Origin of the sequence: Kineococcus gypseus (assembly GCF_050871305.1) — a bacterium.
Lineage (GTDB): Bacteria > Actinomycetota > Actinomycetes > Actinomycetales > Kineococcaceae > Kineococcus > Kineococcus gypseus.
Window position 1 is genome coordinate 1 of the sequence record NZ_JBJLRD010000018.1, and the last position, 57671, is coordinate 57671.

The 57671-nt window shown below is 76.4% G+C and carries 44 protein-coding genes, 2 tRNA genes, 2 pseudogenes and 1 riboswitch (1 of these 49 running past the window's edge); of the genes and pseudogenes, 27 read left to right on the forward strand and 21 right to left on the reverse strand.

Annotation, left to right across the window (positions count from 1 at the left end; genetic code table 11):
* Positions 1-170, forward strand: a pseudogene (locus ACRYMN_RS08855) (glutamate 5-kinase); the annotation flags it as partial.
* 105 nt (positions 171-275) lie between these two features.
* On the opposite strand, the gene ACRYMN_RS08860 reads toward ACRYMN_RS08855, so the two are convergent.
* The gene (locus ACRYMN_RS08860; RefSeq protein ID WP_432494092.1) at positions 276-1661 is read right to left on the reverse strand and encodes an APC family permease; all 1386 of its coding nucleotides are present in this window, start codon (positions 1659-1661) and stop codon (positions 276-278) included.
* Positions 1658-2587: a proline iminopeptidase-family hydrolase gene (locus ACRYMN_RS08865; protein ID WP_432494094.1), complete on the reverse strand. Its 930-nt coding sequence runs from the start codon at positions 2585-2587 to the stop codon at positions 1658-1660. Before ACRYMN_RS08865 ends, ACRYMN_RS08860 begins: the two co-directional genes overlap by 4 nt.
* Positions 2588-2671: 84 nt before the next feature.
* Between ACRYMN_RS08865 and ACRYMN_RS08870 the strand changes: the two genes are divergently transcribed.
* Positions 2672-3445 carry a FadR/GntR family transcriptional regulator gene (locus tag ACRYMN_RS08870; RefSeq protein ID WP_432494096.1) on the forward strand — a complete coding sequence of 258 codons (774 nt, stop codon included), beginning with the start codon at positions 2672-2674 and terminating at the stop codon, positions 3443-3445.
* A gap of 95 nt (positions 3446-3540) precedes the next feature.
* On the opposite strand, the gene ACRYMN_RS08875 is transcribed toward ACRYMN_RS08870, so the two are convergent.
* The 5 genes from ACRYMN_RS08875 to ACRYMN_RS08895 all read right to left on the reverse strand — a co-directional run bounded on the left by ACRYMN_RS08875 (position 3541) and on the right by ACRYMN_RS08895 (position 9885).
* Positions 3541-4392, reverse strand: coding sequence for a S1 family peptidase (locus tag ACRYMN_RS08875; RefSeq protein ID WP_432494098.1), 852 nt, complete (start codon positions 4390-4392; stop codon positions 3541-3543).
* A 98-nt stretch (positions 4393-4490) separates the two neighbouring features.
* Entirely contained in the window at positions 4491-4940 is a 450-nt protein-coding gene (locus ACRYMN_RS08880) for a globin (protein ID WP_432494100.1), read from the reverse strand.
* On the reverse strand, positions 4937-6496 hold the full coding sequence (locus ACRYMN_RS08885; RefSeq protein WP_432494102.1) for an SDR family oxidoreductase: 1560 nt from the start codon (positions 6494-6496) through the stop codon (positions 4937-4939). The genes ACRYMN_RS08880 and ACRYMN_RS08885 overlap by 4 nt, the downstream gene beginning before the upstream one ends.
* Before the next feature lie 64 nt (positions 6497-6560).
* Complete coding sequence (locus tag ACRYMN_RS08890; RefSeq protein WP_432494104.1) at positions 6561-7652, reverse strand: mechanosensitive ion channel family protein; 1092 nt, start codon at positions 7650-7652, stop codon at positions 6561-6563.
* A 40-nt stretch (positions 7653-7692) separates the two neighbouring features.
* On the reverse strand, positions 7693-9885 hold the full coding sequence (locus ACRYMN_RS08895; protein WP_432494106.1) for a prolyl oligopeptidase family serine peptidase: 2193 nt from the start codon (positions 9883-9885) through the stop codon (positions 7693-7695).
* 106 nt (positions 9886-9991) lie between these two features.
* Here ACRYMN_RS08895 and malQ point away from each other — a divergent pair, with 106 nt between their 5' ends.
* Together malQ and ACRYMN_RS08905 are read left to right on the forward strand one after the other, a co-directional pair.
* On the forward strand, positions 9992-12166 hold the full coding sequence (gene malQ, locus ACRYMN_RS08900) for a 4-alpha-glucanotransferase (protein WP_432494108.1): 2175 nt from the start codon (positions 9992-9994) through the stop codon (positions 12164-12166).
* An 84-nt stretch (positions 12167-12250) separates the two neighbouring features.
* Positions 12251-15253 carry an AfsR/SARP family transcriptional regulator gene (locus ACRYMN_RS08905; protein WP_432494110.1) on the forward strand — a complete coding sequence of 1001 codons (3003 nt, stop codon included), beginning with the start codon at positions 12251-12253 and terminating at the stop codon, positions 15251-15253.
* On the opposite strand, the gene ACRYMN_RS08910 is transcribed toward ACRYMN_RS08905, so the two are convergent.
* Positions 15204-15731 carry a GNAT family N-acetyltransferase gene (locus tag ACRYMN_RS08910; RefSeq protein WP_432494112.1) on the reverse strand — a complete coding sequence of 176 codons (528 nt, stop codon included), beginning with the start codon at positions 15729-15731 and terminating at the stop codon, positions 15204-15206. The two genes, ACRYMN_RS08905 and ACRYMN_RS08910, sit on opposite strands and share 50 nt — an antisense overlap.
* A 134-nt stretch (positions 15732-15865) precedes the next feature.
* On the opposite strand from ACRYMN_RS08910, the gene ACRYMN_RS08915 reads away from it, so the two are divergent.
* Positions 15866-16234 carry a WhiB family transcriptional regulator gene (locus tag ACRYMN_RS08915; protein WP_432494114.1) on the forward strand — a complete coding sequence of 123 codons (369 nt, stop codon included), beginning with the start codon at positions 15866-15868 and terminating at the stop codon, positions 16232-16234.
* An 81-nt stretch (positions 16235-16315) separates the two neighbouring features.
* Here the strand turns inward: ACRYMN_RS08915 and pepN are convergent, their stop codons facing one another.
* Positions 16316-18871 carry an aminopeptidase N gene (gene pepN / locus ACRYMN_RS08920; RefSeq protein ID WP_432494116.1) on the reverse strand — a complete coding sequence of 852 codons (2556 nt, stop codon included), beginning with the start codon at positions 18869-18871 and terminating at the stop codon, positions 16316-16318.
* Between the two features lie 154 nt (positions 18872-19025).
* Here pepN and ACRYMN_RS08925 point away from each other — a divergent pair, with 154 nt between their 5' ends.
* From ACRYMN_RS08925 to ACRYMN_RS08935, 3 genes are all read left to right on the forward strand, one after another.
* Complete coding sequence (locus tag ACRYMN_RS08925) at positions 19026-19643, forward strand: mycothiol-dependent nitroreductase Rv2466c family protein (protein WP_432494118.1); 618 nt, start codon at positions 19026-19028, stop codon at positions 19641-19643.
* Between the two features lie 69 nt (positions 19644-19712).
* Positions 19713-20186 (forward strand): ribose-5-phosphate isomerase, encoded by a 474-nt coding sequence (locus tag ACRYMN_RS08930; protein ID WP_432494120.1) that lies wholly within the window; start codon positions 19713-19715, stop codon positions 20184-20186.
* Between the two features lie 12 nt (positions 20187-20198).
* On the forward strand, positions 20199-20996 hold the full coding sequence (locus ACRYMN_RS08935; protein ID WP_432494122.1) for an Fpg/Nei family DNA glycosylase: 798 nt from the start codon (positions 20199-20201) through the stop codon (positions 20994-20996).
* Positions 20997-21008: 12 nt separating this feature from the next.
* On the opposite strand, the gene ACRYMN_RS08940 is transcribed toward ACRYMN_RS08935, so the two are convergent.
* The gene (locus ACRYMN_RS08940) at positions 21009-22202 is read right to left on the reverse strand and encodes a glycerate kinase (protein ID WP_432494124.1); all 1194 of its coding nucleotides are present in this window, start codon (positions 22200-22202) and stop codon (positions 21009-21011) included.
* Positions 22203-22246: 44 nt separating this feature from the next.
* Here ACRYMN_RS08940 and ACRYMN_RS08945 point away from each other — a divergent pair, with 44 nt between their 5' ends.
* Positions 22247-22735: a hypothetical protein gene (locus ACRYMN_RS08945; RefSeq protein WP_432494126.1), complete on the forward strand. Its 489-nt coding sequence runs from the start codon at positions 22247-22249 to the stop codon at positions 22733-22735.
* Here the strand turns inward: ACRYMN_RS08945 and ACRYMN_RS08950 are convergent.
* Positions 22703-22773: transfer RNA gene (locus ACRYMN_RS08950), tRNA-Gly, on the reverse strand. The genes ACRYMN_RS08945 and ACRYMN_RS08950 overlap by 33 nt on opposite strands.
* Positions 22774-22881: 108 nt before the next feature.
* Between ACRYMN_RS08950 and ACRYMN_RS08955 the strand changes: the two genes are divergently transcribed.
* The 5 genes from ACRYMN_RS08955 (at position 22882) to clpX (ending at position 27665) form a co-directional block, all read left to right on the forward strand.
* Positions 22882-22955, forward strand: a tRNA-Pro gene (locus ACRYMN_RS08955).
* A gap of 166 nt (positions 22956-23121) precedes the next feature.
* Positions 23122-24621 (forward strand): trigger factor, encoded by a 1500-nt coding sequence (gene tig / locus ACRYMN_RS08960; RefSeq protein WP_432494128.1) that lies wholly within the window; start codon positions 23122-23124, stop codon positions 24619-24621.
* 277 nt (positions 24622-24898) lie between these two features.
* Entirely contained in the window at positions 24899-25474 is a 576-nt protein-coding gene (locus ACRYMN_RS08965) for an ATP-dependent Clp protease proteolytic subunit (protein ID WP_432494213.1), read from the forward strand.
* 64 nt (positions 25475-25538) lie between these two features.
* On the forward strand, positions 25539-26201 hold the full coding sequence (locus ACRYMN_RS08970; protein ID WP_432494130.1) for an ATP-dependent Clp protease proteolytic subunit: 663 nt from the start codon (positions 25539-25541) through the stop codon (positions 26199-26201).
* A 174-nt stretch (positions 26202-26375) separates the two neighbouring features.
* Positions 26376-27665, forward strand: a complete 1290-nt coding sequence (gene clpX, locus ACRYMN_RS08975) for an ATP-dependent Clp protease ATP-binding subunit ClpX (RefSeq protein WP_432494132.1) — start codon at positions 26376-26378, stop codon at positions 27663-27665.
* An 84-nt stretch (positions 27666-27749) separates the two neighbouring features.
* On the opposite strand, the gene ACRYMN_RS08980 is transcribed toward clpX, so the two are convergent.
* The 4 genes from ACRYMN_RS08980 to ACRYMN_RS08995 all read right to left on the reverse strand — a co-directional run bounded on the left by ACRYMN_RS08980 (position 27750) and on the right by ACRYMN_RS08995 (position 32150).
* Positions 27750-28586 carry a YceI family protein gene (locus ACRYMN_RS08980; protein ID WP_432494134.1) on the reverse strand — a complete coding sequence of 279 codons (837 nt, stop codon included), beginning with the start codon at positions 28584-28586 and terminating at the stop codon, positions 27750-27752.
* The gene (locus tag ACRYMN_RS08985; RefSeq protein ID WP_432494135.1) at positions 28583-31126 is read right to left on the reverse strand and encodes an MFS transporter; all 2544 of its coding nucleotides are present in this window, start codon (positions 31124-31126) and stop codon (positions 28583-28585) included. Before ACRYMN_RS08985 ends, ACRYMN_RS08980 begins: the two co-directional genes overlap by 4 nt.
* Entirely contained in the window at positions 31123-31602 is a 480-nt protein-coding gene (locus ACRYMN_RS08990) for a MarR family winged helix-turn-helix transcriptional regulator (protein WP_432494137.1), read from the reverse strand. Before ACRYMN_RS08990 ends, ACRYMN_RS08985 begins: the two co-directional genes overlap by 4 nt.
* A gap of 119 nt (positions 31603-31721) precedes the next feature.
* Positions 31722-32150 carry a MarR family winged helix-turn-helix transcriptional regulator gene (locus tag ACRYMN_RS08995; protein ID WP_432494139.1) on the reverse strand — a complete coding sequence of 143 codons (429 nt, stop codon included), beginning with the start codon at positions 32148-32150 and terminating at the stop codon, positions 31722-31724.
* 195 nt (positions 32151-32345) lie between these two features.
* Between ACRYMN_RS08995 and ACRYMN_RS09000 the strand changes: the two genes are divergently transcribed.
* Both ACRYMN_RS09000 and ACRYMN_RS09005 read left to right on the forward strand, forming a co-directional pair.
* Positions 32346-32945 (forward strand): PadR family transcriptional regulator, encoded by a 600-nt coding sequence (locus tag ACRYMN_RS09000; protein ID WP_432494141.1) that lies wholly within the window; start codon positions 32346-32348, stop codon positions 32943-32945.
* Positions 32945-34024 carry an inositol-3-phosphate synthase gene (locus ACRYMN_RS09005; protein WP_432494143.1) on the forward strand — a complete coding sequence of 360 codons (1080 nt, stop codon included), beginning with the start codon at positions 32945-32947 and terminating at the stop codon, positions 34022-34024. The genes ACRYMN_RS09000 and ACRYMN_RS09005 overlap by 1 nt, the downstream gene beginning before the upstream one ends.
* A 218-nt stretch (positions 34025-34242) precedes the next feature.
* Here ACRYMN_RS09005 and valS read toward each other — a convergent pair whose 3' ends face one another.
* Complete coding sequence (valS, locus tag ACRYMN_RS09010; protein ID WP_432494145.1) at positions 34243-36894, reverse strand: valine--tRNA ligase; 2652 nt, start codon at positions 36892-36894, stop codon at positions 34243-34245.
* Positions 36895-36956: 62 nt separating this feature from the next.
* On the opposite strand from valS, the gene ACRYMN_RS09015 reads away from it, so the two are divergent.
* Positions 36957-38468 carry a GGDEF domain-containing protein gene (locus ACRYMN_RS09015; RefSeq protein WP_432494147.1) on the forward strand — a complete coding sequence of 504 codons (1512 nt, stop codon included), beginning with the start codon at positions 36957-36959 and terminating at the stop codon, positions 38466-38468.
* Here the strand turns inward: ACRYMN_RS09015 and ACRYMN_RS09020 are convergent.
* Positions 38440-40506, reverse strand: coding sequence for a 3-hydroxyacyl-CoA dehydrogenase NAD-binding domain-containing protein (locus ACRYMN_RS09020; protein ID WP_432494149.1), 2067 nt, complete (start codon positions 40504-40506; stop codon positions 38440-38442). The genes ACRYMN_RS09015 and ACRYMN_RS09020 overlap by 29 nt on opposite strands.
* On the reverse strand, positions 40506-41786 hold the full coding sequence (locus ACRYMN_RS09025) for a thiolase family protein (RefSeq protein WP_432494151.1): 1281 nt from the start codon (positions 41784-41786) through the stop codon (positions 40506-40508). The genes ACRYMN_RS09020 and ACRYMN_RS09025 overlap by 1 nt, the downstream gene beginning before the upstream one ends.
* 419 nt (positions 41787-42205) lie before the next feature.
* Between ACRYMN_RS09025 and ileS the strand changes: the two genes are divergently transcribed.
* The 3 genes and pseudogenes from ileS to ACRYMN_RS09040 all read left to right on the forward strand — a co-directional run.
* Positions 42206-45460: an isoleucine--tRNA ligase gene (ileS, locus tag ACRYMN_RS09030; protein ID WP_432494153.1), complete on the forward strand. Its 3255-nt coding sequence runs from the start codon at positions 42206-42208 to the stop codon at positions 45458-45460.
* A 116-nt stretch (positions 45461-45576) separates the two neighbouring features.
* The gene (locus tag ACRYMN_RS09035; RefSeq protein ID WP_432494215.1) at positions 45577-46998 is read left to right on the forward strand and encodes a bifunctional folylpolyglutamate synthase/dihydrofolate synthase; all 1422 of its coding nucleotides are present in this window, start codon (positions 45577-45579) and stop codon (positions 46996-46998) included.
* Between the two features lie 14 nt (positions 46999-47012).
* Positions 47013-47270, forward strand: a pseudogene (locus ACRYMN_RS09040) (DUF4233 domain-containing protein); the annotation flags it as partial.
* Between the two features lie 153 nt (positions 47271-47423).
* Here the strand turns inward: ACRYMN_RS09040 and ACRYMN_RS09045 are convergent.
* Both ACRYMN_RS09045 and ACRYMN_RS09050 read right to left on the reverse strand, forming a co-directional pair.
* Positions 47424-48875, reverse strand: coding sequence for a sugar porter family MFS transporter (locus ACRYMN_RS09045; RefSeq protein ID WP_432494155.1), 1452 nt, complete (start codon positions 48873-48875; stop codon positions 47424-47426).
* Between the two features lie 179 nt (positions 48876-49054).
* The gene (locus tag ACRYMN_RS09050; protein ID WP_432494157.1) at positions 49055-49309 is read right to left on the reverse strand and encodes a hypothetical protein; all 255 of its coding nucleotides are present in this window, start codon (positions 49307-49309) and stop codon (positions 49055-49057) included.
* A gap of 132 nt (positions 49310-49441) precedes the next feature.
* Between ACRYMN_RS09050 and ndk the strand changes: the two genes are divergently transcribed.
* The 3 genes from ndk to ACRYMN_RS09065 all read left to right on the forward strand — a co-directional run bounded on the left by ndk (position 49442) and on the right by ACRYMN_RS09065 (position 51338).
* Positions 49442-49876, forward strand: a complete 435-nt coding sequence (ndk, locus tag ACRYMN_RS09055) for a nucleoside-diphosphate kinase (protein WP_432494159.1) — start codon at positions 49442-49444, stop codon at positions 49874-49876.
* A gap of 105 nt (positions 49877-49981) precedes the next feature.
* Complete coding sequence (locus ACRYMN_RS09060) at positions 49982-50398, forward strand: VOC family protein (RefSeq protein WP_432494161.1); 417 nt, start codon at positions 49982-49984, stop codon at positions 50396-50398.
* Positions 50399-50570: 172 nt separating this feature from the next.
* Complete coding sequence (locus ACRYMN_RS09065; protein WP_432494163.1) at positions 50571-51338, forward strand: SDR family NAD(P)-dependent oxidoreductase; 768 nt, start codon at positions 50571-50573, stop codon at positions 51336-51338.
* Between the two features lie 59 nt (positions 51339-51397).
* On the opposite strand, the gene acs is transcribed toward ACRYMN_RS09065, so the two are convergent.
* Entirely contained in the window at positions 51398-53386 is a 1989-nt protein-coding gene (gene acs / locus ACRYMN_RS09070; RefSeq protein WP_432494165.1) for an acetate--CoA ligase, read from the reverse strand.
* Positions 53387-53508: 122 nt separating this feature from the next.
* Between acs and ACRYMN_RS09075 the strand changes: the two genes are divergently transcribed.
* From ACRYMN_RS09075 to ACRYMN_RS09090, 4 genes are all read left to right on the forward strand, one after another.
* Entirely contained in the window at positions 53509-54726 is a 1218-nt protein-coding gene (locus ACRYMN_RS09075) for an LLM class flavin-dependent oxidoreductase (protein WP_432494167.1), read from the forward strand.
* 9 nt (positions 54727-54735) lie between these two features.
* Positions 54736-56148, forward strand: coding sequence for an NtaA/DmoA family FMN-dependent monooxygenase (locus ACRYMN_RS09080; RefSeq protein WP_432494169.1), 1413 nt, complete (start codon positions 54736-54738; stop codon positions 56146-56148).
* A complete protein-coding gene (locus tag ACRYMN_RS09085) occupies positions 56145-56966 on the forward strand; it encodes a DUF1684 domain-containing protein (protein WP_432494171.1) in 822 nt (273 codons plus the stop codon). Before ACRYMN_RS09080 ends, ACRYMN_RS09085 begins: the two co-directional genes overlap by 4 nt.
* 51 nt (positions 56967-57017) lie before the next feature.
* Positions 57018-57104, forward strand: a riboswitch (SAM riboswitch).
* Between the two features lie 9 nt (positions 57105-57113).
* Positions 57114-57671, forward strand: the 5' portion of a protein-coding gene (locus ACRYMN_RS09090) for a methyltransferase domain-containing protein (protein ID WP_432494173.1). It continues 351 nt past the right edge of the window; 558 of the gene's 909 nt are visible here — the first part of the coding sequence; its start codon is at positions 57114-57116; the stop codon falls past the right edge of the window.

Consider the following 57671-nt stretch of genomic DNA (forward strand, 5'->3'; position numbering starts at 1 on the left):
GCACCGCCGGCGGGGAGGTCGTCCTGGTCTCCTCCGGCGCCATCGCCGCGGGCCTGGCGCCGCGGGGCATGCCCCGGCGCCCGCGCGACCTGGCCAGCCAGCAGGCCGCCGCCAGCGTGGGCCAGGGCCTGCTGCTGGCCGAGTACGCGCGCGGCGTCGCGCGCGGGGGCCGGGGGGGGGGGGGGTGGGGGGGGGGGGGGGGCGCGCCGGGGGGGGGGGGCCGCCGCGGGGCCGCCCCCCCCCCCCCGCCCCGCGCACCCGCCCCGGGCGCCCGCTCAGGAGCGGACCGCCTCCACGGGCTCGTCCGCCGGCAGGCTCGGGGCCCCGCGGCCCGCGCGCACGTTCAGCGCGAGGACCACCGCCCCGACGGCGAGCCAGGCGATGCCGCCGACCTTGGCGGCCGCGTCGGCGTTGACGAGCACGTACCCGATGACGAGGAACCCCAGCACCGGGACGACCAGGTGCAGGAGGTAGTTGCGCGAACGTCCCCGCACCAGGTGGTGGACGACCACCGAGACGTGCAGCAGGCAGAAGCCGGACAGGGCGCCGAAGTTCACCAGCGACGAGATCAGCCCGATCTGCCCGACGAAGAACAGCACGAGGACCAGGGTCAGCCCGGTGACGACGAGGATCGCCGCCACGGGCACCTGCCGGGCGCCGATCCGCGACAGGAACGCGGGCAGCTGGCGGTCGCGGCTCATGGAGAACAGCAGGCGCGAGGTGGCGGCCTGTGCGGCCATGGCGTTGGCGATGCCCACGGCCACGACGTTGACGACGAGGAAGGCGGTCTTCCAGCCGGGGCTCGACGCCGCCTCGACGAGGTCGAAGAACGCGTTGCCGGCGGTGTCGCCGAAGGACTCCCGCCCCGCCGCGAGCAGGCTGGCCAGCCAGGTCTGGACGACGAAGAGGAACGCGACGACGAACAGGGCGATGAGCATTGCCCGCCCGGCCGGGTTCCTGCGCCCGGTGGTCTCCTCCGCCAGGGTCGAGATGCCGTCGAAGCCGAGGAAGCTGAGCACCGCGATGGACAGCGCCGAGGCGATGAGCGGGCCGCTGACCTCCGAGGAGTTCCAGAACGGCGTCGCGCCCCACTCGGCGCCGGGGATCGTGCCGCCGTTCAGCGCGGTCGCGGCGATGACCACGAAGGCGACGACGAAGACGATCTCGACGGCCAGGAACACCCGGTTGGCCAGCTTGAGGGAGCTGATGCCGAGCAGGTTCACGACGGTGTTGAGCGCCACGAACACCAGCGCCCACACCCACCGCGGGCTGCCGGGGAAGATGCCGACCATCGACTCGGCGGCGAAGACGTAGAGCAGCGTCGGGATGAGCAGGTAGTCCAGCAGGATCGTCCAGCCGGCGAAGAAGCCCAGCACGGGGTGGACCCCGCGGCCGACGTAGGAGAACACCGAGCCCGCCAGGGGGAACGCCTTGGCCATCTGCCCGTAGGCGAGCGCGGTGAACACCATCGCCACCAGGCCGATGAGGTAGACCAGGGGCACCATCCCGCCGGCGCTGTCGTAGACGGTCCCGAAGATCGCCCACGGGGCGATGGGGACCATGAAGACCAGGCCGTAGACGAGCAGGTCGGCGGTGGAGACGGAGCGCTTGAGCTCCTGCTGGTAGCCGAAGGACTCCAGGGTGCGCTGCTGGTCGCTCATCGCGGTCCTCCGGGGGTGTCGTCGTGGCGGGCGAGGAAAGCCGCGACGACCGCGCGGAACTCCTCGGGCCGCTCGAGGTGGCTGCAGTGGCTGGCGTCGGGGACGACGTGGCTGGTGACGTCGGGGATCCGCTCGACGAACGGGGCCCAGGTGGCGGGGGTGGCCTCGTCGAACTCCCCGGCGACGACGAGGGTGGGCACCGCGACCGCGGGCAGGCGGTCGACGATGCTCCAGTCGCGCAGGGAGCCCACGACGTGGAACTCGTTGGGCCCGTTCATGGTGTGGTAGACGGTCGGGTCCGCCTCCAGCTGGGCCTCGGTCGCGGCGAAGTCGGGGTGGACCGGGGTCGTCCGGCAGACGTGGCGGGCGTAGAAGACCCGGGTCGCGGCCAGGTACTCGGGGTCGGTCGTCGTGCCGGCGGCCTCGTGGCGCTCCAGCGCCTCGCGGACGTCGGCGGGCAGTTCGGCCCGCAGCTGCGCGGCGCCCTCCACCCACAGCGCCATCGACGCCGGGGAGTTGCAGATGGCCAGCGAGACCAGGGACGCCGGACCGCGCACGGCGATCTCGGCGCCCAGCATCCCGCCCCAGGACTGGCCCAGGACGTGGCAGCGCTCGATCCCCAGGCCGGCGAGGACGGCGTGGAACTCGTCGACGAACAGCTGCGGGGTCCAGAAACCGGCCGGCGCGTCGGGCAGGTGGGTGCTGCGCCCGCACCCGAGCTGGTCGTAGTGGACGACGGTGCGCCCGGTCTCCTCGGCCAGGGCGGCGAGGTTGGCGACGTAGTCGTGGGCCATGCCCGGTCCGCCGTGCAGGACGACGAGCGGCAGGGCGCCGGGGCGGGGGTCGGTGGGGGTGGTGACCCGCACCCAGGTCTCGTGGCCCAGGAAGGGCAGGGTTCGGGACTCGACGGTGGTCGCGACGGGCATGGCGAGAGCATGCTCAGGCGAAAGGTCCTGCACAAGACCATTGCACCGGAGTTAACCTCTGGGAAACGACGGGAGGGTGGCGGGATGACGCGGACGCAGGTCGCGAGGGCACGGGCTGCAACGCCCGCCGGTCCCGACAGCCCCCGCGTGGCCGCGGTGCTCGAACGCCTCGTGACGGCCATCGCCACCGGGCAGTACCTGCCCGGCTCCCGGCTGCCCCCCGAGCGCGACCTCGCCGCCGCCCTCGGCGCGGGGCGCACGACGGTCCGCGCGGCGCTGGAGCACCTGGCCCGGCGCGGGCTCATCGAGACCCGCCGCGGCCGCACCGGGGGTTCCTTCGTGCTCCAGCAGTGGCCGGAGTCCTCCACCGCGATCGTCGGGCGCACCCTGTCGGCGAGCTACGCGCAGCTGCGCGACCTGTGCGAGGCCGTCGCTCGCCTGCACGGGGCCGTCTGCCGGGCCGCGGCCGAGCGCCGTTCCCCCGCCGACCTGGCGCGCATCCGGGACGCGCTCGACGCCTACGCCGGGGCGGACTCCGGCCTGGCCTCCCAGCAGGCCGACAGCGCCCTGCACCTGGCGATCGTCGACGCCGCGCACAACGACACCCTCCGGCGGGTGCTGGCCGACCTCGAGGGCCGGCTCAGCATCGGCGCCCCCGCGCACCTGTGGGGGGCGCCGGAGGGCATGCGGGCCATGGAGGTCCGGGCGCTGCGCGAGCACCGCGAACTCGTCGGCGCGATCGCCGGGCGCCGGGAGGACGACGCCGAGCGGATCGCCCGGGCCCACGCCGCCATCGACCTGGAACTGCTGACCGCGGCCCTGGCCCGCACCGGCTCCCCGCCCGCCACCGCGCGCTGACCGCGCACCCGGCCGCGGCCGCGACCCCCGCCCGGCGCACCGCAGCCCCGGTCCCGACCCGGGACCGGGGCTGCGGTGCGCCGGGCGGGCGCCGGTCAGGCGGGCAGGCCGGACGTGGCCAGCCAGGAGCGCACCACCGGGACGTCCACGCGCTGGTACCCGCCGAGGTAGCGGCAGTTGTCGGTGTAGCCGTAGCTGGTGACGGCCACGAGCGCCCCGCCGAGGAAGACGGGCCCGCCGGAGTCGCCGAAGCAGGTTCCGCCGCCGCCGCGGGTGTCGTTCGGGTTGCCGTTGAGCTGCAGGATCTGCGGGGTCAGCTTCTGGCCGGGCGAGGTGGTGTAGCGGCGCAGCAGCGGGTAGCTCATCGGCTGGGGCTTCTGCGGCCCGCTCTCCGGCTTGCGCACCTCGGTGCCGTAGCCGACGACCTCGAAGAGCGTCTTGGCCAGCACCGGCTGCGCGTAGCGGTCCAGGGTGCCGGTGGCGGCCAGGGGCGCCGGGGCGATCCCGGTGACCGGCCGGTCCAGCACGACGACGCCGACGTCGTTCCAGTTGTCGGTGTCGGTGAAGTCCGAGTACGCCGGGTGCGTGGCCGCGGTGCCGGACAGGTACCCGGCCGCCTCCAGCTCCGCGCGCGTGTAGCCCGCCGCGGGGTCGGCGGCGACCGGCAGCGGGCTCGGCGGGGCCTCGGCGATCGAGGTCTCGAAGGTCACCGCGGTGCGCCCGACGGTGCCCGCCGTGCAGTGCGCCGCGGTGAGCAGGACGGTCGGCGAGACCAGCGTGGCCGAGCAGCGGTAGCGGCCGGTGCCGTCGTGGAACACGATCAGGGCGACGTTCGGGTGGCGCTGCCCGTCGGGCCGGCCGCCGGTGACGGCGCCGGCGGGCGCCGCGGTGACCAGGGCGGTGAGCGCGGCGAGCACGGCCGCGACGAGGGTGGAGCGGACTCTCACGTGAACCTCCGGAGGAGCGGACCCGGGTGGTCCGGTCCCCGGACCCTAGGCGGCCCGCGCCGCCCGCGCGGGCGGTTCCGGCCGGTCCGCCGGCGTCCTCAGTCCTCGAAGGTGTTGAGCATGCTGTGCGCGGCCCGCTCGAGGTAGTCCCACAGCAGGCCGTGCTGCGCCGGCGGCAGGCCCAGGGAGTCCACCGCCTCGCGCATGTGGGTCAGCCAGCGGTCGCGGGCGTCGGGGTTGACCTTGAAGGGGGCGTGGCGCATGCGCAGGCGCGGGTGCCCGCGCTGCTCGGAGTAGGTGGTGGGCCCGCCCCAGTACTGCTCCAGGAACGTGCGCAGGCGCACCTTCGCGGCGTCGAGGTCCGCCTCGGGGTACATCGGGCGCAGGACCTCGTCGCGGGCGACGCCGTCGTAGAAGGCGTCCGTCAGCCGCACGAACGTCCCGTGGCCGCCGACCTCGTCGTAGAAGGAGCGGGTGCCGCCGCCGGGACCGGCGGGCGTGCGCCCGAGGAGGTTCTGGGGGCGGGCGAGGGGCTGCTCGGGGCTCACGCCACCAGTGTCGCCCCCGCGCCGGCGCGGCGCGCCGCCGCCTCCGCGGCCCGGCGCACGTTGCGCTGCATGCCGCCGAAGACGACGTCGTGGAAGGGGCTGACCGCCGCCCAGTACGCCTGCCCGGCCAGGCCCTTGGGGTGGAACAGGGCCCGCTGGCGGAAGAGGGTGCGCCCCACCGGGTCGGTCTCCACGCGCAGGTCCAGCCACGCCAGGCCCGGCAGGCGCATCTCCGCGCGCAGGCGCAGCAGGTGGTCCTCCTCGCGCTCCTCCACGCGCCACCAGTCCACCGCGTCGCCGACCACCAGGCGGTTCGGGTCGCGCCGGCCGCGGCGCAGGCCCGGGCCGCCGGAGAAGCGGTCCATGACCCCGCGCACCGCCCACGCCATCGGCCAGGAGTACCAGCCGCTCTCGCCGCCGATGCCCTCCAGCACCCGCCACAGCACGTGCGGGGGGGCGTCGACGACGGTGGTGCGCTCGTCGACGTAGAGGTTGCCTCCGGCCCAGCCCGGGTCGGAGGGCAGGGGGTCGCTGGGCGCGCCGGGGGGCGCCGCCGAGCTCCAGCGGGTGGCGACGTTGGCCTCCTGCACGCGCTGCAGCGCCAGCTGCACCGCCTCGCGGAAGCCCAGCAGCCCCTCGGGCGGGTCGGGCACGTACCGGGCGATGTCGTGCTCCTTGCACACCACCTCGTGCACCATGCTCTCCACCAGCGGCCGGGCGATCTGCTTGGGCACGGGGGTGACCACGCTGACCCAGTGGCTCGACAGGCTCGGCGACATCACCTTCACCGGCAGCACGTGCCGCTTGGGCAGGCCCGCGATCTCCGCGTAGCCGCGCATCATGTCCAGGTACGTCAGCACGTCCGGCCCGCCGATGTCGAAGGCGCGGTTGACCTCCGGGGGCATCTGCGCGGAGCCGACCAGGTAGCGCAGCACGTCGCGCACCGCGATGGGCTGGATGCGGTTGTGCACCCACGCCGGGCACACCATCGCCGGCAGCCGCTCGGTGAGGTAGCGCATCATCTCGAAGCTGGCCGAGCCGGAGCCGAGGATGACGGCCGCGCGCAGCACCGTCGCCGGCACCGGGGCGTCCAGCAGGATCTCGCCGACCTCCCGGCGCGACTCCATGTGCCGCGAGAGGTCCTCGTCGTCCGGGTGCAGCCCGCCGAGGTAGACGATGCGGCCCACGCGCTGCGCCGCGGCGGCGCGCGCGAAGGTGCGCGCGGTGCGCCGGTCGGCGGCCGGGAAGGACGCCCCGTCGCTCATCGCGTGCACGAGGTAGTAGGCGACGTCCACGCCGCGCAGCGCCTCGCCGGTGCTGACCGCGTCGGAGGCGTCGGCGCCGACGACCTCCACCCGCGAGGCCCAGGGGCGGTCGCGCAGCACCTCCGGGCGACGGGCCACCGCGCGCACCCGGTACCCGGCCTCCAGCAGCTCGGGCACGAGCCGACCGCCGATGTAGCCGGTCGCGCCGGTCACCAGCGCCAGGCGCCCGGCGCCGTCGCCGACCTCGTGGGCGGACTCCAGCGGGGCGCCCTCGGGCGTGTCGTCGTACACGCCGCCAGTGTCGGCCCGACGTGCGCGCGCCGCGAGCCGGTGCGTCCCCGCGGCGCGGGGGACGTCAGGTGCCGCGCCGCACCGCCCCCGGGTCCGCCTCGGCCGCGGTCTCGGCCACCACGTCCGCCTCGCTGGGCGGCGGCGGGTGCGAGCCGGCCGCCGCGGCCGGGTCCACGCCGCCGCGGCCGGCGGCGGGGGCCTGCCGCGGGGCGGGGCGCTCCTCCTCCCCGCGCAGCCACACCGTGCGCTGCGGGAAGGGGAACTCGATGCCCTCCGCGTCGAAGGCCGCCTTGATGCGCAGGCGCAGCTCGCGCTGGACCGCCCACTGCTGCATCGGGGCGGTCTTGACGACCAGGCGCAGCACGAGGCCGTCGACGGCCATCTGCTCCACGCCCCACACCTCTGGGCGCTCCAGCACGAGCTCCTTCCAGTCCTCCTCCTGCGCGAGGTCGTCGCCGAGGCGCTGCAGCACCTCCTGCACGTGCGCGACGTCGGAGCCGTAGGCGACGCTCACGTCGAGCACGGCGCGCGCCCAGCCCTGGCTCTTGTTGCCCACCCGCAGGATCTCGCCGTTGCGTACGTACCAGACGGTGCCCTCCACGTCGCGCAGCCGCGTCACGCGCAGGCCCACGGCCTCCACGGTGCCCGAGGCGTCGCCGAGGTCGACGACGTCGCCGACGCCGTACTGGTCCTCGGCGAGCATGAAGAACCCGGACAGGAAGTCCTTCACCAGCGCCTGCGCGCCGAAGCCGATGGCCACGCCCGCGATGCCGGCCGAGGCCAGGAACGGGGCGATCGAGACGCCCAGGGTGTCCAGCACCGACATCACCGCGGCCACGCCCAGCACCAGCGTCGTGGCGCTCTTCAGGACCGAGGCGATGGTCCCGGCGCGCTGCTCGCGCCGCTCGTTGAGCAGCGGGGAGGACTCCAGCAGGGCGCTGCGTCGCCCGCGCCCGCCCAGCCGGCTGGCCCCGCTGGCGATGCCCGCCGCGACGCGGCCGATCAGCCGCAGCAGCAGGTGGCGCACCACGAAGCACACGAGCAGCACCAGGGCGATGTGCAGGGGCTTGTCGAGCAGGAAGTCCACGACGGTGCCGGCGGTCTCGCTCGCGTCGGCGGCGTCGGCCCGCAGGACGGCGGACAGGGCGTCGGTCACGGGGTCGTGCGCTCCTTCGGTGGTGCCGGTCCGGGGTGGGTCAGGTGAGGTCGAGGCCGGTGGCGGCCGCGGCGAAGGCGAGGGTGTCGCGCACCAGCCCGGCGCTGCGGGTGACCGAGCGCGCGCCGTGCCCGACGTCGCCCTCGCGGCGCAGCAGCACCGGCCGGCCCGAGGAGGTGGCGTGCTGCAGCGCCGCGCACAGCTTGCGCGCGTGCAGCGGGTCCACCCGCGAGTCGCCGTCGAAGACGGTGAACAGCACCGCCGGGTACGCGGTGCCCTCCACGACCCGGTGGTACGGCGAGTACGACAGCAGCCAGCCGAACTCCTCGGCGTCGGCGGCCGTGCCGTACTCGTCGTTCCACGTGGCGCCCAGGCCGTGCTGCTCGTAGCGCACCATGTCCAGCAGCGGCGCGGAGCAGACCACGCCCGCGAACAGCTGCGGCTGCTGGGTCAGCGCCGCGCCCACGAGCAGGCCGCCGTTGGAGCCGCCGTGCACGCACAGCTGCTCGTGGGTGGTCCAGCCCTGCGCGACGAGGTGCCGGGCGGCGGCGTGGAAGTCGTCGAAGACGTTCTGCTTGCGCTCGCGCATCCCGGCGCGGTGCCAGTCCTCGCCCTCCTCGCCGCCGCCGCGCAGGTTCGCCACGGCGTAGGCGCCGCCGGCCTCCACCCACGCCAGCGCGTCGGGCGCGTAGTGCGGGGACAGGCTGATGCCGAAGCCGCCGTAGCCGTAGAGGATCGCCGGGACCGCGGCGCGCGGGCGCCCGTGCTCGTCGAGGGCGTCGGTGCGCACCGTCAGCTGCAGGCGCACGGTGGTGCCGTCGTCGCTGCGGTACTCCAGCAGCCGGCTGGTCACCGGCGGGACCTCCACGCGACCGGGCGGGGCGGCGTCCAGGTGCAGGGAGCCGTCGCGCGCGTCCCAGCGGTGCACGTGCGTGGGCGTGGTGGTGTCGCTGTAGCCGAACCACACCTCGTGCCCGCCCTCGGGGCGGGTGAGCAGGCCGCCGACGGACCCGGTACCGGGCAGCTCCACCGTGCCGGCCGCGCCCTCGCGCCGGCGCCCGCCGGCCAGCTCGTGCACGCTCAGCGAGGAGACCGCGTGGCGCGTCCAGCCGACCACGAGCAGCGGCTCGTCCAGCTCCTCGCCGTCCAGGACGGCCACGTCCTCCAGCAGCGCGTCCGGCGCCTGCGGCACCAGCTCGCGCCAGTTCTCCACGCCGGGCTCGGCGGGGTCGGCCACCGCCAGGCGGCCGCGGGGGGCGTCGAGGTCGGTGAGCAGGTACAGCCGCCCGTCGCGGCCCACCCACGCGCTGGTGCGCGCGTCGCGGCCCACGACCACCTCGCGCAGCCGCGGCGCGGCCGGGTCGCAGGCGGACAGGTCCGCGATCCACACGTCGTCGCGCGGGGCGGTGCCGTCGGAGGCGCTGACGACCAGCCAGCGCCCGTCCCGCGACGTCCACGCGCCGTAGTAGTTCGTCATCGAGCGCCCGGCGCCGAACACCTCCACGTCGGTGGCCGGGTCGGTGCCCACCCGGTGCAGGTACACGCGCCGGTGGTACTGCCGCTCGGCCTCCGGCAGCTCCTCCGGGGGCAGGCGGCGCACGTAGTAGAAGGCGCGCGGCTCGTCCCCGCGCGCCGGCAGCCACGCCACGGGGGAGTAGCGCGCCCGGTCCACGGGGCCGTCGACGACCTCGCCGGTGGCCACGTCCAGCACCCGCAGCACGCTCTCCTCGCTGCCGCCCTCGGAGACCTGGTAGGCCAGCAGGTCGCCCTCCACGCTGGGGCGCCAGGAGTCCAGCGTCGTGGCGCCCGTGGGGTCCAGCGCCACCGGGTCCACCAGCACCCGCTCCTGCGCGCCGGGCGCGTCGGTCACCCGCAGCACGGCGTGCTCGGCGCCGGGGTCGCGCCGGCTGCGGAAGACGCGCTCGCCGCGGTGCACCGGGGCGCCCACCGCGCCGGTGGACAGCAGCTCGCGCACCCGCCGCTCCAGCCGCTCGCGCCCGGGCAGGGCGGCCGCGGCCCGCTCCCACGCCGCGTCCTGCCACGCCGACCACGCCACCGTGCGCGGGTCGGCGGCGTCCTCCAGCCAGCGGTACGGGTCCGGCACGGGCACGCCGTGCAGCTCCTCGACCAGGTCCAGGCGCGGGGCGGGCGGCTCGCCCGCGGGGCTGCCCGCGGTGCTGCCCGGCCCGGTCGTCGGCGCGCTGCTGGGCCCGGTGCTCGGCGGGGTGCTCATGGGCGTCCACCCTAGGAGCCGCGCGCCCGGCGGCGGGCGCGGCGGGTCCCCGGGCGCGGCGCCGCGTGGACGGGCCGCTCACGGCACCCCGTGGCAGAGTCGGCCCGTGCCCTCTCGAGAGCCGCTCAGCGCGCCCCGCACCGCCACCGAGGACCGACCGGGTCCGCAGCTGCTGGAGCTGGCCGCCGCGTGCGGCGTGGCCACCCGCTTCACCGACTGGCAGGGGGAGGAGACAGCGGTCAGCCGCTCGACCATCGAGGCGGTGCTGACCGCGATGGGCCTGGACGTCTCCGGTCCCGAGGCGGTCGACGACTCCCTGCAGGAGGTGCGCCTGCGCCCGTGGCGGCGCACGCTGCCGCCGGTCGTCGTCGCCCGCGAGGGCCGCGCCCACCAGGTGCCCGTGCACGTGCCGCACGGCGACCCGGTCGAGCTGCTCGTGGAGCTGGAGGGTGGCGGCTGGGCCGGGCTGCGGCAGGTGGACCGCTGGGTCGACCCCGTGCGCGTGGACGGGCGCCTGACCGGCCGCGCCACCTTCGAGCTGCCCGACGACCTGCCGCTGGGCTGGCACGTGCTGCGCGCGCGCACCCCCTCCGGCGACGCCGACTGCCCCGTCGTCGTCACCCCCGACGTGCTGGACCTGCCCGAGGCGCTGCAGCGCGGGCGCAGCTGGGGCTACCAGGTGCAGCTGTACTCGGTGCGCTCGTCGCGCTCGTGGGGCGTGGGCGACCTGGCCGACCTGGCCGAGGTCGCCTCCTGGGCCGCGGGGCAGGGCGCCGGCTGGGTGCTGGTCAACCCGCTGGCCGCCGCCTCGCCGGTGGCGCCGATGGAGCCGTCGCCGTACCTGCCCACCACCCGCCGCTTCGTCAACCCGCTGTACCTGCGGGTGGAGGACGTGCGCGAGGTGGCCTACCTGCCCCCCGCCGAGCGCGCCGCCGTCGAGGCCCTGGCCGCGGGCTGCCGCCCGGCCAACACCGACCCCGGCGAGATCGACCGCGACGCGGCCTGGGCCGCCAAGCGCGAGGCGCTCGAGGTCGTCTTCCGCCACGGGCGCACCCCCGCCCGCGAGGCCGCCTTCCGCCGCTACGTCGCCGAGGAGGACCCGGGCCTGAGCGCCTTCGCCACCTGGTGCGCCCTGGCCGAGCGGTACGGCACCACCGCGGCGGACTGGCCCGAGGAGGTCTCCACCCCCGAGCGCGCGGCCGCCTCCGGCGCCCTGGACGCCCTCGCCGGGCGCGTGGAGTTCCACCGCTGGCTGCAGTGGCAGTGCGACGAGCAGCTGCGCACCGCGCAGGACCTGGCCACCGCCCCGGGCACCGGGCCCGGCATCGTCCACGACCTCGCCGTCGGCGTGCACCCCGACGGCGCCGACGTGTGGTCCCTGGGCGACGCGCTGGCGCACGGCGTCACCGTCGGCGCCCCGCCGGACGCCTTCAACCAGCAGGGCCAGGACTGGAGCCAGCCGCCGTGGCGCCCGGACCGCCTCGCCGAGCAGGCGTACGCGCCGTTCCGCGACATGGTGCGCACCATCCTGCGCCACGCGGGCGGCGTGCGCGTGGACCACGTCCTGGGCCTGTTCCGGCTGTGGTGCATCCCGGCCGGCGCGCCCGCCTCCGAGGGCACCTACGTGCGCCTGGACCACGAGGCGCTCATCGGCATCCTCGCCCTGGAGGCCCAGCGCGCCGGCGCCGTCGTCGTCGGCGAGGACCTCGGCACCGTCGAGCCGTGGGTGCGCGAGTACCTCGCCGAGCGCGGCGTGCTCGGCAGCGCCGTGCTGTGGTTCGAGTACGACGGCGCCAGCCCGCGCCCGCCGGAGGACTACCGCGAGCTGGCGATGGCGACCGTGACGGTGCACGACCTGCCGCCCACCGCCGGCTACCTGGCCCAGGAGCACGTCGCGCTGCGCGACAGGCTGGGCCTGCTGACGCGCCCGGTGGAGGAGGAGCGCCGCCGCGACCGCGCCGAGCAGGACCGCATCCTGGGCCTGGTGCGCGAGCGCGGCCTGCTCGCCGCCGGCGCCGGCGAGCAGGACACCGTCGAGGCCCTGCACCGCTACCTGGCGCTGGCGCCCTCGCTGATGCTCGGCGTCTCCCTCGTCGACGCCGTCGGCGACCGCCGCACCCAGAACCAGCCCGGCACCTCGCTGGAGCACCCGAACTGGAAGATGCCGCTGACCGGCCCGGACGGGCGCGTGGTGCTGCTGGACGACCTGCCCGCCGACGCGCGGGCCCGCTCCCTGGCGCGCGCGGTGCAGGAGGCGGTGCACGGCGGCGCGAGCGCCTGAGCCGGACGATCCGGACCCGGCGCCCGCGGCGGGGTTCTCCCGACCCGGCCCCGCGCGCGGCACCCCCCGCCTACCCTGGGCGGCGTGTCGTCGGCGCTCGCTGTCCGCGTGCTCGGCCCCGTGGAGGCGGTCACCGCCGACGGGCCCGTGCCGCTGAGCTCGTCCCTGCGCACCCTGCTGGCCGCCCTGGTCGTCGACGCCGGCCGCGTCGTGTCCGCCGACGCCCTGGCCGGGCGGCTGTGGGGCCAGGACGGCCCGGACGTCGGCTCCTCCACGGTGCACAGCAGCGTCTCGCGGCTGCGCCGGCGCCTGGAACCGCGCAGCTCCGGGCCGGACTGGGCGGTGCTGCGCACGCGCGCCCCCGGCTACCGGCTGGTGCTGGAGCCCGGCGCCCTGGACGCCGCGGAGTTCCGCAGGCTGCTGGCCGCCGCCCGCACCGCCGGCGACCCGGCCGCCGCCCGCACCGCCGTCGGCGACGCGCTGGCGCTGTGGCGCGGCGACGCCTACGCCGACGTCGAGGGCGCCTTCGCCCGCGAGGAGGCCGCGCTGCTGCACGGGCAGCGCCTGGAGGCCGAGGAGCTGGCCGCCGAGCTCGACCTGGCCCTGGGCCGGCACCGCGCGCTGCTGGAGCGGCTGCCGGCGCTGGTGGCCGCCGAGCCGTTCCGCGAGGGGCTGCGCGCCGCGCTCGTGCTGGCGCTGTACCGCACCGACCGGCAGGCGGACGCGCTGCGCTGCTACGAGGAGGGGCGCACCCTGCTCGCCGAGGCCCTCGGCGTGGACCCCGGCCCGCGGCTGCGGCGCCTGCACGAGCTGGTGCTGCGCCAGGACCCCGAGCTCGACGGGCCCACCGCGCCGGTCGCCGTCCCCGCGCCGCCGGTCGCCGCCGCCGCGCCGCCGGTCACCGCCGCCGCGCCGCGGGGTCCGCGCGTGCGCCGCCCGCCGCTGCCGGTGCCGGCCACGCCCCTGCTGGGCCGCGGTGACGACCTGGCGCGGGTGCGCCGCCTCCTCGACGACGGCGCGCGGCTGGTCACGCTGACCGGCACCGGCGGGGTGGGCAAGACCCGCCTGGCGCTGGCCGCGGCCGGCGCGGCCGCCGACCGCTTCCCCGACGGCACGGTCCTGGTGCCCCTGTCCACCCTCGACGACGCCGGCGCGGTGCTGCCGGCCGTGGCGCGGGCCCTGGGCGTCGGCGCCGCCGACGGCCCGGCGGTGCGCGAGGCCGTGGCCGCCCACCTGCGCCCGCTGCGGCTGCTGCTCGTGCTGGACAACCTCGAGCACCTCCTCGACGCCGCCGTGGACGTCGCCGAGCTGGTGCGCGCCTGCCCGCACCTGGTCGTGCTCGTCACCAGCCGCGCCCCGCTGCGCGTGGCCGGCGAGGTCGAGCACCGCGTGGAGCCGCTGGCGCTGCCCGGCGACGGCGCCGGGCCCGAGGAGGTCCTCTCCTGCCCGGCCGTCACGCTCTTCTGCGACCGCGCCCGCGCCGTCGTGCCCGGCTTCCGCGTCGAGGGCGCCGACGTGCGCGTCGTCGCCGACGTGTGCACCGCCCTGGCCGGGATCCCGCTGGCCCTGGAGCTGGCCGCGGCGCGGGTGCGGGTGCTGGGCCCGCGCGACCTGCTGGCCCGCCTGGACGAGGCCCTCTCCGGCGGCCGGCGGGACCTGCCGGCGCGCCAGCGCACGATGCAGGCCACGCTGGAGTGGAGCTACGGGCTGCTCGACGCCGGGGCGCAGCGCCTGTTCCGGCACCTGGGCGTCTTCTGCGGCGGCTGGACGCTGCCGGTGCTGGAGGCCGTGGAGGGCCCGGGCGTGCTGGGACCGCTGGAGTCGCTCGTCGAGCAGTCCCTCGTGCGCGTCGAGCACGGCGAGGACGGCGCGCGCTTCTCGATGCTGGAGCCGACGCGCCAGCACGCGCAGCGCCTGCTCGGCGACGAGGAGCGCGCCGCGGTGGCCGCCGCCCACGCCGCCGCGCACCTGGCGCTGGCCGAGGAGGCGCAGGCCGGCTACCAGCGCGACGCGCAGGTCGGCTGGCTGCGCCGCGTCGAGCGCGAGCACGCCAACCTGCTGGCCGCCGTGGACGCCAGCTGCGCCGCCGGGGACGGCGCGACCGCCGGGCGCCTGGTGTGGGCGATGTGGCTGTTCTGGTGGATGCGCGGGCACGTGGCCGTGGGCCGGCGCGCCTGCTCGGCCGTCGCGCAGCTGCCCGGCGTGCCGGCGCCGGTGCGCCTGCGGGTGGACCTCGCGCTCGGCGCGATGCTCTTCGCCCTGGGCGAGGTCGCGCTCGCCGACGAGGTGTGGGGCCGGGCGCACGCGGCCGCCCTGGCCGGCGGCGACGCGGCGGGCCTGGCGCACAGCACCGCCTGCCGGGGGCTGACGGCCCTGGCCCTGGGCGACGCCCCCGCCGCCGTGGAGCACCTGCGCGCCGCGCTGCCGCTGGCGCGGGCGCTGCCGGCAGACTCCGACGGGCCGTGGCTGGAGGCGCTGGAGCAGGTCTGGCTCGGCACGGCGCTGACCGCCGCGGGCGCCGCGACCGGCGCGCGCGAGCACTTCGAGACCGGCCTGGCGCTGGCCCGCGCCCGCGGCGACCGGCTGACGACGTTCGTGGCGCTGTACAACCTCGCGCAGGCCGAGGCCCCCCGCGACCCGCGCGCGGCCCGCGCGCTGCTGCAGGAGGGCATCGTGCTCTCCGGCCAGCTGGGCGACCTGGCCAACCTCTCGCACTTCCTCGACGCCCTCGTGGTGCTCCTCACCGCTGCGGGCGCGCCCGGCGCGGGGGGGCGCGGTGGCGGGGAGGGCGGCGGGCTGGGCGGTGGGCCGGGCGCGGCCGACCCCGTGGTGCCCGCGGTGCTGCTGGGGGCCGCGCGCGGCGCCCGCGACACCGTCGGCGCGGACGTCTACGGCTTCTACCTGCGCGACGACGCCCAGCTGGCGGCGGCGCGCGAGCGGCTGGTGAGCGCCCTGGGCGCGCAGCGCCTGGCCGAGGCGGAGGCGAGCGGGCGCGCGCTGCCCCTGCAGGAGGTGGTGCGCCTGGCGGCCGGCGCGCTCACGGCAGCGGGGGCGGTGGGGGCAGCGCCAGCCACTGCTGCCAGGTGAGGTCGCGCCCCACGAAGCGCGGCCGGGCGAACGGCCAGTCCCGGTGCACCCAGCGCGGCACCTCGACCTCCAGCGCCCGCTCCAGCTCGGAGCCGGCCAGGCGGTCCACCACCCACCAGGAGACGTCGGCGTCCGCGCCCTCGCGCCCCGGCGGGTCCAGGTAGACGCAGCCGAGCAGCTCGGACTCCTCGTCGTCGAAGAGGGCGTAGTTGAACGACTCGTGGCGGGCGATCTCCGCCTCGTGGCGGGCCAGGTCGACGCGGTCCTGCTCGCGCGTCATGCCCTCCGGCGGCCAGCCCCACACCTCGCCGAAGATGGACCACAACCGCTCGCGCGAGCCGGTGACCGCCGGCAGGTCCAGGTCGACGTCCAGCTCCCGGATCGGGCGCAGGTGGTGCCCGGTGGGCAGGTCCAGGCGGGTGGGGTGGCGGAACCACGGCGGCAGCCAGGGGTGTGCGGCGGTGTCCTGCTCGGGCACGGTGCCTCCTCTCGCGGGGCCCCGCCGCGGTGGCGGGACGCCGCGAGCGTGCCGCCACCGCCTCGCCACCGGCTCGCACCCGGTACCAGTGCGGTGCAAGGGGGGTGCAAGGGCGTGTCGGCAGGCTCTGGACCGTGGCACCCGTCCTCGCCCCGACCCGGCCGGCTCCGTCCCGGCCCGCCCCGCCCGACCCCTTCCGGGCCGGCTCCGCCCCGCTCGACGCGGTGGTCCCCGGCCCGGCGCCCGCCCGCGCCGGCCTGCCGCCGTGCCGCACCGCACCGGCGGACCTCTTCTTCGCCGAGGACCTCGAGCAGGTCCAGCGCGCCAAGGCGCTGTGCGCGCCGTGCCCGCTGCGGCGCGCCTGCCTGGCCGGTGCGCTGCAGCGCCGCGAGCCGGCCGGGGTGTGGGGCGGTCAGCTCTTCGTCGACGGCGTGGCCGTCGCCTACAAGCGCGGGCGCGGGCGCCCGCGCAAGGACGCCCCGCCCCTGACACCGGTGTTCTGACACCGGTACCCGGGCCCGCCCCCACCGGCGGGCCCGTTGCGGTGGGCCCGCCGGGGGGACGGGCCCACCGCGGCGCGCGGGTCAGCGCGCGTCGCGCTCCTGCGCCCGCAGGGCCCGCGCCACCCCGTCGCGGTTCTCCAGCACCAGGCGCCGCAGCGCCGGCGGGGCGTCGCCCGCCGCGGCCAGCCAGGCGTCGGTGCGCTCCAGCAGCGCGGCGTCGGCCAGCGCCACCGGGTACAGGCCGGTGACGACCTGCTGGGCCATCTCGTTGGTGCGCTCGGCCCACACCGTGCGCAGCGCCGCGAAGTACGGCTCGACGAACGGGCGCAGCAGCTCCGGGTCGTTGACCCGGCCGAACCCGGCGATGACCGAGGCCTGCACCGCGTTGGGCAGCGTGCCGCGCTCGACGACCTCGGCCCACGCCGCCGCCTTGGCCGCCGGCGCCGGCAGCGCCGCGCGGGCCGCGGCGGCCGAGCGCTGGCCGGTGGCGGTGGCGTCGCGCTCGAGCTCGGCGGCCACGGCCGCCTCGTCGGCCGCGCCGCCGGCGGCCAGCGCCGTCAGCAGCGCCCAGCGCATGTCGGCGTCGACCTCCAGGCCCTCCACGGCGGTGGTGCCCTCGTAGAGGCCGCGCACCACGGCCAGGTGCTCCGCGCTGCGCGCGGAGGAGGCGAAGGCGCGCGCGAACTGCAGCTGCACGTCGCTGCCGGGGGCCGCCGCGCGCAGCATCCCCAGCAGCGCGTCGGCGGTGCGCGCCTGCAGCTGCGCGCGCCGCTGCGGGGCGCTGTAGAGCTCCACGGTGGTGGACAGCTGGCGCAGCAGCACCAGCGCCACGGTGGAGTCGGCGCGGGCCGCGTCGCCGGGCAGCAGGGTGCCCAGCAGCAGCTCGGCGTAGTCGTGCGCGGCCAGCTCGCCGTCGCGCGTCATGTCCCACAGGGCGGCGGCGACCAGCGAGCGCGGCAGGGAGTCCTCAAAGGCGTCCAGGTGCTGCAGGGCGGTGGCCAGCGAGGCGTCGTCCAGGCGGACCTTGGCGTAGGCCAGGTCGTCGTCGTTGACCAGCAGCAGGTCCGGGCGCCGGCGCCCCACGAGCCCGGTCAGCTCGGTGCTCTCCCCGGCGGCGTCCAGCTCCACCCGGTGGGTGCGCACGAGCCTGCCGTCGACGAGGTCGTAGCAGCCCACGGCCAGGCGGTGCGCGCGCAGGTGCGGGTGCTCCGCGGGCGCCTCCTGGCGCAGCACGGCCGAGGTGATCGCGCCGTCGGCGTCCGTCTCCAGGACCGGTCGCAGCGTGGCCACGCCCGCGGTCTCCAGCCACTCGCGCGACCAGGCGCCCAGGTCGCGCCCGGAGGTGGTCTCCAGCTCGCGCAGCAGGTCCACCAGCTCGGTGTTGCCCCACGCGTGGCGGCGGAAGTAGGCGCGCACGCCGGCGAGGAACTCCTCGCGGCCCACGTACGCGACGAGCTGCTTGAGGACGCTGGCGCCCTTGGCGTAGGTGATGCCGTCGAAGTTGACCTCGACGTCCTCGAGGTCGTTGATCTCCGCGACGATCGGGTGGGTCGTGGGCAGCTGGTCCTGGCGGTAGGCCCAGGACTTCTCCAGCGAGTTGAACGTGGTCCACGCGCCGGTCCACTCGGTGGCCTCGGCGGCCGCCAGGGTGCTGGCGAACTCCGCGAAGGACTCGTTGAGCCACAGGTCGTTCCACCAGCGCATGGTGACCAGGTCGCCGAACCACATGTGCGCCAGCTCGTGCAGCACGGTGACGACGCGGCGCTCGACGGTCGCCCGCGGCACCTTGGAGCGGAAGACGTAGCTCTCCACGAACGTGACCGCGCCGGCGTTCTCCATGGCCCCGGCGTTGAACTCCGGCACGAAGACCTGGTCGTACTTGGCGAAGGGGTACGGCGTCTCGAACTCGCGCTCGAAGAACTCGAAACCGGCCTTCGTGGCCGCCACGACGTTGTGCGCGTCGAGGTGCTCGACCAGGGACCGGCGGCAGTACACGCCCAGCGGCACCGTGCGCCCGTCGGAGGAGACCAGGGAGTCCTCCGAGCCCTCGTACGGGCCGGCGATGACGGCGGTGACGTAGCTGGCCAGGCGCGGGGTCGGCTCGAAGCGCCACCGCTTGCCGCCGGGCACCTCGTCGGTGCCGGCCACGGGCGCGCCGGAGATCACGCGCCAGTGCGCCGGGGCCGTCACGGTGAAGGCGAACGCGGCCTTGAGGTCGGGCTGCTCGAAGACGGCGAAGACGCGCCGGGAGTCGGCGACCTCGAACTGCGTGTAGAGGTACACCTCGTCGTCGACGGGGTCGACGAAGCGGTGCAGGCCCTCGCCGGTGTTCATGTAGCGGCAGTCGGCCACCACGCGCAGCTCGTTGTCCTCGGCCAGGCCGTCGAGCTGCACGCGCACCCCGTCGCTGACGGCGGCCGGGTCCAGCGGGCGGCCGTTGAGGACGACCTCGTGCACGGCGGCGCTGATGAGGTCGATGAAGGTCGAGGCGCCCTCGCGCGCGCCGAAGCGGGCGGTGGTGACCGAGCGGAACACCTCCGGCCCGGTCGTCAGGTCCAGCTCCACGTCGTAGGTGTCGACCCGCACGAGCTCCGCTCGGGCGCGGGCCTCCTCGCGCGTCAGGTTCTCGCCGGGCACGTCCACGTCCTTCCGCTCCGCCGGGTGCGCCGGGGGCCGTCGTGCCCCCGCAGGGCGGTCACTCTGCCACGAGGCGCCGACGCCGCGCCGGGGTGCCCGCGGTGCCCGCCGGGCCCCGTGGCCGGTGCCCGGCGCCGGGGGCAGGATGAGGCCCATGACGACGACCCCCGCCAACGGCACCGCCGACTTCTGGTTCGACCCGCTGTGCCCCTGGGCCTGGATGACCTCGCGCTGGATGCTGGAGGTCGAGCGGGTGCGCGACGTGCGCGTGCGCTGGCACGTGATGAGCCTGTCGGTGCTCAACGAGGGCCGCGACCTGCCGCAGGAGTACCGCGACCTCATGGACCGCGGCTGGGGCCCGGTGCGCGTGGTGACCGCCGCGCGCGAGCTGCACGGCGAGGACGTCGTGCTGCCGCTCTACACGGCCATGGGCACCCGCATCCACCCCGGCGGGAACAAGGACTTCGACGAGGTGATCGCCCAGTCGCTGCAGGAGGTGGGCCTGCCCGCCGACCTGGCCGGCGCCGCGCGCACCGACACCTACGACCCGCAGCTGCGCGCCTCGCACACCGAGGGCATCACGCTGGTCGGCGAGGACGTGGGCACCCCCGTCGTCGCGTTCGGCGGCACCGCCTTCTTCGGGCCCGTCGTCACCCCCGCGCCCAAGGGCGAGGACGCCGGCCGGCTGTGGGACGGCTGCGTGCTCGTCGCCGGCACGCCCGGCTTCTTCGAGCTCAAGCGCACCCGCACCCAGGGCCCCGTCTTCGACTGACCGCGGCCGGCGCACGGGTGGGGCGGGGCTGCGCGGGCCCCGCCCGCGCCCTGCTGCCAAGCTGTCGCCATGCGCGTCCACATCGGCACCGACCACGCCGGCTTCGAGCTCAAGCAGCACCTCGTGGCCCACCTGCGCGAGCAGGGCCACGACGTCGTCGACCACGGCGCGGAGCAGTACGACGCCGTCGACGACTACCCGCCCTTCGTGCTGCGGGCCGCGGCCGCGGTGGCCGCCGAGCCGGGCAGCCTGGGCGTCGTCATCGGCGGCTCCGGCAACGGCGAGCAGATCGCCGCCAACGCCGTGCCCGGCATCCGCTGCGCCCTGGCGTGGTCGGTGCAGACCGCCCAGCTGGCGCGCGAGCACAACGACGCGCAGTGCGTGGGCGTGGGCGCGCGCATGCACACCGCCGAGGAGGCCGTCGCCATCGTCGACGCCTTCCTGGCCACGCCGTTCTCCGGCGACCCGCGCCACCAGCGCCGCATCGACATGCTCACCGAGTACGCCCGCACCGGCGAGCTGCCGCCGCTGCCGGGCGCCTGAGCCGGGTCCGGGGTGCCGGAGGGGCACACCGTCCACCGCCTCGCGGCGGACCTGTCCGCCCGCTTCGGCGGGCACCGCCTGGCCGTGGACAGCCCGCAGGGCCGCTTCGCGGACGGTGCGGCCCTGCTGGACGGGCGGGTCGTGGACGGCACCGACGCGCACGGCAAGCACCTGCTCGTCGACTTCGGCGAGGAGCGCCTGCTGCACGTGCACCTGGGCCTGTACGGCAAGTGGGCCTTCGGGCAGGGCGAGCCGCCCGCCCCGCGCGGGGCCGTGCGCCTGCGCCTGGCCGGCGAGCCCGGCTGGGCGGAGCTGCGCGGGCCGACGGCCTGCGAGGTGCTGACGGCCGAGGGGGCCGCGGCGCTGCACGCGCGGCTCGGCGAGGACCCGCTGCGCGAGGACGCCGACCCGCAGCGCGCCTACGCCGCCGTGCACCGCTCGCGGGTGGCCGTCGGCGCGCTGCTCATGCAGCAGGAGGTGGTGGCCGGCATCGGCGCCATCTACCGCGCCGAGGTGCTCTTCCGCTGCGGCGTGGACCCCTACCGGCCCGGCCGGGACGTCTCGCCCGCCGAGTGGGACGCGCTGTGGGAGGACACCGTGCTGCTCATGCGCGCCGGGGTGCGCGCGAACCGCATCGTCACCACCCGCCCGGCGCACCGCTCGCAGCGGCGCGGCCGGCCGGTGGAGGCGGACCGCTTCTACGTGTACCGGCGCGGCGGGCAGCCCTGCCGGGTCTGCGGCACGCCGGTGCGGCACGCGCAGATGGTGGCCCGGCACCTGTTCTGGTGCCCCACCTGCCAGCCCGCCTGAGGCCCGGGCGGCTCAGCGCGCCACGGCCGCGGCCAGCTCCGCCCCCACGCCGCGCGCCAGCTCCTCCAGCAGCGGGCCGGCCAGCGCCACGCAGCGCGCCGGGTCCGGCTCCAGGTCGGTCAGCGCGCGCGCGTCCGCGAAGCCGGCGGCGCGCCAGCGCTGCTCGCCCAGCAGCCGCCGGCCGCTGAGCAGCACCACGGGCGCGCCCAGCGCGGCGGCCGCGCGCGCCACGCCCACGGGCGCCTTCCCGCCCAGCGACTGCTCGTCGAAGCTGCCCTCGCCGGTGAGCACGAGGTCCGCGCCCGCGGCGCGCCCGTCGAAGCCGACCAGCTCCAGCACCACCTGCGCGCCCGGCCGGCGCCGGGCGCCGAGCAGGCCCAGCGCCACCAGCCCGGTGCCGCCGGCGGCGCCGGCCCCCGGCACCGCGCGCGCGTCGGGCGCGCCGGCCGCGGACAGCGCGTCGGCCAGGCGCTCCAGGCCCGCCTCCAGCTGCGCCACCTGCGCCGGGTCGGCGCCCTTCTGCGGGGCGAAGACGGCGGCCGCGCCGCGCGGGCCCAGCAGCGGGTTGTCCACGTCGGCCGCCAGCGTCCAGCGCACCGCGCGCACCCGCGGGTCCAGCCCGTCGAGGTCCACGCGCCGCAGGCGCGCCAGCGCGCCGCCGCCGTCGGGCAGCTCGCGCCCGTCGGCGTCCAGCAGGCGCGCGCCCAGAGCGGCCAGCAGCCCGGCCCCGCCGTCGGTGCAGGCGCTGCCGCCCACGGCGAGCACCACCTCGCGGGCGCCGTCGTCCAGGGCGGCGCGCACGAGCTCGCCGGTGCCGCGGGAGCCGGCCGCCAGCGGTGCGGGCACCCCGCCGGGCAGCCGGTCCAGCCCGGAGGCCTGCGCCAGCTCCACCAGCGCCGCGCCCCCGCCGGGCGCGCGCGCCCAGGTGGCGCGCACGGGCTCGCCGGTGGGGCCGGCCACGGTGCGCTCGGCGGTGCGCCAGCCCGCGGCGGCGGCGGCGGCCACGGTGCCCTCACCGCCGTCGGCGACGGGCACCTCGTCCACGCGCAGCGCCGCCGGCCCGGCACCGGGCAGGACGTGCCCGAAGCCGGCGCGCAGCCCGGCCGCGACGCGGGCGGCCACCTCGGCGGCCGTGAGCGAGCCCTTGAACTTGTCGGGCGCGACGACGACGTGGACGGGCGGCGACAGCGGCGACCGCGTGATCACCGGCCCAGCCTGCCAGGGGCGGGCGGCGGGCGCAGGATGGGCGCGTGGCAGCGGGACGGGCGCGGCTGGGCGCGGGGGACGTGGCGTGCTGGGTGCTCAAGGCGGCCTCGGACCCGCCGGAGCTGCGGGGCGCGCCCGCGGGGCGGGCGGTGCGGCTGAGCCGCTGCGTGCACCCGACGTACCGGCTGGACCTGCTGGCGCCGGGGCAGCCCGTGCTGCTGTGGCGCAGCGGGCCCGCGGCGGGGGTGCGGGCGGTGGGGGAGGTGCTCGCCGGGGCCGTCGACGGGGCCGTGCAGGTGCTGCTGCGCCCGCTGCGCGAGCCGGTGCCGCGCGCGGAGCTGCTCGGCGACGCGCGCTTCCGCGGCGCGGAGGTGGTGCGGGTGCCGGTGGGCGCCAACCCCTCGTACCTGCGCGCGGACGAGCTGGCGGCGGTGCTGGAGCGGCTGGCCCCGGGGGAGGCGCCGGGCGGGCCGGGCCCCGAGGGGCCCGGCCGCGCGCTGAGCGGGCGACGGGAATCGAACCCGCGTAGCTAGTTTGGAAGACTAGGGCTCTACCATTGAGCTACGCCCGCGCGGACGCCGCCCGCGCCCGGCGGGGCGCTGCGCGACGGCCGGGCCCCAGCGTAACGGGTCCGCGGCGGTAGCCTGTGGGGGTGCCCGCCGCACCCCGCGGCGGGCCGCGGGGTGTGGCGCAGCTTGGTAGCGCGTCCGCTTTGGGAGCGGAAGGCCCCCGGTTCGAATCCGGGTACCCCGACGACCACCGACCGGTGCCGCGCGGCCGACGTGCCGCGCGGCTCCGGCGGGACCACCCCCCGGCGCGGACGGCTACGCTTCCGCGGTGCGCCGGGGCACCCCGGTGCACCCGCACGCCTGACCACGACCTCCGCCCCCGCGCGGAGAGACCCCAGGAGATCCCCGCTGTGAAGAGCGACGTCGAGACCCTCAACCCCACCCGGGTGAAGCTGACCGTCGAGGTCGGCTACGACGAGCTGAAGCCGAGCCTCGACGCCGCCTACAAGTCGATCGCGGGCCAGGTGCAGGTGCCGGGCTTCCGCCGGGGCAAGGTCCCCGCGCGCGTCATCGACCAGCGCTTCGGCCGCGCCGCCGTGCTGGAGGAGGCCGTCAACGACGCGCTGCCGAAGTTCTACCAGCGCGCGGTGGAGGAGAAGGACCTGCGCCCCCTGGGCCAGCCCACCGTCGACGTCTCCCAGGCGCCGGACCCGCGCACCGGCGGTGAGCTGCGCTTCTCCGTCGAGGTGGACGTGCGCCCGACGCTGGAGCTGCCCGACCTGGACTCCCTCGAGGTCTCGGTGGACGACCTGTCCGTGCCCGAGGAGGACGTCGAGGCGCGCCTGACCTCGCTGCGCGAGCGCTTCGGCACCCTGACGGGCGTGGACCGCCCGGCCGCCGACGGCGACTTCGTCTCCCTGGACCTGCGCGCCGAGATCGACGGCGAGGAGATCGAGACCGCCAAGGGCATCTCCTACCAGGTCGGCGCCGGCAACATGATCGTCGGCCTGGACGACGCCGTGACCGGCCTGTCCGCCGAGGGCACCACCACCTTCACCGCCCCGCTGGCCGGCGGCGAGCGCAAGGGCCAGGACGCGCAGATCACCGTGACGGTGCAGTCCGTCAAGGAGCGCGTGCTGCCCGACGCCGACGACGACTTCGCCCAGCTGGCCAGCGAGTTCGACACGCTGGAGGAGCTGCGCGCCGACCTGCGCGGGCAGGTCGAGCAGGCCAAGAAGTTCGAGCAGGGCCTGCAGGCGCGCGACCGCGTCCTGGAGAAGCTGCTCGAGCTCGTCGAGGTGCCGGTGCCCGAGTCCCTCGTCGAGGCGGAGATCCACAGCCACCTCGAGCGCGAGGGCCGCCTGGAGGACGCCGAGCACCGCGCCGAGATCGACGGCAGCACCCGCGCCGCGCTGCGCAGCCAGCTGCTGCTCGACGCCCTCGCCGAGCGCGAGGAGATCGGCGTGGAGCAGCAGGAGCTGCTGGAGTACCTGGTCGGCCAGGCCCAGCAGTACGGCATGGAGCCCAACCAGTTCGTGCAGATGGTCGACCAGTCCGGCCAGGTGCCCTCGATGGTCTCCGAGGTGCGCCGCCGCAAGGCGCTGGCCGTGGCCATGGAGCGCGCCACCGTCACGGACGCCTCCGGCGCCGTGGTGGACCTCGAGGAGCTCGTGGGCGGCCCCGAGGAGGGCGAGGACGGCGCCGGGCAGGAGGGCGCCAGGCAGGACGCCGCCGAGGGCGCTGGGCAGGACGCCGCCGGCGGCGCGGGCGAGGGCACCGCGCAGGGCGCCTCGACCGTGGACGAGTCCGGCGAGACGGTCGACCCGGTGGGCGACGACGCGCAGGCCGCGGCCGACGCGGCGGCCGGTGCCGCCGAGCCGCAGGACGGCGGCGAGCGCTCGGGCTCCTGAGGCCCGAGGGGCGCACCGGCACCGCCGCCGGTGCGCCCCGGCCCGCCCGGCCCCGCCGGGCCCGGCGCCCGGTGCGCCCACAGCGAAAAGCCCCCCGCCCCGCCTCGCCCCCCGCGGCCCGAGCGTTAGGGTCGATCGAGATCGGCGGGACGCCCCGCCGTCCCCCCGCACGGGGGTGGTCGACGCCAGGAGAGGGCCAGGGAACAGCGTGAGCGACATCTTGAGCGCACCGGGACTGGTGACGCCGCAGCACGCCCGCACGCCGGGCACGCCGGGGATGGGCCTCGACGACAACGTCTACCAGCGGCTCCTGCAGCAGCGGATCATCTGGCTGGGGTCGGAGGTCCGCGACGAGATGGCCAACGCCATCTGCGCGCAGATGCTGCTGCTGGCGGCCGAGGACCCGGACGCCGACATCTACATGTACATCAACTCGCCCGGCGGCTCGGTGTCCGCGGGCATGTCAATCTACGACACGATGCAGTACATCAAGCCGGACGTGGCGACCATCGCCACGGGCCTGGCGGCCTCGATGGGCCAGTTCCTGCTGTGCGCGGGCGCCCCGGGCAAGCGCTCGGCCTTGCCGCACGCGAAGATCATGATGCACCAGCCGCTGGGCGGGCTGGGCGGCTCCGCCAGCGACATCAAGATCCTCGCCGAGCAGATCATCCTCACCAAGAAGCAGATGGCCGAGCTCATCGCCAAGCACAGCGGCCAGAGCTACGAGAAGGTCACCACGGACTCCGACCGCGACCGCTGGTTCACGGCCGAGGAGGCCCAGGAGTACGGCCTCATCGACCACGTCGTGGGCCGCTCGAGCGAGGTCACGGGCGGCGGGGGCACCGGTGCGTGAGCCCGCGGGCCGCTCCCCGCTGCACCTCCCGCCGCACCTGACCGCCCAGATGGGAGACCGCCCGATGAACCCGAACGGCCGCTTCGACCCCGCGCTGGCGCCCTCGGCGCGCTACGTGCTGCCCCAGTTCGAGGAGCGCACCTCCTACGGGATGAAGCGCTCCGACCCGTACACCAAGCTCTTCGAGGACCGCATCATCTTCCTCGGCGTGCAGGTGGACGACGCCTCGGCGGACGACATCATCGCCCAGCTGATCGTCCTGGAGTCGCAGGACACCGAGCGCGACATCATCATGTACATCAACTCGCCCGGCGGGTCCTTCACGGCCCTGACGGCGATCTACGACACGATGCAGTACATCCGTCCGGACATCCAGACGTACTGCATGGGCCAGGCCGCCTCGGCCGCGGCGGTCCTGCTCGCCGCCGGCACGCCCGGCAAGCGCTTCGCGCTGCCCAACTCGCGCATCCTCATCCACCAGCCGGCCATGTCCGGCGGCGGCTACGGGCAGGCCTCCGACCTGGAGATCCAGGCCAACGAGATCCTGCGGATGCGCACCTGGCTGGAGCAGACGCTGGCCGCGCACTCGGGCCGCACGCCCGAGCAGGTCGGCGCCGACATCGAGCGCGACAAGTTCCTCTCCGCCACCGAGGCCGTCGAGTACGGCCTCATCGACGAGGTCCTCGTCAGCCGCAAGGCGTCGACGTCCGGGGCGCCCACCCTCTAGGCCGGACGAGCGGCGCGTCCGGGGGACCGGTCTGGCACCGTGTCCCCCGGCGGCGTCTAATGAACCCCGCGGGCTCCGCGGGCGGGTAGCGTGGAGGGGTCGTGACGGTGCCGGGCAGCCGGCTCCCGCCGCAGCGGCGGGGCCGTCGAGCAGCACGAGGAGAGGAATCCGTCGGTGGCACGCATCGGTGACGGTGGTGACCTGCTGAAGTGCTCCTTCTGCGGAAAGAGCCAGAAGCAGGTCAAGAAGCTCATCGCGGGGCCGGGCGTCTACATCTGCGACGAGTGCATCGACCTCTGCAACGAGATCATCGAGGAGGAGCTCGCCGAGGCCAACGACCTGGGCCTGGTGGAGCTGCCCAAGCCCCGGGAGATCTTCGAGTTCCTCGACCAGTACGTCATCGGCCAGTCCTCGGCGAAGAAGTCGCTGGCCGTGGCGGTGTACAACCACTACAAGCGCATCCAGGTGGGCGAGCCGGCCGCCAAGGGCCGCGAGGACGCGGTCGAGATCTCCAAGTCGAACATCCTGCTCATCGGCCCCACCGGCTGCGGCAAGACGTACCTGGCGCAGACGCTCGCCAAGATGCTCAACGTCCCCTTCGCCATCGCCGACGCCACGGCCCTGACGGAGGCCGGCTACGTGGGCGAGGACGTGGAGAACATCCTCCTCAAGCTCATCCAGGCGGCCGACTACGACGTCAAGAAGGCCGAGACGGGCATCATCTACATCGACGAGGTCGACAAGATCGCCCGCAAGTCCGAGAACCCCTCGATCACCCGCGACGTCTCGGGCGAGGGCGTGCAGCAGGCGCTGCTGAAGATCCTGGAGGGCACCACCGCGAGCGTGCCGCCGCAGGGCGGGCGCAAGCACCCGCACCAGGAGTTCATCCAGATCGACACGACGAACGTGCTGTTCATCGTGGGTGGCGCCTTCGCCGGCCTGGACCGCATCATCGAGTCCCGCGCCGGCAAGCAGGGCCTGGGCTTCGGCGCCCAGCTGCGCTCGACCACCGCCAAGGCCGAGCCGACGTTCAGCGAGGTCATGCCCGAGGACCTCATGAAGTTCGGGCTCATCCCCGAGTTCATCGGCCGCCTGCCGGTGATCACCTCGGTGGAGAACCTCGACCGCGACGCCCTGGTGCGCATCCTCACCGAGCCGCGCAACGCGCTGGCCAAGCAGTACCAGCGCATGTTCGAGCTGGACGGCGTGGAGCTGGAGTTCACCCCGGACGCGTTGGAGGCCGTGGCCGACCAGGCGATCCTGCGCGGCACCGGCGCGCGCGGTCTGCGCGCCATCATCGAGGAGGTCCTCCTGCCGGTGATGTTCGACGTGCCCAGCCGCGACGACATCGCCCGCGTGGTGGTCACCCGCGAGGTCGTGCTCAAGAACGTCAACCCCACCCTCGTGCCGCGCGAGGCGCCGGCGCGCAAGGGCGGGCGCGAGCGCCGCGAGAAGTCCGCCTGACCCGCCCCGCCCACCGGGCGGACGACGACGGGGCCCCCGCGTGCCGAGCACGCGGGGGCCCCGTCGTCGTCGCGGGGGCCCGCCTCAGCCCCGCTGCTCCTGCCGCAGGACGGCCTGCACGTCGATCGCCACCTTCAGCGTGGTGCCGAAGAGCGCCACGCCCACGCCGACGGCCTGGTTCCAGTTCATCCGGAAGTCGTCGCGGTGCAGCTCCGCGGTGGCGGAGAAGGCGGCGCGGGTGCCGCTCCACGGGTCCTGCGCGGTGCCGGTGTACGTCAGCTCCAGCTGCACCGGGCGGGTGACGTCCAGCAGCGTCAGCTCCCCGGGCAGCGCCCAGCGCCCGTCGCCGGCGCGGTGCACCCCGGAGGCGCCGAAGCGCAGCGCCGGGTGCGCCTCGACGTCGAGGAAGTCCGGCGAGCGCAGGTGCGCGTCGCGCTGGGCGTTGCCGGTGTCGATGGAGGCGGCCTCGACCTCCACGCGCACGCTCGAGGCGCTCACCTCGGCCGGGACGGTGATGACGCCGCTGAAGCGCGTGAAGCGCCCGTGCACGGCGGACAGGCCCAGGTGGTGCGCGGTGGCGGTGATCGAGGAGTGCGCCGGGTCGATCTCCCAGGTGCCCGGCGGGGGCACCTCCTCGCCGCCCTGCCGGCGCAGCCGCACCTCGCCCACGGGCCAGGTGCCCGCGGCGGGCACCACCACGGCCGAGGCGCGCGGCTCGTGCGCCGGCGCGGCCACGATCATCGTGGCGGGACCGGCCGGCAGGGACGGCAGCGCGAAGGTGCCGTCCCCGCCGGTGACGGCCCGGGCGAGCTGGCCGCCGTCGGCGCCCAGCAGGGTGATCGAGGCGCCCGGCACCGGCCAGCCCTCCCGGGTGAGGACCCGGCCCCGCGCGGTGGTGCCCGCCTCGGCCGGCGCGCTCACCGCTGCGCGCCGCTGGGCGCGCCCTCGTGCGCCCCGTCGTGGGAGGCGTCGTGCGCGTCGGAGGGGGTGCCCAGCTCCACGCGCACCGCGCTGACGGCGTCCTCGCGCACGTCCACGCCGGTGGCCACGGGGGCGAAGCCGGCGGCGGTGAGGGTGTAGCGGCCCTGGGCGAGGTCCTCGAAGCCGTAGGCGCCGTCCTCGCCGGTGACGGCGGTGCCGACGACCTCGCCGTCGGTGTCGACGAGGGTGACGGTGGCCTCGCGCACGCCGCGGCCGTCGCTGGCGGCCACGACCGTGCCGGTCAGGCGCCCGCCGCCGCTGAGCAGCAGGTCGCAGGCCAGCGCCCCGGCGTCGGGCACGTCCACGCTGCGGGCCAGGGGGCGGTGCTCGTCGCTGCGGGCGGTGAGCACGTAGGTGCCCCCGACGAGGTCGCCGAAGGAGTAGGAGCCGTCGGCGCCGCTGCGCGTGGAGCCGACGACCTGGCCGGTGACGTCGGTGAGGGTGACCAGCGCGCCGGTCACGCCGTGGTGGGCGTCGGTGCCGGCGTCGTGCGCCTGCACCCGCCCGGTGATCGCCGAGCGGCCGGACAGGACCACGTCGCGCTGCACGGCGCCGGCGCCGACGGCCACCAGCGACGCGGCGGGCGCCACGTGCGGGGCCGCGACGATGAGCAGGTACGTGCCCCCGGTGGGCAGCTCGACGCGGTAGGCGCCGTCCTCGCCGCTGGAGGTGCGCGCCACCTGCCGGCCGGCCTGGTCGGCCAGCGTCACCACCGCCCCGGGCAGGGGCCGTGCGTCGGCGCGGCGCACGGTGCCGGAGAGCGCCAGGCCCGCGTCGCTGCGCGTGGCCTGCGCCGGCACGGCGGGGCCGGTGCCGTCGACCGCGGGGGAGGCGGGCGCGGGGGCGTCGCCGCGCTCGCCGCCGGCCACGGGCGGGACCACCGCGGTGGTGCCGGTGGCGCTGGCGCCCTCGGGGACCATCGTGCCGGCCGGGCCGTCGTCGGCGCGCAGCGCGCGCTCGGTGAAGAAGAAGCTCACCACGAGGGCGACGAGGGCGAACGGCGCGGCGATGAGGAAGACGTCGGCGATCGCCGAGCCGTAGGCGGACTGCACGAGGGCACGCACCGGCCCCGGCAGGGCGTCCAGGGACGGCACGCCGCCCTCGGTGCCCAGGGCCGCGCCGACGGCGCGCGGGTCCAGGCCGCGCGCGACGACGCCCTCGGTGATGTGGTCGGTGACGCGGTGGCCGAGCACGGCGCCCAGGGCGGACACGCCGACGGCGCCGCCGAGGCTGCGGGAGAAGGCCACGAAGGAGCTGGCCGAGCCGAGGTCCTTCGGCTCGGCGACGTTCTGCACGGCGAGCACGAGGTTCTGCATCATCATGCCGACGCCCAGGCCGACGAGGGCCATGTACGGCGCGACGACCCAGTAGTCCGTGTCGTGGCCGACGGTGCCCATGAGGCCCAGCCCGGCGGTGAGCAGGAAGCCGCCGGCGATGAGCCAGCCCTTCCAGCGGCCGGTGCGGGTGATGAACTGCCCGGCGACCGTCGAGGCCAGGAACAGCCCCACGATCATCGGGATCGTCGACAGGCCCGAGCGCGTCGGCGACTGCCCGCGCCCGAGCTGGAAGTACTGGCTCAGGAAGATGGTGGCGCCGAACATCGCCACGCCGACGAAGAGGCTGGCCAGGGCGGAGAGCACGATCGTGGGGTTGCGGAAGAACTTCAGCGGCACGATCGGGTCCGTGGCCCGCGACTCGGCCAGCACCGCCAGGGCCAGCAGCACCACGCCGGCGGCGACGAGCGCGACGGTCCACCACGAGCCCCACGCGAACTGCTGACCGGCCAGGGAGACCCAGACGAGCAGCGCGGAGACGCCGCCGGCCAGCAGCAGCGCGCCGAGGTAGTCGATGTGGACCTCGTGCCTGGCCTGCGGCGGCAGCTTCAGGCGGAACTGCAGCACGAAGAACGCCAGCACCGCGAAGGGCACGCCGACGTAGAAGCACCAGTGCCAGGACAGGTGCTCGGTGAGCACGCCGCCGATGAGCGGGCCGCCCACGGTGGCCAGGGCGAAGGTGGCGCCCAGGTAGCCGGAGTAGCGCCCGCGCTCGCGGGGGGTGACCATCGAGGCCAGGATGACCTGCGCCAGCGCCATGAGGCCGCCGCCGCCGATGCCCTGGAAGACGCGCAGGGTGATGAGCATCCCCATGTTCGTCGAGAGCCCGGCCACGGCCGAGGCGACGACGAAGACGACCAGGGCGACCTGGACGAGCGCCTTCTTGGAGAAGGTGTCGGCGAGCTTGCCCCAGATAGGGGTGGAGATGGTCGTGGCCAGCAGCGCGGCGGTGACGACCCACGTGTAGCTGGACTCGGTGCCGCCGAGGTCGCTGACGATCGTCGGCAGGGCGTTGGAGACGACCGTCGAGGACAGGATCGCGACGAACATGCCGAGCAGCAGCCCGGACAGCGCCTCCAGGACCTGCTGGTGGGTCATCTTGACGGGGGCCGCCCCCGGTCGGGCGGCGGTGGCGGTGGCGCTCATGCGTTCCCCTGCACGGTCTTCTCCTCGGTGGTGGTCCCGGCGGTGGCGCCGGTGGGGGTGCCGGCCAGCTTCTGCAGCAGGCGGGTCAGGTGGTCGATCTCGGCGTCGTCCCAGTCGGCCAGGCGCTGCACGAGGGCCTGGACGACCCGCTCGCGCCGGGTGCGCAGCTCCTCGGCCCCCGCGGCCGTCACGCGCAGGCGCTGCGAGCGGCCGTCGTCGGGGTCGGGGGAGGTCTCCAGCAGGCCGTCGGCGCGCAGGTGGGCCAGGTGCCGGCTGACGGTGGACAGGTCCAGGCCGAGCCGGTCGGCGACCTCGGTGGCGCGCAGGCTGCCGTGCTCGTGCACGACGGCCAGCGCGCTGGTGGTGGGCAGCGGTGCGGCACCGGTCAGCCCCCGGCGCGCCCGCACGAGGTGCGGGAGCACGGAGACCAGGGCGGCGCAGGCGGCGGCGGTGGCCATGGTGACCTCGGTCCACATGTTGGTGTGTGCAAGCAACGATATGCCGAGTGGTTGCACCACGCAAGCGTGCGCCCGTGCGCACCGGTCCGCGCGGCGGGGCGGGCCGGGCGGCGGGGCGGGCCTGGCGGCCCGCGGCGTCAGATCTGGGAGTTCAGGCGCGCCACGAGGCTGGCCAGCTGCGTCATGTCCGCCTCCGACCAGTCCTTCAGCCGCGAGTGCAGGCGCTCGCGGCGGGCCTGGCGGGCGGCGTGCACCTTCTCGGTGCCCACCGCGGACAGCCGCAGGCGCACGGCGCGGCCGTCGGTGGGGTCGGTGGAGCGCTCGACCAGGCCGAGGGTCTCCAGCAGCTGGACCTGCCGGCTCAGCGTGGGCTTGCCGATGCCGAAGAAGGTCGCCAGGTCCGAGGGGCGCGCCTCGCCGACGTCGTCCAGGCGCACCAGCAGGCTGTACGCCTCCGGTTCGAGGTCGGGGTGCACCGTGCGGGCCGTCTCCCGGCCGATCGCGCGCGAGCGGCGCAGCAGGACGGTGAGCTCCCGCTCCAGTTGTTCGGCCGCCTCGGAGTGCACGGGGGCAGGCTACCTCCGCCACCGGCCCCGCGGGGCGGTGCCCGATCACCCCGGCGCGTCGGGTTGTCCGCGCCGGACCGCCCACCTAGGGTGACGCCGATGCATCGGACCGATGCATCGGGGGAGGTGCGGTGGCAGAGCCGCCCGCGCCCTCCCGCGGTGGTCCCGAGTCGTCCCGGTGGGGAGGTGGTCGTCGTGCGCAGGCGGGGTGACGTCCTCCCGATGGCCGTGCTCGCGCTGCTGGCCGACGGCCCGCTGCACGGCTACGAGATCCGCCGGCGCCTCGACGTGCGGCTGGGCGCCTTCCGCGCCCTCTCCTACGGCACCCTCTACCCCTGCCTGCGCGCCCTGCAGGCCGGCGGGTGCCTGACCGAGACCACGGGCCAGCACGCGGTCGGCGCCGTCGGCGCCAAGCGCGCGCGCGTCGTGTACGAGATCACCGCGCGCGGCAGGGAGCGGCTCGCCGAGCTGCTGGAGGAGGCCGGTCCCGCCGCCTGGGAGGACGACGCGTTCGGGGTGCGCCTGGCGCTGTTCCAGCGCGTCGCGCCCCGCACGCGGCTGCGCGTGCTGGAGGGCCGGCGCGCCCGGCTCCTCGAGCGGCTCGAGCAGCTGTCCGTCTCCGTCGAGCGGGCGCAGGCCCAGGCCCAGCTCGACGCGTACGCCCTCGAGGCCCAGCGCCACGGCCTGGAGATCGTCCGCAGCGAGGTCGACTGGCTCGACCGCCTCATCACGGCCGAGCGCCGTGCGTCCCCCCGGCCGGTGAGCCCGGCCGGACCCCCTCCAGAGGAGAGTTGATGTCCGAGATCCGTGTCGCGATCGTGGGGGTCGGCAACTGCGCCGCCTCCCTCGTCCAGGGCGTCCACCACTACGCCGACGCCGACGACACCGCGACCGTGCCCGGCCTGATGCACGTGCGCTTCGGCGAGTACCACGTCCGCGACGTCACGTTCGTCGCCGCGTTCGACGTCGACGACAAGAAGGTCGGCACCGACCTCGCCGACGCCATCGGCGCCAGCGAGAACAACACCATCAAGATCGCCGACGTGCCGACCACCGGCGTGACCGTCCAGCGCGGCCCCACCCTCGACGGCCTGGGCCGCTACTACCGCGAGACGATCACCGAGTCCAGCGCCGAGCCCGTGGACGTGGTGGCCGCGCTGCGCGAGGCGCGCGTCGACGTCGTCGTCTGCTACCTGCCCGTCGGCTCCGAGGACGCGGCGAAGTACTACGCCCAGTGCGCCATCGACGCCGGCTGCGCGTTCGTCAACGCCCTGCCGGTCTTCATCGCGGGCACCCCGGAGTGGGCGCAGAAGTTCACCGACGCGGGCCTGCCCATCGTCGGCGACGACATCAAGTCCCAGGTCGGCGCGACCATCACCCACCGGGTGCTGGCCAAGCTGCTGGAGGACCGCGGCATCAAGCTCAAGCGGACGTACCAGCTCAACGTCGGCGGCAACATGGACTTCAAGAACATGCTGGAGCGCGACCGCCTGGAGTCCAAGAAGATCTCCAAGACCCAGGCCGTCACCAGCAACGTCCACGCCGACTTCGGCACCCGCGACGTGCACATCGGGCCCAGCGACTACGTCCAGTGGCTCGACGACCGCAAGTGGGCCTACGTGCGCCTGGAGGGCGAGGCGTTCGGCGGCGTGCCGCTGAACCTGGAGTACAAGCTCGAGGTCTGGGACTCCCCGAACTCCGCCGGCGTCATCATCGACGCGGTGCGCGCGGCCAAGATCGGCCTGGACCGCGGCATCGGCGGCCCGCTGCTGTCCCCCTCGGCGTACTTCATGAAGTCCCCGCCGGAGCAGCGCGACGACGAGACCGGCCGCGCCGCCCTCGAGGCGTTCATCGCCGGGACCGTCGAGCGCTGACCGCCCGTCCCCCCGCGAGGGCCCCGTGGTGCCACGTGCACCGCGGGGCCTTCGCGTTCCCCGTCCCCCCTGGTGTCGGGTTCGGCGCCGGGTGGTCAGGACGGGGAGGGTGGCCGGAGCACCCGCCGACGCCCGCGCCACGGCGACCACGGCACCGCGAGGACGGGACGAGGACGGGCCGCCCCGCAGGCGGTGGGGCGGCCCGTCGGGCGAGCGCGTCAGTCCTGCGCGGCGATCTCCGCCTTGGCGGTGAGCACCGGCGCCTGCTCGCCCTCGGCGACCGGCACCTCCTGCCAGGTGATCGAGGCCGCGCGGCCGGCGGCCAGCACGTCGGCCTCCGCGCGGGCGGCGTCGGCGATCGCGCCGGCGGGGCCGACGACGGTGGCGGCGGTCAGCGCGGTCTTCTGCGAGACCTTCGCCTCGCTCTTGACCTTGCGCAGCGCCGACAGCGCCTGCCCGGCGCCGCCGAGCACCCCGAGCGCGTCGGTGTCCGCGGCGGCCGGGCCCAGCTCGTCGACGAGCGGCCAGGTGGCGGTGTGCACCGAGCCGTCCTGCCACCACGACCACACCTCCTCGGCGGCGAACGGCAGGAACGGGGCGAACAGGCGCAGCAGGGTGCGCAGCGCGATCGCCGCGGTCGCCCGCGCCGAGGCCTGCGGGCCCTCGCCGCGCGCGCCGTAGGCGCGGTCCTTGACCAGCTCGACCCAGTCGTCGCAGAAGGTCCAGAAGAACCGCTCGGTGACGTCCAGGGCGGTGGCGTGGTCGTAGCGCTCGAAGGCGTCGGTGGCGGTGCGCACCACCTGCGCCAGGTGGGCCAGGACGCTGGCGTCCAGGGCCTCGGTGACCGCGGCCGGGTCGGCGGCGGTGCCGCGCTCGACGCCCAGGCCCAGGACGAACTTCGAGGCGTTGAGCAGCTTGACCGCCAGCCGGCGGCCGACCTTCATCTGCCCGGTGTCGAAGGTGGCGTCGGTGCCCAGCCGGGAGGACGCCGCCCAGTAGCGCACCGCGTCGGAGCCGTGCTCCTCCAGCAGGGCCAGCGGGGTGACGACGTTGCCCCTCGACTTGGACATCTTCTTGCGGTCCGGGTCGAGGATCCAGCCCGACAGCGCCGCGCGCGACCACGGCAGCCCGCCGGTCTCCAGGTGCGAGCGCACCACGGTGGAGAACAGCCAGGTGCGGATGATGTCCTGCCCCTGCGGGCGCAGGTCCATCGGGTAGACCCGGGCGAACAGGTCCTCGTCGCGCTCCCAGCCGCTGACCAGCAGCGGGGTCAGCGAGGAGGTGGCCCAGGTGTCCATGACGTCGGGGTCGGCGGCGAAGCCGCCGGGCAGACCGCGCTGGTCCTCGGTGTAGCCGGGGGCCGCCTCGGCGGCCGGGTCCACCGGCAGGGACGCCTCGTCCGGGACGATCGGGGAGTCGTGGACCGGCTCGCCGTCGGCGTCGAGCGGGTACCAGACGGGGAAGGGCACCCCGAAGAAGCGCTGCCGCGAGATGAGCCAGTCGCCGTTGAGCCCGGAGACCCAGTGGTCGTAGCGGTGCTTCATGTGCTCGGGGTGCCAGGCCAGCTGCGCGCCGCGCTCCAGCAGCGCGGAGCGCAGGTCCGCGTCGCGCCCGCCGTTGCGCAGGTACCACTGCCGGGTCGAGACGATCTCGAGGGGGCGGTCGCCCTTCTCGTAGAACTTCACCGGGTGGGTGATCCGCTCCGGCTCGCCCACCATGTCCCCGGAGGCCTGCAGCGCCTCGACGATCGCCTTCTGGGCGCTGAACACCGTCGTCCCGGCGATCGAGGCGTAGAGCTCCGCGCCCGGCCCGTCCGCCAGCCACGCCGGGGTCTCGCGCAGCAGCCGGCCGTCGCGGCCGACGACGGCCCGGTTCGGCAGCTGCAGCTCCCGCCACCAGGTGATGTCGGTGGTGTCGCCGAAGGTGCAGATCATGGCGATGCCCGACCCCTTCGCGGGGTCGGCCAGCTCGTGCGCCAGCACCGGCACCTCGACGCCGAACAGCGGCGTGCGCACCGTGGTGCCGAACAGCGGCTGGTAGCGCTCGTCGTCGGGGTGGGCCACCAGCGCCACGCAGGCCGGCAGCAGCACCGGGCGGGTCGTCTCGACGAACACCGGCTCGCCCCCGGCGGTGGGGGTGAAGCCGATCCGGTGGTAGGCGCCCTCGGTCTCGCGGTCCTCCAGCTCGGCCTGCGCGACGGCCGTGCGGAACGTCGTGTCCCACAGCGTCGGCGCCTGCTGGGAGTAGGCCTCGCCGCGGGCGAGGTTGCGCAGGAAGGCGCGCTGCGCGGTGGCGCGCGAGGACGCCGAGATCGTGGAGTACGTGTGCGACCAGTCCACCGACAGGCCCAGGCGCCGCCACAGCGACTCGAAGACCTGCTCGTCCTCGGCGGTCAGCCGGTCGCACAGCTCGACGAAGTTGCGCCGCGAGACCTGCGCGAAGTCGCGGTCGTTCTTCGGCGCCTTCTCCGGCGGGGTGAAGGAGGGGTCGTACGGCAGCGAGGGGTCGCAGCGCACGCCGTAGTGGTTCTGCACGCGCCGCTCGGTGGGCAGGCCGTTGTCGTCCCAGCCCATCGGGTAGAAGACCGACTTGCCGCGCATGCGCTGGAAGCGGGCGACGACGTCGGTGTGGGTGTAGCTGAAGACGTGCCCGACGTGCAGCGAGCCGGAGACGGTGGGCGGCGGGGTGTCGATGGAGTAGACGTCGGCGCGCTCGGCGGTGCGGTCGAAGGCGTAGGTGCCGGCCTCCTGCCAGGCCGGGGCCCAGCGCTGCTCCAGGCCGTCCACGGTGGGGCGGTCGGGCACCGAGACGCCGGTGGCGGTGCCGTCCGGTCGGTGCTGGGGGGCGGGCGCGGTGCTGGCGTCGGACATGCCCCCATCATCCCGCAGCCCGCGGGGGTGAAGAGCGCGGTCCGCGGCGTCGATGACCCACCGTGCACCGCACCCGCCGCCGTCCGGCCCCCTGGGCCGCGTACCTGGTGCTCGCCGGCGCGCTCGCGGTGCTGACCTCCTGCCTGGGCGGCCTGGCCCGCGACGCGCTCATCGCGTGCGTGAGCGCCTCCAGCGCGCTGGCCGTCGCCGCCGGGGTGCGCCTGCACCGCCCGGTGCGCGCGGCGTCGTGGTGGTGGATGGCCGCGGGGCTGGGCGCGTGGGCGCTCGGCGACGCGCTGTGGGCGCTGGTGTACGAGGTGCTCGGCTCGCGCGAGTACCCCGCCGCGCCGGACGTGGCCTACCTGCTGGCCTACCCGCTGCTGGGGGCGTCCCTGCTGCGCCTGGCGCGCTCGGCGCGACCGGGCCGCGACCTCGAGGGCGTCATCGACGCGACCGTGCTCTCGGTGGGGGCCGGGCTGCTGTCGTGGGTGTTCCTGCTGCGCCCGGCGCTGGGTCAGCTGGAGGAGGACCTGCTCGGCGGGGCCGTCAGCGCGGCCTACCCCCTCGGCGACGTCTTCGTCCTGGCGGTGCTGGTGCGGCTGGTCTCGGCGGCGGGCACGCGCTCGGCGAGCTCGCGGCTGCTGGTGGCCGCCGTCGGGCTCATGCTCGCCGCGGACGTCGCCTTCCAGGTGGTGTACGCCGTCACCGGCTACGACGTGGTGTTCCTGGACCCGGTGTGGATGGCCAGCTACGTGCTGTGGGGGGCGGCGGCGCTGCACCCCTCGATGCGCCGGCTCTCCGACCCCGCCCCCGACCGCGGCAGGGGCCTGGGCGCCGGCCGCCTGGCGCTGCTGGCGGGGGCGAGCCTGCTCTCGCCGGGCACCCTGGCCCTGCAGCTGCTCACCGGTGCGCCGCTGTCGGCGTGGGCGGTGGTGCTGACCTCCTCGGTGCTGTTCCTGCTCGTGGTGGCGCGCATGTGGACGCTGCTGCGCCGGCTGGGCGCGCAGGCGGGCCAGCTGGACGCGCTGGCGCGCACCGACGCGCTGACGGGGCTGCCCAACCGCCGCAGCGCCGACGCGGAGCTGCAGCGGCTGCGCGCGCGGGCGGCGGCCGCCGGCACGCCGCTGGTCGTGGCGCTGCTGGACCTGGACCGCTTCAAGCGCTTCAACGACGGCTTCGGGCACGCCGCCGGCGACGCGCTGCTCGTGGGCGCCGCGCGCGCCTGGGAGCGCGAGCTGCCCGGCGGGGTGCTGCTGGGCCGCTGGGGCGGGGAGGAGTTCCTCGTGGCCGCCGAGGGCCTAGGGCCCGGCCGGGTGGAGGCGCTGCTGCAGCGGCTGCGGGAGGTGGTGCCCTCGGGGCAGTCCTTCTCGGCGGGCCTGGCGCTCTGGGACGGCGCCGAGGCGCCGGAGGCGCTGCTCGCCCGCGCCGACGGCGCGCTGTACGCGGCCAAGGCGGCCGGGCGCGGGTGCACCCGGCGCGCCCCCGGCCCGGGCGCACCGGGCGGGGCGCCCGCGCCGGGGCGGCCCGCGCCGGTGGCGGGGGCGCTCAGCCCGGGTGGAAGCGGCGGCCGGTGACGCGCTCGGAGGCGCCGACGCGGTCCAGGTAGGGCGTGGCGCCCCCGGTGGAGAGGGGGTGGCCGGTGCCCAGCACGAGGCACACGTCGACGTCCTCGGGGCCGGCGACGACGCCCTCGTCGAGCACGCGGCGCACCTCGTCGGCCAGGGCGTCCTGCACCCGGCGCAGCAGCTCGGGCCCGCCGACCGGCTCCCGGCCCTGCACGAGCACCCGCTCGGCGGCGCCGGTGGCCTCCACCGGCCCCCGCTCGGTGACCAGCGGCGGTGAGCCCGCCTCGACCCAGCGGCGCAGGTTGTCCGAGACGCGGTAGCGCCCGGGGAACGCGGCCGCCAGCGCCTCGTGCACGTGCAGCATGACCGCCGGCCCCACGAACGAGGCCAGCCGGAAGGGCGTCATGGGCAGGCCCAGCTCGTCCAGGGCGTGCTCGGCCTCCAGCAGCGGGGTGCCGGCGTCCACGGCGCGCAGCACCTCGTCGAACACCCGGGTGGAGATGCGGTTGACGACGAAGGCGGGCGCGTCGCGCACGGGCACGCACGTCTTGCCCAGCTGCGCGCCCACCGCGAACGCGGTCGCCAGGGTCGCCTCGTCGGTGGAGGGCGTGCGCACGACCTCCACCAGCGGCAGCACCGCGACGGGGTTGAAGAAGTGCAGCCCGACGAACCGCTCGGGGTGCTCCAGCACCGAGGCCATCGCCGTGACCGACAGGGAGCTGGTGTTGGTGGCGACGACGGCGTCCTCGCGCAGCAGCGGCTCCACCTCGCGCAGCACGGCGTGCTTGACGGCCATCTCCTCGAACACCGCCTCGACCACGAGGTCGCAGTCGGCCAGCGCGGCCTTCTCGACCGACCCGGACGCGCTCGCCCTCAGCCGGTCCGCGGTGCCGGGCGTGAGGCGGCCCCGGGCGAGCAGGTCGTCCACGCCGGAGCGCACGGCCGCGAGCCCCTGCGCGACGCGGGCCTCGTCGACGTCGGTGAGCACCACGGGCACCTGCAGCCGGTGCAGCAGCAGCAGCGCGATCTGGCTCGCCATCCGCCCGGCGCCGACGACGCCCGCGCGGGTGACCGGCCGGGCCAGCTCCCGCGGGGGCGCCCCGGCGGGCTCCTTGCGGTAGCGCTGCACGAGGTCGAAGGCGTACAGCGAGGCGCGCAGCTGCGGGGAGGCGACGAGGTCGGCGATCGCCTCGTCCTCGGCGGCGAAGTGCGCCTCGCGGGTGCTCGTGCGCGCGGCCGCGATCAGGTCCAGCGCCCGGTACGGGGCGGGCGCGGCGCCGCGCACGCGGGCGTCGGCCGCGGCGCGCCCGCGCGCGACGGCCGCCTCCCACGCGGCGGCCTCCTCGGCCCCCGGCAGCGGCGCGCGCCGCGGCACGCGCACCCGCCCGGCGAGGACGGCGGCCGTCCAGCGCAGCGACTGCACCAGGAAGTCGGCCGGTTCCAGCGCCACGTCGGCGATGCCGAGCTGCACGGCCGCGGGACCGGTGAGCGTGCGGTCGCCCGCCAGCGGGTCCTGCACGGCGACGCGCACGGCGACGTCGGGACCGGCCAGGTGCGGCAGCAGCCAGGTGCCGCCCCAGCCGGGCACCAGGCCCAGGCGGGTCTCGGGCAGGCCCAGGCCGCGGGCGGTGGTGGCCACCGTGCGGTACGTGGCGTGCAGGGCGGTCTCCAGCCCGCCGCCCAGGGCCGTGCCGCCGACGTACGCGAACGACGGCACGCCCAAGGTGGCGAGCCGGCCGAGGACCTCGTGGCCCAGGCGCCCGGTGGCCAGCCCCGCCGCGCGGTCGGCGCCGGCCACCGCCTTCAGGTCCGCCCCGGCGCAGAAGGTCCCCTGCGCGCCGGTGACGCCCACGGCGGCGACCTCGCCGGCGGCGGCCAGGTGCGCGGCCTCCTCCAGCGCCTCGCGCAGCTGCGCCAGCGCCGCGGCGCCCAGCACGAACGGGCGGCGCGGCTCGCCGGGGTCCAGGGTCAGCAGGGCCAGGCGGGCGGGTCCGGCGGGCTGCCCGGGCGCGCCGGGCAGGTCCACGACGCGCACGTGCACGGGCATCAGCGGGCCTCCCCGTCGGTGGTGGCGCTGGCGGTGGTGGCGCTCGCGGTGGTGGCGCTGGCGGCGGTGGGCTCGTACTCGGCGTGGTGCGGGTTCTCCCAGAGCACCGTGGCGCCCTGCCCGAGCCCGACGCACAGGGCGGTCAGGCCGTAGCGGACCTCGGGGTGCTCGGCGAACTGCCGGGCCAGCTGGGTCATCAGCCGCACGCCGGAGGCGGCCAGCGGGTGGCCGATCGCGATCGCGCCGCCGTAGGGGTTCACGCGCTCGTCGTCGTCGGCGAGGCCGAAGTGGTCCAGGAAGGCGAGGACCTGCACGGCGAAGGCCTCGTTGAGCTCGAACAGTCCGATGTCCTCGATCGTCAGGCCCGCGCGCGCCAGCGCCTTCTCGGTGGAGGGGATCGGGCCCAGGCCCATGACGCCCGGCTCGACGCCGGCGTGGGCGAAGCCGACCAGGCGCATGCGGGCGCTCAGGCCCAGCTCGGCGGCGGTGCCCTCCTCGGCGAGCAGGCAGGCGGTGGCGCCGTCGGTCAGGGGCGAGGCGTTGCCGGCGGTGACGCGCCCGTGGGGGCGGAAGGGGGTGCGCAGGCCCGCCAGGGCCTCGACGGTGGTGTCCGGGCGGGCCAGCTCGTCGGCGGTGGCCAGGCCCCAGCCCCGCCCGGCGACGGAGGTGGCCACGGGCACGAGGTCGGCGCCGATGCGCCCGGCGGCCACCGCCGCCGCGAACTTCCGCTGGCTGGCGGCCGCGTACTCGTCGGTGCGCCGGCGGGTCAGGGCGGGGGAGCGGTCGTGCAGCGCCTCGGCGGTCCTGCCCATGTCCAGGGCGTCGGCGTCGACGAGGCGCTCGGCGAGGAAGCGCGGGTTGGGGTCCAGGCCCTGCCCGAGGGGGTGGCGGCCCATGTGCTCCACGCCGCCGGCCAGCGCCACGTCCAGGGCGCCGACGGCGATGCAGGCGGCGACCGTGGTGACCGCGGTCACGGCGCCGGCGCACCAGCGGTCGACCGCGTAGCCGGGGGTGCTCACCGGCAGACCGGCCAGCAGCGCGGCGCTGCGCCCGAGCACCAGCCCCTGGTCGCCGCTCTGCGTGGCGGCCGCGACCGCGACCTCCTCCACGCGCTCGGGCGGCAGGGAGGGGTTGCGCCGCAGCAGCTCGCGCAGGCACGCGACGACGAGGTCGTCGGCGCGCGTGCCGGCGTGCAGCCCGTCGGGGCGGGCCCTGCCGAAGGGGGTGCGCACGCCGTCGGCGAACACGACGCCGCGCGCTGCGGGGGCGGAGCGGGCCACGGGACCTCCTCGTTCGGTGGCGGCGGGCCGCGCGCGGCGGCCCGGCGCCACCGTACGCCCGCACCCCGGGTACGCGGTACCGCCGGTGACAGGTAGTTCGCCCGGGTGCGGCGCGAGATCCGCCCGGGTGCGGCGCGAGATCCGCCCGGGTGCGGCGGGCGCGCGGGGGGCGCCCGCGGGTAGGATCGCGGGCACAGGCGTCGACCCGGCCATCACCGGTGAGCCTCCGGAAGAACGGGCACCCCCGGGTGCCCCACTAGACCCGGACGGGTCCGGCCCGTGACAGCCGGGCGACGAGCGGTCGTCGTCGCACCTCCCGCTGCGGAGGGGCGCCGGCGGCAAGCGGGGTGGTACCGCGGCACCGCCGGCCCCGGCGGGAGTCGTCCCCGCGGCACAGCCAGCGTCGTCGAGGAGAACGCGTGTCCGAGGTCACGGACCAGGCGGTCGACCAGGCCCCCGAGCCGGTCGGCAGCCCCAGCGAGCAGAGCGGTTCCAGCCCCCGCTTCCCCGAGATCGAGCGCGCCGTGCTGGACTCCTGGGCCGCCGACGGCACCTTCGCCGCCAGCGTGGAGGCCCGGCGCGGCTCGGCCGCCGGCGAGTTCGTCTTCTACGACGGCCCGCCCTTCGCCAACGGCCTGCCGCACTACGGCCACCTGCTCACCGGGTACGTCAAGGACGTCGTGCCGCGCTACAAGACCATGCGCGGGTACCGGGTGGAGCGCCGCTTCGGCTGGGACACCCACGGCCTGCCCGCCGAGGTCGAGGCCGAGCGCCAGCTCGGCATCACCCACAAGTCCGAGATCGAGACCATGGGCATCGCGACGTTCAACGACGCGTGCCGCTCCTCGGTGCTGCGCTACACGCGCGAGTGGGAGGAGTACGTCACCCGCCAGGCGCGCTGGGTGGACTTCGCCAACGACTACAAGACCCTCGACACCGACTACATGGAGTCGGTGATGTGGGCGTTCAAGACGCTGCACGACAAGGGCCTGGTCTACGAGGGCTTCCGCGTGCTGGCGTACTGCTGGCGCTGCGAGACGCCGCTGTCGAACTCCGAGACGCGCCTGGACGACGTCTACCGCGACCGGCAGGACCCGGCCGTCACCGTCGGCTTCCCCCTGCAGGGCTCGCCGGCGCACCCGGAGCTGGACGGCGTGCTGGCGCTGGTGTGGACGACGACCCCGTGGACGCTGCCGAGCAACCTCGCGGTGGCCGTGCACCCGGAGCTGGACTACGTCGTCGTCGACGGCGCGCCCGGCACCGAGCACGCCGGGCGCCGGTTCCTGCTGGCCGAGGCGCGCGTGGGCCACTACGCGCGCGAGCTGGGCGAGGACGCCGCCGAGCGCGTCAGCGCCCGCTTGCGCGGCGCGGACCTGCTCGGCGAGCGCTACCGCCCGCCGTTCGCGTACTTCGAGGGCCGCGAGAACGCCCACCGGGTGCTGCCCGCCGACTACGTCACCACCGACTCCGGCACCGGCCTGGTGCACATCGCCCCCGCCTTCGGCGAGGACGACAAGGCCGTCACCGACGCCGCCGGCATCGTGCCGGTGGTGCCGGTGGACGGGCGCGGCCGCTTCACCGCGGAGGTGCCCGACCTCGCCGGCCAGCACGTCTTCGACGCCAACCGGCCCATCGCCCGCGCGCTGCGCGACGGCGTGCCCAGCGGTGCCGTGCTGCTGCGCCAGGAGACCTACGACCACCCGTACCCGCACTGCTGGCGCTGCGGCAACGCGCTGATCTACCGCGCCGTCTCCAGCTGGTTCGTGAAGGTCACCGCGATCCGCGAGCGCATGGTCGAGCTGAACCAGGACATCACCTGGGTGCCCGAGCACGTCAAGGACGGCTCCTTCGGCAAGTGGCTGGCCGGCGCGCGCGACTGGTCCATCAGCCGCAACCGCTACTGGGGCAGCCCGATCCCGGTGTGGACCTCGGACGACCCGGCGTACCCGCGCACCGACGTGTACGGCTCGCTGGACGAGCTCGAGCGCGACTTCGGCGTGCGCCCGGCCGACCTGCACCGCCCCTTCGTCGACGAGCTGACCCGGCCCAACCCCGACGACCCGACGGGCCGCTCCACCATGCGCCGGGTGCCGGAGGTGCTCGACTGCTGGTTCGAGTCCGGCTCCATGCCCTTCGCGCAGGTGCACTACCCGTTCGAGAACACCGAGTGGTTCGAGAGCCACTACCCGGGCGACTTCATCGTGGAGTACATCGGGCAGACCCGCGGCTGGTTCTACACGCTGCACGTGCTGGCCACCGCGCTCTTCGACCGCCCGGCGTTCCGCACCTGCGTCTCGCACGGCATCCTGCTGGGCGACGACGGGCGCAAGATGAGCAAGTCGCTGCGCAACTACCCGGACGTCTCCGAGGTGCTCGACCGCGACGGCTCCGACGCCATGCGCTGGTTCCTCATGAGCTCGCCGGTGCTGCGCGGGGGCAACCTCGTCGTCACCGAGGCGGGCATCCGCGACTCCGTGCGCCAGGTGCTGCTGCCGCTGTGGAACACCGTCCAGTTCTTCCGGCTGTACTCGGGCACCTCCAGCCACACCCCGCGCTGGCGCACCACGTCCCCGGACGTGCTGGACCGCTACGTCCTCGCCAAGCTGCACGACGCGGTCGTGGCCGTCACCGCCCAGCTCGACGCGTACGACATCGCCGGGGCCTGCGAGAGCGTGCGGCAGTTCCTCGACGTGCTGACCAACTGGTACGTGCGCCGCTCGCGCGCGGCGTTCTGGGACGGGGAGTCCGAGCGCGCCCGCGACGCGCTGGACACCCTGCACACGGTGCTGGAGACGACCTCGCGGCTGCTGGCCCCGCTGCTGCCGCTGGTCTCCGAGCACGTCTGGCGCGAGCTGACCGGCGGGCGCTCGGTGCACCTGACCGACTGGCCCGACCCGGTGGACCTGCCGGCCGACGACGCGCTCGTGGCGGCCATGGACGCCGCGCGCTCGGCGTGCTCGGCGGCCCTGGCGCTGCGCAAGGCGAACGGGCTGCGGGTGCGCCTGCCGCTGAGCCGCCTGGAGGTCCTCGTGCCCGACCCGGCTGCGCTGGAGCCCTTCGCCCGGCTGGTCGCCGAGGAGGTCAACGTGCGCGAGGTCGCCCTGGGCGACGTCGGGCGCGCCGTCGAGCACGGCGTGAGGGCCAAGCTGACCGTCAACGCCCGCGCCGCCGGCCCGCGCCTGGGCAAGCAGGTGCAGCAGGTCATCCGGGCCTCGAAGTCCGGCGACTGGGAGGAGCGGGCCGACGGCACGGTCGTCGCCGGCGGCGTCGAGCTGGCCGAGGGGGAGTACGAGCTGACCACCACCGTCGAGGGCGGCCGCGAGGGCCTGACCACGGCCGCCCTGGACGGCGGCGGGTTCGTCGTCCTGGACACCGCGGTCACCCCCGAGCTGGCCGCCGAGGGCGTCGCCCGCGACGTGGTGCGCCTGGTGCAGCAGGCCCGCCGCGACGCCGGCCTGCACGTGTCCGACCGCATCCGCCTGACCGTCGCCGCCGACGGCCCCGTCTGGGAGGCGCTGGTCACCCACCAGAACCTCGTCGTCGAGGAGACCCTGGCGCAGCAGTTCGGCTCCTCGGGCAGCGCCGACGCCCTGCCCGCCGAGCGCGCCACCCTGGTGGCCTCGGTGGAGGGCCACGAGGTCCGCGTCGCCGTCGAGAAGCTGGAGGAGCGGTGAACCCCGGAGCCCGCGACGAGCACGCGCGCGAGCGCGGCGAGGAGCACGCCCACCTCGAGCCGGGCGTGCTCGAGGACGACGTCGCCTTCGGCGGCGACGCGCTGCGGCGCGGGCGCGTGCCGCAGGACCGCCGGGCGCCGGCCACCGGCGCCGAGCGGCGCCGGCGCGAGGAGCGCCGCGCCTCCGGCGCCGACGACGACCCCCGCTACGCGCAGGTCGTCGCCTCGATCCTGGCCCGCAACCCCGAGCACCGCATCCACCCCACCCTCGAGCGCGTCCGGGAGGCGTGCCGGCTGCTCGGCGACCCGCAGCTGGCGTACCGGGTGGTGCACGTGGCCGGCACCAACGGCAAGACGTCCACCACGCGCATGGTCGAGCGGCTGGTGCGCGAGCACGACCTGCGCACCGGCCGCTTCACCAGCCCGCACCTGGTGGAGGTCACCGAGCGCATCGCGATCGACGGCGAGCCGATCTCCCGGCCGGCGTTCGTGCGCGCCTTCGACGACGTCGAGCCCGTCGTGGCGGTGCTCGACGAGCGCGCCGCCGCGGCCGGGGAGCCGCGGCTGAGCTTCTTCGAGGTCCTCACCCTCATGGCCTTCGCCGCCTTCGCCGACGCCCCCGTGGACGTCGCCGTCGTCGAGACCGGCCTGGGCGGCACCTGGGACACCACGAACGTCGTCGTGCCCGACGTCGCGGTGGTCACCCCCGTGGCGATGGACCACGAGGCGTGGCTGGGCTCGACGCTGGAGGAGGTCGCCTCCCACAAGGCCGGCATCGTCAAGCACGGCGCCACGTTCGTCATGGGCCGCCAGCAGGAGGAGGCCGCCGGCGTGCTGCTGGCCCGCGCCGCCGCCGAGCGGGTCACCGTGGTGCGCGAGGGCGTCGACTTCGGCGTGCAGGAGCGCTCGCTGGCCGTCGGCGGGCAGCTGCTGACGCTGCGCACCCGCGGGGGCACCTACACCGACGTGCTGCTGCCCCTGCACGGTTCGCACCAGGCCGACAACGCCGCCACCGCGCTCAGCGCCGCCGAGGCGCTGCTGGCGCTGCCCGGCGACGCGCTGCCGCCGGGGCTGGTGGAGGCCGCCTTCGCCGACGTCTCCTCCCCGGGCCGCCTGGAGGTGCTGCGCACCTCCCCGACGATCCTGGTGGACTCCGCCCACAACCCCGCCGGCGCGCAGGCGCTGGCGGAGGCCGTCGCCGAGGCGTTCACCCTCTCCCGCCTGGTGGGGGTGCTCGCCGTCGCCGGCGACAAGGACGTCGACGGCGTCCTGGCCGCCCTGGAGCCGGTGCTGGCCGAGGTCGTGGTCACCCGCTCCTCCTCGCCGCGCTCGCTGGAGCCCGCCGAGCTGGCCGAGGTCGCCGAGGACGTCTTCGGCGAGGACCGCGTGCACGTGGCCGAGCGCCTCGACGAGGCGCTGGCGCGCGCGGTGGACCTGGCCGAGGCGGAGGTCGGCCCCGGCGCCGGGGTGCTGGTGGCCGGGTCGGTGGTGCTCGCCGGGGACGTGCGGCGCCTGCTGGGCAGGGGGGAGGAGCGGTGAGGAACCCCAAGCGGGTGCTCGCGGCGAGCACCCTGGCCGCCGAGGCGCTGGTCGTCTTCTTCGCCACCCTGGCCGCCACCGCGCTGGACCGCGCCCAGCAGGGCACCTACCTCCTCGCCGGCGGCGTCCTGGCGCTGCTGTGCGTGCTGTGCGCGGGCCTGCTGCGCTCGCGCGCCGGCTACGCCCTCGGCTGGGCGCTGCAGGTGGTCATCGTCGCCTCCGGCTTCGTCGTGCCCGAGGTCTTCCGCTGGACCATGGTCGTCATCGGCGTGGTCTTCGCCGGCATCTGGTTCGCGTGCCTGCGCGTGGGCACGCGCGTCGAGCGCGAGCGCGAGGTCGTCGCCCGCGGCCTGGCCGAGCGCGAGGGGCGGCGCGAGGGCGGCGGGCCCTCCGAGGCCGGCGGCGCGTCAGCCGCGTCGGCCGCGTCAGGTGTGTCGGGCGGGCGCGGGCGCCTCGCCCATCTCCTCCAGCTCGCGGCCCTTCGTCTCCGGGACCGCCTTGAGCACGAAGAAGAACGACAGCAGCGCGAACGCGGCGTACAGGCCGTAGGCGAACGTCAGGCCCAGCTCGGACAGCGGCGGGAACGTCGTGGAGATGGCGAAGTTCGCCAGCCACTGCGCCGCGGCGGCCACGGCCAGGGCCGCGGCGCGGATGCGGCCGGGGAACATCTCGCCCAGCAGCACCCACACGATCGGGCCCCAGGTGGCGCCGAAGCCGATGACGAAGAGGTTCGCGGCGACCACGGCCACCGGGCCCCAGGCGCCGGGCAGGCTGATGTCCTCGCCGGAGCCGGTGGCCTGCGAGAACGCCACCGCCATGACCGCCAGCGCGACGAACATCGTCGCCGAGCCGGCGACCAGCAGCGGCTTGCGCCCCACCCTGTCGACGGTGGCGATGGCGATGAAGGTGACCACGACGTTGGTCACCGCCGTGATCGTGGAGGTGGTGAAGGCGTCCTCGGACTCGAAGCCGACGGAGTTCCACAGCGACGTGGAGTAGTAGAAGATCACGTTGATGCCGACGGCCTGCTGGAAGACGGAGAGCAGGATGCCGACCCACACGATGGGCTGCAGGCCCAGGCGCGGGCCGCGCAGGTCGCGCAGGCTCGGCTCGTCCTCGCGCTGCATGCTGCGGCGGATGTCGGCGACCTTGCGCTGCAGCGCGCCGAGGTTGCGGGTGCCCAGCACCTCGCGCAGCACGTCGGTCGCCTTCTGGGTCTGGCCCTGCGCGATGAGGTAGCGCGGCGACTCGGGCACCTGCAGGGCCAGGAACGCCCACACCACCGAGGGGACCACGCCGACGAGGAACATCCAGCGCCACGCCTCCCAGCCCAGCCAGGTGGTCTCCCCGGCGCCGCCGGCGGTGTTGGCGATGAAGGCGTCCGAGAGCAGCGCGGCGAAGATGCCGACGGTGATCGCGAGCTGCTGCAGCGAGCCGAGCCGGCCGCGCACGTGGGCGGGGGCCACCTCGGCGATGTAGGTGGGGGCGATGACCGAGGCCACGCCCACGCCGACGCCGCCGACCACGCGCCAGGCGATGAGGTCCCACACGGCGAAGGCGAACGCGGAACCGACGGCGCTGACCGCGAAGAGCAGCCCGCCGATGACCATGACGGCCTTGCGGCCGAAGCGGTCGGCCAGGCGCCCGGCGAACCACGCGCCCACGGCGGCGCCGAGCAGCGCGCACGAGACGGCGAAGCCCTCCAGGAAGCCGCTGAGGCCGAACTGGCCGGCGACGGCGTCGACCGCTCCGTTGACGACCGCGGTGTCGAAGCCGAACAGGAAGCCGCCGATGGCGGCCACCACCGAGATGAGCACCACCTTCGTGGTCGTGCGCTGGCGCTCCTCCGCGTCGGGGCTGGAGTGCTCCGCTGACATCCGGGCTCCTGGTGGTCGGGTGGCTCCGGGAACGCCGGGCCGGCGTGGCGCCCCGGTGCGGAGCCCGTGGATGATCGTCCGCCCGCGCCCGCGCCCGCGCACCCCGACGGGCCCGGGGCCGGGGGCTCGAGCCCACCCCCGCACGGCCCCGGCGCGGCCCCGGCGTCGCCGCGCTCGGCTCAGGCGTCCTCGCCGCGCGCGGTGGCCAGGTCGTGGGCGGCGAGGTCGACGGCCTCCTCCGCGCGGCGGGCGGCGTCGACCAGCCCGGCCAGCGCCGAGCCGTCCGGCACGCGCGCGGAGCGGGCCGCGTACGCCTTCGACAGCGCCTTCGCCTCGGCGGCCAGGTCGGCCAGCACGTCGGCGGCCTCCTCGCGCGCGGCGCGCAGGGCCTCCTCCTGCGCGCGGGTGTCCTCGCGGTCGCTGCGCAGCGCCACGGCGTCCTCCCTCGTCCGGGCCGGTGCCCCTCACCGGTGCGCCGCCATGCTGTCAGGTCGGCGCGGCGGGTGGCCGGGCTCGGGTGGCCGGGGCGCCGCGCGGGCCGGGGCCGCCTGGGTAGGGTGCGGGCCGTGGCCACCCAGAGCGACGTCCAGCGCACCCTCGTCCTCGTCAAGCCGGACGGCGTCCGGCGCAACCTCACCGGGGAGGTGCTGCGCCGGATCGAGGCCAAGGGCTACTCCCTGGTGGCGCTGCAGCTGCGCACCGCCGACCGCGAGCTGCTCGCCGGGCACTACGCCGAGCACGAGGGCAAGCCCTTCTACGAGCCGCTGGTGGAGTTCATGTCCTCCGGCCCCGTGGTCGCCGCCGTCGTCGAGGGGCACCGCGCCATCGAGGGCTTCCGCTCCCTGGCCGGCACCACCGACCCCACCACCGCCGCGCCGGGCACCGTCCGCGGCGACCTGGGCCGCGACTGGGGCCTGGCGGTGCAGCAGAACCTCGTGCACGGCTCCGACTCGCCCGAGTCCGCCGCCCGCGAGATCGGGCTGTGGTTCCCCGGGCTCTGACCCGCGGGCCGCGGCGGTGGGTCCGGCGGCGATGAGTCCGGCGCGCCGCCGGGGTCACCACGTGCAGGAGGGCCCGCCCGGGCCCGCGAGCCGAAGGAGCCGGCCGTGCGCATGATCTTCGTCAACCTCCCGGTGACCGACCTGCAGGCCTCCGAGGGGTTCTTCACCTCCCTGGGGTTCACCAAGAACCCCGAGTTCAGCGACGAGGGCACCACCTGCGTCGTGATCGAGGAGAACGTCATCGCCATGCTGCACGCGCCGGAGAAGTGGAAGGGGTTCCTGCGCTCCGAGCCGGCGCAGCCGGGCACCACCGAGGTGATGATCGCCCTGTCCGCCTCCAGCCGCGAGGAGTGCGACGACCTGCGCGCGAAGGCGCTGGCGAACGGCGGCTCGGAGTACGCCCCGGCGACGGACTTCGGCTGGATGTACGGCGTCAGCTTCCGCGACCCCGACGGGCACGTGTGGGAGCTGAGCTGGATGGACCTCGAGGCGGCCCGGCAGGCCGGCGGCCCGACGGCCTGAGCACCGCCGGGCGCGGGTGGTGCCGCGCCCGGCGGGCCGTCGGCGCCCGTCGACGCCCGTGGACGGCCGGCGGCGCGGGCGCACGGCCGTCGACGGCGCGGGCACGCGGCCCTAGGGTTCGCGGCGCCGCCGCGAGGACGCGGCGGCGACCCCAGTGCCCCGGGAGGGCCCGATGGCCACGCCGTTCCCCACCGCCCGCACCGCCGTCGTCACCGGCGCCGGCTCCCCGCGCGGCATCGGGCGCGCCCTGGCGCACCGGCTGGCGCGCGGCGGCTGGGCCGTGGCCGTGCTGGACCTCGACGGTGCCGCGGCGCGCGCCGTCGCCGCCGAGCTCACCGGCGCCGGCGGCGCCGCTGCGGGCGTGCAGGTCGACGTCGCCGACCCCGCGTCGGTGGACGCGGCCGCCGCCGCCGTGGAGCGCGAGCTGCCGCCCGTGGTCGGGCTCGTCAACCTCGCCGGGATCAGCTCGCCGACGCCGTTCCTGGAGACCACGCCCGAGGAGTGGGACCGGGTGATGGCCGTCAACGCGCGCGGGACGTTCCTGGTGACGCAGCGCTTCGTGCGGGGCGTGGTCGAGCGCGGCCTGGGCCGGGTGGTCAGCACCTCGTCGGTCTCCGCCCAGCGCGGCGGGGGCACCTACTCCAAGGTCGCCTACAGCGCCTCGAAGGCGGCCGTCATCGGCTTCACGCGCGCCCTGGCGCGCGAGGTCAGCCCGCTGGGCGTGACGGTCAACTGCGTGGCGCCCGGCCCGGTGGACACCGACATCATGGGCGGCCCGCTCACCGGCGAGCGCCGCGCGGCGATGGCCGCCGCCGGCCTGGTCGGCCGGGTCGGCACCGTCGAGGACGTCGCCGCCCTCGTGGAGTTCCTCCTGGGCCCGGACGCCGGGTACGTCACCGCCGCCACCTACGACGTCAACGGCGGTCTGCAGGTCTCCTGAGCACGCCGGGGCCCGGGGCCGCCCCGGTGCCGCCCCAGTGCCGCCCCCGGGGGCCGTCCTCAGGCGCCGGCGGCCGGGCGGGAGGCGGTGTAGCCCGCCCAGGCGGCCTCCACGGCGGCCAGCGCCGTCTCGTCCTGCAGGGAGGTGACGTCGCCGCCGCCGCGCCCGGCGGTCACGTCCGCCACGAGCCTGCGCATGATCTTCCCCGAGCGCGTCTTGGGCAGGTCCGGGACCACGACCACGTCGCGGGGCCTGGCCACCGGGCCGATCACCCGTGCCACGTGCGCGCGCAGCTCCTCGGCCAGCGCCGGGTCGGCCGCCCGCGCCGCGCCGCCCGCCGCGTCGCCGCGGGTGATGACGAAGGCGACGATGCGCTGCCCGGTGGTCTCGTCCGGCGCGCCGACGACGGCGGCCTCGGCCACCCGCGGGTGCGCCACCAGCGCGGACTCCAGCTCGATGCTGGACAGGCGGTGCCCGGAGACGTTCAGGACGTCGTCGATGCGCCCGCCGATCCAGACGTAGCCGTCGGCGTCCTTGCTGGCCGCGTCACCGGCCAGGTACCAGCCCTGCGCCGCGTAGGGCTCCCAGTACGACGCCACGAACCGGGCGTGGTCGCGCCAGACGGTGCGCGCCATCCCCGGCCAGGGGCGGGTGATCACCAGCACGCCGGTCTCGCCGGGCGCGGTCTCGCGGCCGGCCTCGTCGACGACGGTGGCGGCCAGCCCCGGCAGCGGCACGGTGCCCGAGCCGGGCTTGAGCGGGGTGACCCCCGGCAGCGGCGCGACCACCGCCGCGCCCGTCTCCGACTGCCACCAGGTGTCCACGATCGGGCAGCGCCCGCCGCCGACGTGCTCGTGCAGCCAGCGCCACGCCTCGGGGTTGATGGCCTCGCCCACCGAGCCCAGCAGCCGCAGCGAGGACAGGTCGAAGCGCGCCGGCAGGTCAGCCCCGTGCTTCATGAAGGTGCGCACCAGCGTGGGCGCGGTGTAGTAGATCGTCACGCCGTACTTCTCGATGACCTCGAAGTGCCGGCCCGGGTGCGGGGTCAGCGGCGAGCCCTCGTAGATGACCTGGGTGACGCCGTTGGACAGCGGCCCGTACATCTCGTAGCTGTGCGCGGTCACCCACGCCAGGTCCGCCTGGCACCAGTAGACGTCGTCGTCCTTGACGTCGAAGACCGCCCAGTGCGTCCACGACGTGTGGGTCAGGTAGCCGCCGCTGGTGTGCACCAGGCCCTTGGGCCTCCCGGTGGTGCCGGAGGTGTAGATGATGAACAGCGGGTGCTCGGCGTCGAAGCTCGGCGCGGCGTGCTCGGTGCTCTGCCGGTCCACCAGCTCGTGCCACCACACGTCCCGGCCCGGCGTCCACGGCACGTCCGGCGTCAGCTCACCCGTGCGGCGCAGCACCAGCACGTGCTCGACGTGCTCCAGGCCCTCCACCGCGGCGTCGGCCGCGCCCTTGACGGCCACCGCCGAACCCCGGCGGAACTGCCCGTCGGTGCACACCAGCAGCTTCGCGCCGGTGTCCTGCACCCGGAACCGCAGCGCCTCGGCGGAGAAACCCCCGAACACCAGGCTGACGACCGCGCCGATGCGCGCGCACGCCATGACCGCCACGATCGTCTCCGGCAGCACCGGCAGGTACAGCACGACCCGGTCGCCGGCGCCGACGCCGAGCTCCTCGAAGGCGTTGGCGGTGCGGCGCACCTCGTCGTGCAGCTGCGCGTAGGTGATCGTGCGGCTGTCGCCCGGCTCGCCCTCCCAGTGCAGCGCCACCTTCCCCCCGCGCCCGGCCGCGACGTGCCGGTCCACGCAGTTCACCGCCACGTTGAGCTTCCCGCCGACGAACCACTGCGCCGTCGGCAGCGTGGAGCCGTCGAAGACGGCGCGCCACGGCTCGTCCCACTGCAGCCGCCCGGCCTTCTCCGCCCAGAACGCCTCGGGGTCCGCCTCGGCGCGGGCGTACTCCTGCGCGCCGACGTTGGCCCGCGCGGCGAACGCCGCCGGCGGGGGGTAGACGCTCTGCTGGTCGGCGGGGGCGGTGCTCATGCGCGCGGGTCCTCCCGGGGACGTGCGGGGCCGTGGGGGCGGGGCCGTGGGTGTCGCTGCTCCGGCGGCCAGGGTAGCCGCGGGGCGGGAACACCCGGCGCGCCCGCGGTGCTGCGCTGGACGTGCCCGAGCCGACGCCCGACCCGCCCGCCCCGGACCACGCGCCGCGCCCGCACCCGGGCCTGCACCTGGCCGTCGAGCTGGACGGCGCCGGGCGCCACCCGGCGGCCTGGCGCGAGGCCGGCGCCGACCCCGCCGGGCTGTTCACCTCCGCGCACCAGCGCCGCCTGGTGGCGCTGGCCGACGGCGCCGACCTGGACCTGGTGCTCCTGCCCGACGAGCTGCACCTGCTCCCCGGCGGCGACGGCGAGCAGCGCGGGCGCCTGGAGGCCGCCGGCCTGGCCGCGCACCTGGCGCCCGTCACCCGCCGCACCGGCCTGGTGCCGGTGGTGACCACCACCCACACCGAGGCGTTCCACACCAGCAAGGCGATCGCCACGCTCGACCTCGTCTCCCTCGGCCGCGCCGGCTGGCAGGTGGGCGTCTCGGCCACCGAGCAGGAGGCCGCCGCGTTCGGCCGCCGCCCGGTCGCGCCGCCGGAGCAGCTGTGGGACGAGGCCGCCGAGGCGGTGGAGGTCGTGCGGGCCCTGTGGGACAGCTGGGAGGACGACGCGGTCGTGCGCGACGTGGCCACCGGCCGCTACGTCGACCGCGCGAAGCTGCACCACGTCGACCACGCCGGCCGGCACCTGTCGGTGCGCGGCCCGTCGATCACCCCGCGCTCCCCGCAGGGCCAGCCGCTGGTCGTGGTGCCCGTGGCCGACGAGCCCTCCCTGGCCGCGGCCGCCGCCGCCGCGGACGTGGTGCGCCTGAGCGCCCCCGACCTCGAGGAGGCGGTGGCGCTGGCCGCGCGGGTGCGCGCCGCCGCGGGGCAGCGGGCGCTGCGCGTGCTGCTCGACGTGGAGGTGCTGCTGCGAGCGCGGGCCGGGGAGGCGGTGGAGGTCCTGGCGCGCCTGGACGCCCACCGCGCCACCGCCCCGCGCGCGCTGCGCCACGTCGGCACCGCCGACAGGCTGACCGCGCTGCTGCGGCGCGTCGCGGCCGCCGACGGCCTCGACGGCGCCGTGGTCGTGCCGCTGGACCTGCCCGCCTCCCTGGTGGAGCTGACCGGGCGCGTCGTGCCCGCCCTGCGCGCCGAGGGCCTGCGCCCCCCGGCCGGCGCCGCGGTGCCCACCGCCCGCGCGCGCTTCGGGCTGCCCCGGCCCGCCAGCCGGTACGCCACCGCCGACCGCACCACCGCCGCCAGCGACTCCGCCACCAGCGACTCCGCCACCGCCTGAGGGAGCACCGTGACCACCACCCCGGCCGCCGCGCGGCCCGACGTCCCCCGGCGCACGGGCGCGCAGCGCAAGCAGGTCCACCTCGGCGCCCACTTCCCGGGCGTGAACTCCACCACCGTGTGGCGCGACCCGCGCGCGGGCAGCCAGACGGACTTCTCCTCCTTCGTGCACCTGGCCCGCACCGCCGAGCGCGGGCTCATGGACTTCTTCTTCCTCGCCGAGGGCCTGCGCCTGCGCGAGCACCTCGGGCGGGTCTTCGACCTGGACGTCGTGGGCCGCCCCGACACGCTGCCGGTGCTGAACGCGCTGGCGGCGGTCACCGAGCGGATCGGCCTGGCCGGCACCCTGAACGCCACGTTCAACGAGCCGGCCGAACTGGCCCGCCAGCTCGCCACGCTGGACCACCTCTCCGGCGGCCGGGCCGCCTGGAACGTCGTCACCTCCTCCGACGCGTTCACCGGCGAGAACTTCCGCCGCGGGGGTTTCCTGGCCCGCGAGGACCGCTACGTGCGCGCCGGGGAGTTCGTGGAGGTGGCCCGCCGGTCCTGGGACTCCTGGGCCGACGACGCGCTGGTGGCCGACCCGGCGAGCGGGGTGTTCGCCCGCTCCGAGCGCATCGAGCCGGTGCGCTTCCGCGGGGCGCAGTTCGACGTGCGCGCCGCCGGCGCGCAGCTGCCGCGCAGCCCGCAGGGCCACCCGGTGCTCCTCCAGGCCGGCGACTCGCCCGAGGGCCGCGAGTTCGGCGCCGCCACCGCCGACGCCATCTTCACCCTGCACGGCACGCTGGAGGCCGGGCAGGCGTTCCGCGCCGACGTCCAGCGCCGGATGGCCGCGCACGGGCGCACCCCCGAGGACGTCAAGGTGCTGCCCGGCGCCACGTTCGTCCTCGGCGACACCCCCGCCGAGGCCGCCGAGCGCGCCCGCCACGTGCGGTTCCAGCAGGTCGGGCCCGAGCAGGCGGTCGCGTTCGTCGAGCAGCTGTGGGGCCGCGCGCTGCCCGGCCTGGACCCCGACGGCCCGCTGCCGGCGCAGGACCCCGACCCCGAGGCGGTCGCCACCCGCGGGCGCGTGCAGCACGCGAAGGACCGCGTCGCCACCGCGCAGCGCTGGCGGGAGCTGGCGCGCGAGAACGGCTGGGGCGTGCGCGAGCTCGTCGTGGAGGTCTCCGCCCGCCCGCAGTTCGTCGGCACCCCGCAGCAGGTCGCCGACGAGGTGGACCTGCACGTGCAGGCCGACGCGTGCGACGGGTTCATCCTCGTCCCGACCCTGACGCCCACCGGGCTCGACGAGTTCGTCGAACGGGTCGTGCCGCTGCTGCAGGAGCGCGGCACCTACCGCACGGGGTACACCGGCCCCACGCTGCGCGACCACCTGGGCCTGCGCCACCCGCACACCACCACCCGTTCCGAGGAGATCGCGTGACCACCACGAGCACGACGAGCACCACGAGCACCCCCGTCCCCGCGGGCGGGGCGGCACCCGCGGACTGGGAGGCGTGGCGCGCCCGGCGCACCGAGGTCCTCTCCGACCCGCACGGCTGGCTGAGCCTGACGGCCCTGCACTGGCTGGGGCGCACCCCCGCCCGCGCCGGCGACGTGCCCGGGCAGTGGTGGGCCGGCGCCGACGGCGTGCACGTGCGCGCCGGCGCCGGCGACGGGCTCGTCCTGGACGGCGAGCCGCTGACCGACGAGCGCGTCCTGCACCCCGTCGACGACGGCGCGGGCGTCACGGTGGTGGCCGGCGAGCGGCACGTGGAGGTGCTGCTGCGCAGCGGCAACGCCGGCCTGCGCGTGCGCGACCCGCGCTCGCCGGTGCTGGCCGCCTTCACCGGGGTGCCGGTGTTCGCCTTCGACGGGCGCTGGGTCCTCGACGGGCGGCTGGAGGCCGAGGAGGACGAGGTCGTCGTCGGTTCCGTCGTCGCCGGGCTCACCCAGGCGCGCACCGCCGCCGGGCGGGTGCGCTTCACCACCCCCGACGGCGTGGAGCGCTCGCTGCTGGCGCTGCGCTCCGGCGACGGGCTTCAGCTGCTGTTCACCGACCTCACCACGGGCGTGAGCAGCTCGCCCACGGCGCGCTCGATGACCGTGCCCGCGCCCGGCCCCGACGGGCGCGTCGTCGTGGACCTCAACCGCGCGCAGAACCTGCCGTGCGCGTTCACCGACCACGCCACCTGCCCGCTGCCGCCGGCGGGCAACCGCCTCGACGTGGCCGTCGAGGCGGGCGAGCGCGCCCCGCGCTGACGTCCTCCTGCGGCACCGCCCGCCGCCCCCGGGCGGTGCCGTAGCCTGCTCCGACCATCCAGAGCGGCCGAGAGACCTGGCTCGACGACGCCGCAGCAACCCCCTCGTGGAGGGTGCTCACGCCAGGACCGATGGGGGAGGTGCCACGTGAGCACGACCACGCCCGCCGCCGGCGGCGGCCTGGACGGCGACCCGGGCGAGCGGCGGCGCCGCGAGGCGGCCGCCTGGGCCACCTGGCAGGAGTCCGCGTGGGGGCGGCTGCGCTACCGCGTGGTGGCCGCCCTGCTGCGCGAGGAGTGCGCCCGGCTGGGCCCGGCGCCCCTGCGGGTGCTCGACGCCGGCGGCGGCGACGGCCGCGACGCGCTGCAGCTGGCGCTGGCCGGCCACGACGTCACGGTGCTGGACACCTCCCCGGACGTGCTGGCCGCCGCGCGCGCCGCTGCGGCCGCCGCCGGGGTGCCCGACCGCGTGCGCACGGTCGCCGCGGACCTGGAGGACCTCGGCGCCCTGGCCGCGCTGACCCGGCACCGCGCCGGCGGCTCCGGCTCCTTCGACGTGGTGCTGTGCCACGACGTGCTGCAGCACCGCGGCAGCGCCGAGCAGGTCGCCGCCGACGTGGCCGCGCTGGCCTCCTCGCTGCACCCGGGCGGGCTGCTCTCGCTGCTCGCGCCGGACCCCGCGGCGGACGTGCCGGCCACCGCGCTG

Bases quoted from the DNA above. Each gene is read 5' to 3' on its own strand.
- acs (WP_432494165.1), bottom strand. From the start codon at position 53,386: ATGAGCACCGCCCCCGCCGACCAGCAGAGCGTCTACCCCCCGCCGGCG.
- ACRYMN_RS08965 (WP_432494213.1), top strand. From the start codon at position 24,899: ATGGGCCTCGACGACAACGTCTACCAGCGGCTCCTGCAGCAGCGGATC.
- ACRYMN_RS09065 (WP_432494163.1), top strand. From the start codon at position 50,571: ATGGCCACGCCGTTCCCCACCGCCCGCACCGCCGTCGTCACCGGCGCC.
- ACRYMN_RS08865 (WP_432494094.1), bottom strand. From the start codon at position 2,587: ATGCCCGTCGCGACCACCGTCGAGTCCCGAACCCTGCCCTTCCTGGGC.
- ACRYMN_RS08990 (WP_432494137.1), bottom strand. From the start codon at position 31,602: ATGTGGACCGAGGTCACCATGGCCACCGCCGCCGCCTGCGCCGCCCTG.
- ACRYMN_RS09045 (WP_432494155.1), bottom strand. From the start codon at position 48,875: ATGTCAGCGGAGCACTCCAGCCCCGACGCGGAGGAGCGCCAGCGCACG.
- ACRYMN_RS08970 (WP_432494130.1), top strand. From the start codon at position 25,539: ATGAACCCGAACGGCCGCTTCGACCCCGCGCTGGCGCCCTCGGCGCGC.
- ACRYMN_RS09020 (WP_432494149.1), bottom strand. From the start codon at position 40,506: ATGCCCGTGCACGTGCGCGTCGTGGACCTGCCCGGCGCGCCCGGGCAG.
- ACRYMN_RS09005 (WP_432494143.1), top strand. From the start codon at position 32,945: ATGTCCGAGATCCGTGTCGCGATCGTGGGGGTCGGCAACTGCGCCGCC.
- ACRYMN_RS08870 (WP_432494096.1), top strand. From the start codon at position 2,672: ATGACGCGGACGCAGGTCGCGAGGGCACGGGCTGCAACGCCCGCCGGT.
- ACRYMN_RS08895 (WP_432494106.1), bottom strand. From the start codon at position 9,885: ATGAGCACCCCGCCGAGCACCGGGCCCAGCAGCGCGCCGACGACCGGG.
- ACRYMN_RS08860 (WP_432494092.1), bottom strand. From the start codon at position 1,661: ATGAGCGACCAGCAGCGCACCCTGGAGTCCTTCGGCTACCAGCAGGAG.
- ACRYMN_RS08930 (WP_432494120.1), top strand. From the start codon at position 19,713: ATGCGCGTCCACATCGGCACCGACCACGCCGGCTTCGAGCTCAAGCAG.
- ACRYMN_RS08925 (WP_432494118.1), top strand. From the start codon at position 19,026: ATGACGACGACCCCCGCCAACGGCACCGCCGACTTCTGGTTCGACCCG.
- valS (WP_432494145.1), bottom strand. From the start codon at position 36,894: ATGTCCGACGCCAGCACCGCGCCCGCCCCCCAGCACCGACCGGACGGC.
- ACRYMN_RS08985 (WP_432494135.1), bottom strand. From the start codon at position 31,126: ATGAGCGCCACCGCCACCGCCGCCCGACCGGGGGCGGCCCCCGTCAAG.